The organism is Methanoculleus sp. SDB, from assembly GCA_001412355.1.
Taxonomy (GTDB): domain Archaea; phylum Halobacteriota; class Methanomicrobia; order Methanomicrobiales; family Methanomicrobiaceae; genus LKUD01.
The window spans coordinates 1-46,045 of record LKUD01000067.1 but is presented as its reverse complement, the minus strand read 5'-3'; the positions used below and the strand labels follow the sequence as shown (position 1 = coordinate 46,045).

At 55.3% G+C, this 46,045-nt stretch carries 53 protein-coding genes, 4 tRNA genes and 1 pseudogene; 29 read left to right on the top strand and 29 right to left on the bottom strand.

The genetic code is table 11. The annotated features are described in order from the left end of the window. Positions 1 to 5: 5 nt before the first annotated feature. The 3 genes from APR53_04535 to APR53_04525 are packed head-to-tail and all read left to right on the top strand — an operon-like array spanning position 6 to position 2,231. Positions 6 to 1,325: a hypothetical protein gene (locus APR53_04535; GenBank protein KQC03957.1), complete on the top strand. Its 1,320-nt coding sequence runs from the start codon at positions 6 to 8 to the stop codon at positions 1,323 to 1,325. A gap of 40 nt (positions 1,326 to 1,365) precedes the next feature. Then, complete coding sequence (locus tag APR53_04530; protein ID KQC03956.1) at positions 1,366 to 1,731, top strand: hypothetical protein; 366 nt, start codon at positions 1,366 to 1,368, stop codon at positions 1,729 to 1,731. Positions 1,732 to 1,745: 14 nt separating this feature from the next. Continuing rightward, entirely contained in the window at positions 1,746 to 2,231 is a 486-nt protein-coding gene (locus APR53_04525) for a hypothetical protein (GenBank protein KQC03955.1), read from the top strand. A gap of 96 nt (positions 2,232 to 2,327) precedes the next feature. Here APR53_04525 and APR53_04520 read toward each other — a convergent pair whose 3' ends face one another. Then, entirely contained in the window at positions 2,328 to 2,648 is a 321-nt protein-coding gene (locus APR53_04520; protein KQC03954.1) for a hypothetical protein, read from the bottom strand. Positions 2,649 to 2,701: 53 nt separating this feature from the next. Next, entirely contained in the window at positions 2,702 to 3,871 is a 1,170-nt protein-coding gene (gene ychF, locus APR53_04515; protein ID KQC03953.1) for a translation-associated GTPase, read from the bottom strand. 124 nt (positions 3,872 to 3,995) lie between these two features. Here ychF and APR53_04510 point away from each other — a divergent pair, with 124 nt between their 5' ends. Next, positions 3,996 to 4,586, top strand: a complete 591-nt coding sequence (locus APR53_04510; GenBank protein ID KQC03952.1) for a hypothetical protein — start codon at positions 3,996 to 3,998, stop codon at positions 4,584 to 4,586. 2 nt (positions 4,587 to 4,588) lie between these two features. Next, entirely contained in the window at positions 4,589 to 5,422 is an 834-nt protein-coding gene (locus APR53_04505) for a hypothetical protein (protein ID KQC03951.1), read from the top strand. Between the two features lie 30 nt (positions 5,423 to 5,452). On the opposite strand, the gene APR53_04500 is transcribed toward APR53_04505, so the two are convergent. Beyond that, positions 5,453 to 6,643, bottom strand: coding sequence for a hypothetical protein (locus tag APR53_04500; protein KQC03950.1), 1,191 nt, complete (start codon positions 6,641 to 6,643; stop codon positions 5,453 to 5,455). Between the two features lie 110 nt (positions 6,644 to 6,753). On the opposite strand from APR53_04500, the gene APR53_04495 reads away from it, so the two are divergent. Beyond that, on the top strand, positions 6,754 to 9,348 hold the full coding sequence (locus tag APR53_04495) for a valine--tRNA ligase (GenBank protein KQC03949.1): 2,595 nt from the start codon (positions 6,754 to 6,756) through the stop codon (positions 9,346 to 9,348). On the opposite strand, the gene APR53_04490 is transcribed toward APR53_04495, so the two are convergent. Continuing rightward, positions 9,302 to 9,919 (bottom strand): thymidylate kinase, encoded by a 618-nt coding sequence (locus APR53_04490; GenBank protein KQC03948.1) that lies wholly within the window; start codon positions 9,917 to 9,919, stop codon positions 9,302 to 9,304. The two genes, APR53_04495 and APR53_04490, sit on opposite strands and share 47 nt — an antisense overlap. Continuing rightward, positions 9,913 to 10,587 carry a nickel transporter gene (locus APR53_04485; protein ID KQC03947.1) on the bottom strand — a complete coding sequence of 225 codons (675 nt, stop codon included), beginning with the start codon at positions 10,585 to 10,587 and terminating at the stop codon, positions 9,913 to 9,915. The genes APR53_04490 and APR53_04485 overlap by 7 nt, the downstream gene beginning before the upstream one ends. A 44-nt stretch (positions 10,588 to 10,631) precedes the next feature. Here APR53_04485 and APR53_04480 point away from each other — a divergent pair, with 44 nt between their 5' ends. From APR53_04480 to APR53_04455, 6 genes are all read left to right on the top strand, one after another. Beyond that, on the top strand, positions 10,632 to 11,318 hold the full coding sequence (locus tag APR53_04480; protein ID KQC03946.1) for a hypothetical protein: 687 nt from the start codon (positions 10,632 to 10,634) through the stop codon (positions 11,316 to 11,318). Positions 11,319 to 11,321: 3 nt separating this feature from the next. Then, positions 11,322 to 12,788, top strand: coding sequence for an inosine-5'-monophosphate dehydrogenase (locus tag APR53_04475; protein ID KQC03945.1), 1,467 nt, complete (start codon positions 11,322 to 11,324; stop codon positions 12,786 to 12,788). 42 nt (positions 12,789 to 12,830) lie between these two features. Next, positions 12,831 to 13,439, top strand: coding sequence for an ArsR family transcriptional regulator (locus APR53_04470; protein KQC03944.1), 609 nt, complete (start codon positions 12,831 to 12,833; stop codon positions 13,437 to 13,439). A gap of 1 nt (position 13,440) precedes the next feature. Beyond that, positions 13,441 to 13,854, top strand: a complete 414-nt coding sequence (locus tag APR53_04465) for a hypothetical protein (protein ID KQC03943.1) — start codon at positions 13,441 to 13,443, stop codon at positions 13,852 to 13,854. A 369-nt stretch (positions 13,855 to 14,223) separates the two neighbouring features. Continuing rightward, entirely contained in the window at positions 14,224 to 15,150 is a 927-nt protein-coding gene (locus tag APR53_04460) for a radical SAM protein (protein KQC03942.1), read from the top strand. A 49-nt stretch (positions 15,151 to 15,199) separates the two neighbouring features. Beyond that, positions 15,200 to 15,913 (top strand): hypothetical protein, encoded by a 714-nt coding sequence (locus tag APR53_04455; GenBank protein ID KQC03941.1) that lies wholly within the window; start codon positions 15,200 to 15,202, stop codon positions 15,911 to 15,913. Here the strand turns inward: APR53_04455 and APR53_04450 are convergent. The 6 genes from APR53_04450 to APR53_04425 form a co-directional block, all read right to left on the bottom strand. Further along, the gene (locus APR53_04450) at positions 15,908 to 16,534 is read right to left on the bottom strand and encodes a hypothetical protein (protein KQC03940.1); all 627 of its coding nucleotides are present in this window, start codon (positions 16,532 to 16,534) and stop codon (positions 15,908 to 15,910) included. The genes APR53_04455 and APR53_04450 overlap by 6 nt on opposite strands. Positions 16,535 to 16,673: 139 nt before the next feature. Then, positions 16,674 to 17,069, bottom strand: coding sequence for a hypothetical protein (locus tag APR53_04445; GenBank protein ID KQC03939.1), 396 nt, complete (start codon positions 17,067 to 17,069; stop codon positions 16,674 to 16,676). A gap of 147 nt (positions 17,070 to 17,216) precedes the next feature. Then, positions 17,217 to 17,630 (bottom strand): hypothetical protein, encoded by a 414-nt coding sequence (locus APR53_04440; GenBank protein KQC03938.1) that lies wholly within the window; start codon positions 17,628 to 17,630, stop codon positions 17,217 to 17,219. Between the two features lie 41 nt (positions 17,631 to 17,671). Beyond that, positions 17,672 to 17,902, bottom strand: coding sequence for a hypothetical protein (locus APR53_04435; GenBank protein KQC03937.1), 231 nt, complete (start codon positions 17,900 to 17,902; stop codon positions 17,672 to 17,674). A 56-nt stretch (positions 17,903 to 17,958) separates the two neighbouring features. After that, positions 17,959 to 18,031, bottom strand: a tRNA-Asp gene (locus tag APR53_04430). 17 nt (positions 18,032 to 18,048) lie between these two features. Next, a tRNA-Tyr gene (locus tag APR53_04425) sits at positions 18,049 to 18,155 on the bottom strand. Positions 18,156 to 18,300: 145 nt separating this feature from the next. Between APR53_04425 and APR53_04420 the strand changes: the two genes are divergently transcribed. Then, the gene (locus APR53_04420) at positions 18,301 to 19,830 is read left to right on the top strand and encodes a 2-isopropylmalate synthase (protein ID KQC03936.1); all 1,530 of its coding nucleotides are present in this window, start codon (positions 18,301 to 18,303) and stop codon (positions 19,828 to 19,830) included. Between the two features lie 22 nt (positions 19,831 to 19,852). Here APR53_04420 and APR53_04415 read toward each other — a convergent pair whose 3' ends face one another. From APR53_04415 to APR53_04360, 12 genes are all read right to left on the bottom strand, one after another. Next, entirely contained in the window at positions 19,853 to 20,212 is a 360-nt protein-coding gene (locus APR53_04415; protein KQC03935.1) for a prefoldin subunit beta, read from the bottom strand. Next, positions 20,205 to 20,444 carry a hypothetical protein gene (locus tag APR53_04410; protein KQC03934.1) on the bottom strand — a complete coding sequence of 80 codons (240 nt, stop codon included), beginning with the start codon at positions 20,442 to 20,444 and terminating at the stop codon, positions 20,205 to 20,207. Before APR53_04410 ends, APR53_04415 begins: the two co-directional genes overlap by 8 nt. Then, a complete protein-coding gene (locus tag APR53_04405) occupies positions 20,441 to 20,839 on the bottom strand; it encodes a hypothetical protein (protein KQC03933.1) in 399 nt (132 codons plus the stop codon). The genes APR53_04410 and APR53_04405 overlap by 4 nt, the downstream gene beginning before the upstream one ends. Beyond that, positions 20,836 to 20,967 (bottom strand): DNA-directed RNA polymerase subunit P, encoded by a 132-nt coding sequence (locus APR53_04400; GenBank protein ID KQC03932.1) that lies wholly within the window; start codon positions 20,965 to 20,967, stop codon positions 20,836 to 20,838. The genes APR53_04405 and APR53_04400 overlap by 4 nt, the downstream gene beginning before the upstream one ends. A gap of 6 nt (positions 20,968 to 20,973) precedes the next feature. Beyond that, positions 20,974 to 21,264 (bottom strand): 50S ribosomal protein L37, encoded by a 291-nt coding sequence (locus tag APR53_04395; protein KQC03931.1) that lies wholly within the window; start codon positions 21,262 to 21,264, stop codon positions 20,974 to 20,976. A gap of 52 nt (positions 21,265 to 21,316) precedes the next feature. Next, on the bottom strand, positions 21,317 to 22,012 hold the full coding sequence (locus APR53_04390; protein ID KQC03930.1) for an RNA-associated protein: 696 nt from the start codon (positions 22,010 to 22,012) through the stop codon (positions 21,317 to 21,319). 12 nt (positions 22,013 to 22,024) lie between these two features. Beyond that, positions 22,025 to 22,747, bottom strand: a complete 723-nt coding sequence (locus tag APR53_04385) for a proteasome subunit alpha (protein KQC03929.1) — start codon at positions 22,745 to 22,747, stop codon at positions 22,025 to 22,027. Further along, positions 22,747 to 23,229 (bottom strand): ribonuclease P, encoded by a 483-nt coding sequence (locus APR53_04380; protein ID KQC03928.1) that lies wholly within the window; start codon positions 23,227 to 23,229, stop codon positions 22,747 to 22,749. The genes APR53_04385 and APR53_04380 overlap by 1 nt, the downstream gene beginning before the upstream one ends. Next, the gene (locus APR53_04375; GenBank protein ID KQC03927.1) at positions 23,226 to 23,870 is read right to left on the bottom strand and encodes a hypothetical protein; all 645 of its coding nucleotides are present in this window, start codon (positions 23,868 to 23,870) and stop codon (positions 23,226 to 23,228) included. Before APR53_04375 ends, APR53_04380 begins: the two co-directional genes overlap by 4 nt. A gap of 27 nt (positions 23,871 to 23,897) precedes the next feature. Further along, positions 23,898 to 24,488 (bottom strand): 50S ribosomal protein L15e, encoded by a 591-nt coding sequence (locus APR53_04370; protein ID KQC03926.1) that lies wholly within the window; start codon positions 24,486 to 24,488, stop codon positions 23,898 to 23,900. 133 nt (positions 24,489 to 24,621) lie between these two features. Further along, positions 24,622 to 25,095: a molybdenum cofactor biosynthesis protein MoaC gene (locus tag APR53_04365; GenBank protein KQC03925.1), complete on the bottom strand. Its 474-nt coding sequence runs from the start codon at positions 25,093 to 25,095 to the stop codon at positions 24,622 to 24,624. Positions 25,096 to 25,098: 3 nt separating this feature from the next. After that, on the bottom strand, positions 25,099 to 26,493 hold the full coding sequence (locus tag APR53_04360) for an NAD(P)H-hydrate epimerase (GenBank protein KQC03924.1): 1,395 nt from the start codon (positions 26,491 to 26,493) through the stop codon (positions 25,099 to 25,101). A gap of 131 nt (positions 26,494 to 26,624) precedes the next feature. Between APR53_04360 and APR53_04355 the strand changes: the two genes are divergently transcribed. The 7 genes from APR53_04355 to APR53_04325 all read left to right on the top strand — a co-directional run bounded on the left by APR53_04355 (position 26,625) and on the right by APR53_04325 (position 32,998). Continuing rightward, entirely contained in the window at positions 26,625 to 28,001 is a 1,377-nt protein-coding gene (locus APR53_04355) for a phosphoesterase (protein KQC03923.1), read from the top strand. Next, on the top strand, positions 27,967 to 28,443 hold the full coding sequence (locus APR53_04350; GenBank protein KQC03922.1) for a pseudouridine synthase: 477 nt from the start codon (positions 27,967 to 27,969) through the stop codon (positions 28,441 to 28,443). The genes APR53_04355 and APR53_04350 overlap by 35 nt, the downstream gene beginning before the upstream one ends. Next, positions 28,444 to 28,782, top strand: a complete 339-nt coding sequence (gene nac / locus APR53_04345; protein KQC03921.1) for a nascent polypeptide-associated complex protein — start codon at positions 28,444 to 28,446, stop codon at positions 28,780 to 28,782. Continuing rightward, a complete protein-coding gene (locus APR53_04340) occupies positions 28,779 to 29,504 on the top strand; it encodes a protein-L-isoaspartate carboxylmethyltransferase (GenBank protein ID KQC03920.1) in 726 nt (241 codons plus the stop codon). The genes nac and APR53_04340 overlap by 4 nt, the downstream gene beginning before the upstream one ends. 355 nt (positions 29,505 to 29,859) lie before the next feature. After that, complete coding sequence (locus APR53_04335; protein ID KQC03919.1) at positions 29,860 to 31,419, top strand: sodium:solute symporter; 1,560 nt, start codon at positions 29,860 to 29,862, stop codon at positions 31,417 to 31,419. 218 nt (positions 31,420 to 31,637) lie between these two features. Then, on the top strand, positions 31,638 to 32,537 hold the full coding sequence (locus APR53_04330; protein KQC03918.1) for an aspartate carbamoyltransferase catalytic subunit: 900 nt from the start codon (positions 31,638 to 31,640) through the stop codon (positions 32,535 to 32,537). Beyond that, complete coding sequence (locus APR53_04325; protein ID KQC03917.1) at positions 32,534 to 32,998, top strand: aspartate carbamoyltransferase; 465 nt, start codon at positions 32,534 to 32,536, stop codon at positions 32,996 to 32,998. The genes APR53_04330 and APR53_04325 overlap by 4 nt, the downstream gene beginning before the upstream one ends. Here the strand turns inward: APR53_04325 and APR53_04320 are convergent. Further along, complete coding sequence (locus APR53_04320; protein KQC03916.1) at positions 32,991 to 33,449, bottom strand: phosphopantetheine adenylyltransferase; 459 nt, start codon at positions 33,447 to 33,449, stop codon at positions 32,991 to 32,993. The two genes, APR53_04325 and APR53_04320, sit on opposite strands and share 8 nt — an antisense overlap. A 30-nt stretch (positions 33,450 to 33,479) precedes the next feature. Between APR53_04320 and APR53_04315 the strand changes: the two genes are divergently transcribed. Genes APR53_04315 through APR53_04300 form a run of 4 tightly spaced genes read left to right on the top strand, consistent with a single transcriptional unit; the run spans position 33,480 to position 37,014 of the window. Further along, positions 33,480 to 33,968 (top strand): acetyltransferase, encoded by a 489-nt coding sequence (locus APR53_04315; protein KQC03915.1) that lies wholly within the window; start codon positions 33,480 to 33,482, stop codon positions 33,966 to 33,968. Then, positions 33,965 to 35,239 carry a hypothetical protein gene (locus tag APR53_04310; GenBank protein ID KQC03914.1) on the top strand — a complete coding sequence of 425 codons (1,275 nt, stop codon included), beginning with the start codon at positions 33,965 to 33,967 and terminating at the stop codon, positions 35,237 to 35,239. Before APR53_04315 ends, APR53_04310 begins: the two co-directional genes overlap by 4 nt. A gap of 5 nt (positions 35,240 to 35,244) precedes the next feature. Further along, entirely contained in the window at positions 35,245 to 36,270 is a 1,026-nt protein-coding gene (locus tag APR53_04305) for a methylthioribose-1-phosphate isomerase (GenBank protein ID KQC03913.1), read from the top strand. 42 nt (positions 36,271 to 36,312) lie between these two features. Beyond that, positions 36,313 to 37,014, top strand: coding sequence for a hypothetical protein (locus tag APR53_04300; GenBank protein ID KQC03912.1), 702 nt, complete (start codon positions 36,313 to 36,315; stop codon positions 37,012 to 37,014). On the opposite strand, the gene APR53_04295 is transcribed toward APR53_04300, so the two are convergent. From APR53_04295 to APR53_04285, 3 genes are all read right to left on the bottom strand, one after another. Further along, entirely contained in the window at positions 36,979 to 37,389 is a 411-nt protein-coding gene (locus tag APR53_04295) for a cell shape determination protein CcmA (GenBank protein KQC03911.1), read from the bottom strand. The genes APR53_04300 and APR53_04295 overlap by 36 nt on opposite strands. Positions 37,390 to 37,424: 35 nt before the next feature. Further along, entirely contained in the window at positions 37,425 to 38,285 is an 861-nt protein-coding gene (locus tag APR53_04290; protein KQC03910.1) for a digeranylgeranylglyceryl phosphate synthase, read from the bottom strand. A 62-nt stretch (positions 38,286 to 38,347) separates the two neighbouring features. Next, a tRNA-Arg gene (locus APR53_04285) sits at positions 38,348 to 38,422 on the bottom strand. Between the two features lie 67 nt (positions 38,423 to 38,489). Here APR53_04285 and APR53_04280 point away from each other — a divergent pair. Beyond that, positions 38,490 to 39,608, top strand: a complete 1,119-nt coding sequence (locus tag APR53_04280; GenBank protein KQC03909.1) for a tRNA (guanine-N2)-dimethyltransferase — start codon at positions 38,490 to 38,492, stop codon at positions 39,606 to 39,608. Here APR53_04280 and APR53_04275 read toward each other — a convergent pair. Then, a complete protein-coding gene (locus APR53_04275; protein KQC03908.1) occupies positions 39,595 to 40,710 on the bottom strand; it encodes a GTP-binding protein in 1,116 nt (371 codons plus the stop codon). The genes APR53_04280 and APR53_04275 overlap by 14 nt on opposite strands. A gap of 371 nt (positions 40,711 to 41,081) precedes the next feature. On the opposite strand from APR53_04275, the gene APR53_04270 reads away from it, so the two are divergent. From APR53_04270 to APR53_04255, 4 genes are all read left to right on the top strand, one after another. Next, positions 41,082 to 41,156: transfer RNA gene (locus APR53_04270), tRNA-Glu, on the top strand. Positions 41,157 to 41,342: 186 nt separating this feature from the next. Further along, complete coding sequence (locus APR53_04265; protein ID KQC03907.1) at positions 41,343 to 42,461, top strand: hypothetical protein; 1,119 nt, start codon at positions 41,343 to 41,345, stop codon at positions 42,459 to 42,461. Between the two features lie 454 nt (positions 42,462 to 42,915). Next, on the top strand, positions 42,916 to 43,692 hold the full coding sequence (locus APR53_04260) for an alpha/beta hydrolase (GenBank protein KQC03906.1): 777 nt from the start codon (positions 42,916 to 42,918) through the stop codon (positions 43,690 to 43,692). 60 nt (positions 43,693 to 43,752) lie between these two features. Beyond that, positions 43,753 to 45,213, top strand: coding sequence for a cation transporter (locus APR53_04255; GenBank protein ID KQC03905.1), 1,461 nt, complete (start codon positions 43,753 to 43,755; stop codon positions 45,211 to 45,213). Between the two features lie 227 nt (positions 45,214 to 45,440). Here the strand turns inward: APR53_04255 and APR53_04250 are convergent. Continuing rightward, positions 45,441 to 46,045: pseudogene (locus tag APR53_04250) on the bottom strand.

Here is a 46,045-nt window from a genome sequence, read left to right as displayed (position 1 = left end):
AATCGTTGTTTTCACGATTTTTCGCAAAAAAGGAAGAAAGTCCCCTCGTAATCGGATTTACCGACATCAGCCGCTGGGTCGACGACCGGGAGATTGCAGTCCGGAATTCGCTGCGGGATGAAACAGCCGGCTCGCAGACAACGATACGTGCTGCATTCGGGGAGCTTGACACGGTGATCGAAAGCCTGCACGAGGCATCTCCCGATCCGGGTGCACCGCCAAAGCTCAGACGTGCCGTGGAAACTGCAGTCCCCGTATTCATCAGGGCCATGGAAATCGCCACGGGACGACACTGGTCGGAAGATCCGGTTGCGTTCTATCAAGAAGCCGCAGATGCACTCAAAGGCATGATAAAAGCCATGAAAGGGCAGGGGAAATATCTCACTGCGTTATATCCTGAGGAGATGAAGGAAATGCGGGTTTCGGTGAGTGCGATCGGAAAGGAGATCAATACCATGACCGACAGGATCGCCGCTGCGGACGCGGAACTCTCATCACTCGAGGACGTACGCAAACAGCATGCGGCAATCTGCCGCCTTGAAGAGGATTACGGCGCGGCAAAAGCACGCTGGCAGGAGATCTGGTCGCAAATCCCGAAAGATGAACGACATCTGGACGCGATCCATGCCGAGATTGCGCGCATGAAAGAAGAGGAGGATATCACCGGCCTTTCAGACGCCAGGGAGGCGGTGGAGCGGCTTGAACTCGAAAAAGAGGAGTTAGCCATCGAATATTCCCGCATCGTTGCTGCTTCGGCAAACGTGCTTCGAAAGGCAGAACATGCGGCAGAGAGCGGGCATAAAGAGGAACTCATCCGTGCCATCCGCCATGTACGGAAACTGCTTGCACATCCGCCGCGTCATGATCGCGTCACGCTCACCGAAGGAATCTCCGTTATCATACCTGATCTGATGCAGATGATTGAGCAGGGAGAGGTTATCCTCAAGAACAAGAGTGAACAGAAGATGTTTGCCGACGGACAGAGGCTGATCGATATCGTCGGCGGCCTGTGCACGCAGTACGGGCACACCACCGAACAGCTGGCGCTTGCACGCCTGCGCGTGACGGAGTCGGATGTCCTGCAGAGACTATCGCACCTCGAAGAGAAAAAGGCGGAACTTGAGAGAAAACACCGCAATGATGAAGAGCAGATGAAAGCTTTCGAGGTGTTTTTCGAAGAGACTATCGGGAAAATTCCGGATAAGATCGCCGCTCTCGAAGAGGCACTTGCCGGGTGTGCCGGCAAACCGGTAAAGATTACCGGCCCGGTGCCCGGGATTCCCGAATATACATCCGGGACGGACATCCCGTCAGCAGGTAATTAAATGCTGACATCACAGTTTACCATGAAGGACAGGAACCTCTATGCAGAAAAACACGGATAAAAGCCTCCAGAAAATCCTCCCCGCCACAGCATGGCCGATCATTCCGATCATCGCATTCGCAGGCATCGCGCTTGATTTCGCCCTGCAGCTAGCGGGGATTCTGACCGGTGAAAGCGTTCTTCTCGATGCGGGAGTCTGGGGATGCGTAGCAGGCTCGGTGCTGCTTGCCGGGATCGCATACTTCCGGCCCAAAAAGGATCTCGTTTCACTGCTGACACCGATGTACGCGCTCATTATTTTCAATCCGTACAGTGAGTTTTCCATCAACCTGCTCCTCAAGGCACTCTACGCCGCGACCATTACAGCGCTTTCCATCAGGCTCGACCGGCAATACCCTTCCGAATAAGAAATGTGGAGTTGATGCATATGGAAAGTAAAGAATTTCTTGATGAGTATATCACCCGGATCCGTCCCGCCGCTGCCACCATGGACCCCGATCTCGCGCACGAGATTGCCCAGGCATACCTCACCTATAAGTTCAGACTGTATGAAAATGCACTCCGCCGGTGTACGCTTGCGCTTAAAATCGCCGGGAAGACCGGCATTCAGCGGACGATTACGAATGCCCTCCGGATCGTGCAGGCCAACGTACAGGCACGTCTCGAAAACAGTGCCGCTATTCCCGGAGATATTCTCTTCGATGAAAATGACAGGGAGTTCGTCGCACTTCTGCTGCCGCAGGAATCCATCGGATATGAACCCACATACCTGCTGGACAACGCCCTGCTGCTGCTCTATGGGGCGGCATTCATCGCCTCGCCACCCGACCGTGAAGCGCTCTCTGAACAGGAACAGGGAGTATTGCTCATCATCGAGGGGTATCGCGATGAGCTCGGACTGGAGTGATTCCCCGTCCCGATTTTCCGGGATTATCGGGGCCGGATGAGAAAATACCGTCCCGTCACTAATCTTCTCAATACCGCTCTTAAAAAAAGCGTCAGGTCACAGTGAATCGAGGCTTACGGCACCGAAATCTTCCGATGCCTCGCTAATCTCCTTCACCCCGAATGCCGTCTGCACCGTCTGCATATTCAGGTCAAGTGCGGCATCAGCCATATAATCGAGAATATCAATGGAGAGTTCACGTTTCTGCTTGCTTTTTTTGAGCTGATCAATCAGGAACGAGAGTTTCTCCGGGGGCTCCATACGAAGTTTGGCAAGGCTGACCACACACATATAGATCCGCGTGAGATTCCGGTCGGGACCAGTGATGGTTTCGAAAAAGTTTCTGATCACCTGTGCCTGATAGACCTCTCCACCCATGGTAAATCAATACTTTGGTTTTCAATATATAAAGATTGTCTTTTTCTCCCCCATTACCTTCGTGTGGACACGATCTTGATGATATCACCGTGCCGGAGTTCGTGATTTTCACGAATACGCATCTTTGACTGTGCATCGACCGCATAGAGGAATCCGTCACCAATGTCGGAATGGATGCGGTATGCAAGATCGTGCGGCGTGGAACCGCGCTTCATGAGAAAAGCGTCGGGCAGCACCCGCCCCTGACCATCGCAATACTTGTTTTCGTCCTCCACAGGGTAGACCACTATCATGTCGAGAAGCTCGAACACTGCAGTATTTATTGCCTTCTGGACACCGGTTCCGCTATTTTGTTCCATGAACTGGCGAATCGTCTCCAGCCCGTGCTTCTGTGCCTCGGAAAGCTTCGCCGCGGGAGAGATTATAAAGTCCGTATCCCCGGCAACATAGGTGATAAACCGGCCTTCAGCGGCTTTTCTCAGCGCCAGTTCACCGGCGGCACTCGCAAAAGAGACGGGTTCGTGCGAGAGATCACGCGCGATCTGATCCGGCATGAGGTCGGCCTTGTTCGCAACGATGTACATCGGTTTGCTCCGGCAGATGAGAGTTTCACAAAACGCGATCAGGTCATCCTCCCCTGCCTGCCGGAGGTTTATGCATGCCTCCTGTTCGGCGTCCCGGATCTGTTCGTAGGTAATGCCAAGCCCCGCATAGACATCCGCAACCGCATCAATAACCGAAAAAGATTTTTGCTGTGCCGAACGGTGGATTTTTGGCCAGTGCTTCTCCAGAATGCCGTATGCCCACATCGTCATCTCTCTGCTGATGAATCCGATGTCCTGTACAGGATTGTGGGATCCCGGATCAACAGGATTGCCCTCGCTGTCCGTGGAGCCGCTGGCATCGATGATATGCAGGATGGCATCAGCCTGGCGGAGATGATCCAGAAACTGGTTTCCAAGGCCCCGCCCTTTGTGCGCCTCCGGGACAAGCCCCGCAACATCAATAAGACCAACCTGAATGAAACGGACGCCGTCTACACACTCATTGCACACCAGACCCAGATCCCGGCACGGACAGGTTGTACGGATATAGGCCACGCCATGGTTCGCGTCGATGGTCGTGAACGGATAATTTGCGATTTCAACGTGTGCCATCGTCGCAGCAGTGAAAAATGTCGATTTTCCACAATTTGGTTTGCCTGCAAGTGCAAGAGTTATCATGACATCATCCCCTCACATCATCAGCACCCGGCACCGGAACGGGGTTTCTCTGTCGGCGCCCGGAATTCCCGGATGCTTGCTGTGTAAAACAGTATAAATGAGAGAAAGTTACTAAAATGTTATCATGAGTTATTCCGTAAAACCGACGTATTTTTTTGAAAAATCCGGCCCGGAAAACACTGCAGATGCAGCCAGAATTGCCGTTGAGCGTGCCCGGGACCTCTCAATCGACACGATAGTTGTTGCGAGTTCAAGCGGTTCTACGGCACGCGTCTTTTTTGACGCTATCCGCGGAACCGGACTGCGGCTGGTGGTAGTCACCCATGTCGTCGGCTTTAAAAAACCCGGTGAATGGGAATTTTCTGCTGATACTGCTGAATTTCTTCAAAAAAACGGAGCCAAAATCATCACGGGCACCCATGTGCTTTCAGGTCTTGAGCGGGCTCTTTCCCGATCTCCCAAAGTGGGGGGGGGATCCCGTACCGAGGCGATTGCCGAGGCGTTACGCCGGACTGTCGCAACAGGCCTCAAAGTCGCCGTTGAGTGTTCCCTGATTGCCGCCGACCACGGTGCCATCGGCGTTGACCGGGAAGTGATCGCCGCCGGCGGTACGGCGTCCGGAGCGGACTGCGTATGTGTCATACTGCCCGCCCATACAGCATCGTATTTTGATCTCCAGGTAAGAGAGATCGTGGCAATGCCGCGGAACCGGTAATTATGGTTCTCCAGTCGATCAGGGAAGCGTTCAGTCTTCTCAGGAGTATGCCGGTACTCTGGCTGACGGGAATCGCAACGGGGCTGCTCGGAGCGTCAGATATACTGCTCACGGTCTGGGGAGAACCGTTTTTTTCGGAACGCATGTGGATCCTTCAGATCATACTCCTGCCGTTTTTCGTATCGGGCAGTTACGGTGTTATCAGGGCCGACGACGGAAGGCTTTCCACATATATCAGGGAAGGGTTCGCGCACTACTTCGCCGTGCTTCTGCCGGGAATCCTGATTTTCTTTGCGGTCCTGCTCACCATATTTATCGTGCTCATTCCGCTGACGCTTGCCGGCATCCCGGGAGACATCGGACTTCTCACGCTCATATCGGCAGGTGTCATTGTGCCGATGCTCTTTTTCACGTTTTTCTACGATACGGCGGCAGTTTTTCAGGAGAAGAAAGTATTTGACTCACTTCTTGAAAGCATCCGTTTCGTGGTCGCGCATCCGGGAAAAACAACGGTATTCATCATCACTGCGCTCGCACTATTCGTGATTATCGGCCTTCTTGGAACACTCCTTCTTGCCGCGACACTCGCGGGACACCTCGAACCGCTCACGATGATGAGTCAGGCAGAACTGGATGCGCTCGCTCCCGCGGATCTGCTCGGCATGCTGGGTACATCAGGCATCTGGACTGCCGTCGGAGTGTACTTCGGCATCATCGCCCTTTTCAGCGCAATTTTCTATCCGTTCAAAGCAGTGTTTTACCGTACCAACGTACTCGTTCTGCCCGTACAGCCCGAAGGGGAATACGACGAAAAAGGCCGCTGGTTTAAATACTGAAAGGCACTCTCTTCAGGATTTCCCCTTTTTTCAGGGCAGGTAAAAGAGGAGTGCAAACAGGCCGCCGCCGAAGGTGGCAATCAGGTTTGTGCCGGAATTTCCGATGATGCCCCGGTTTTCGAGAGTCGCCCCGACGACACTGTCAATGTTTGTCCCGATAAAACCTGCAAGGGTGCACACAACCGCCATCATCGGACTGGCAATCCCTACCATGACGGCGGAAATCCCGACAATGCCTGCCGCAACCGTACCTGCCACTTCACCGATGATCGTAACACCCCCGTTCGTCCCGTGCGGGACCTTTTTAAAGGTGGTAATCAGGTAGGGTATGGTGCCGACGACGCCGATCTCGCTCGCCACGGTGTCTGCAGCCGCGGAAGCCACGCTGCCGAGGAAAAGGGCAATAAACATCTCGTGCTGGGTGACGCCGTACAGCACCGTTGCCCCTACCGCAACGAGACCATTTGCAAAGACATTATAGTAGCCCCTCACTCCCCCGTGAGATTCGGCAACCCCCATGCTCTTTTTTCGATCATAACGAAATCGCGTGCAAGCCGAACCGAGGACGAAAAAGGTGAGCATGATAAAAAACCAGCGTACATCCGCGAATACGATGAGGATTATTCCTACAAGCGCTCCGGAGAAAAGGCCGCTGAGATCCGCTGCTTTCAAACGATAGGAGAAGTAGCCGAAGGCCAGCCCCGTGATGACGGCAGTGAGCAGCAGGGTTGTTTCAACGCGAAATCCGATCTCGGAAAACAGAAACATCGTCATCGCGACACCCAGACCGGAGATCAGGAGCGAATCCTCGCGATTGCCCACGGCGGACTTGAACAGGGCGGCGACGAGCACTCCGGTGCTGATGACAAGCGGTGATTCCGAACCGAGATACAGCATCACGGAAAGCCCGCCGACGGCAGCCCCGATGATATACAGTAGATAGGATCGCGGTCCTTCCGCCCACCTGCATACGAGTTCACCGCCCACCACAATGGCAAGCGTGGCGGCGAAAACAAACAGGGAGAGGAGTGAAAGTCCGTAGAGTGTCCCGAGAACGGCAATTGCGACGGATGCGAACCGCGTACTGCGAATTGTGAAGAGGACGCCGCTGAAGAGAATCGTCAGAAGGCCGAGAATCCACGGAGGATGTAGCAGAGGAGCAACTGCGATACTGACCGCAGTCAGAAGCGCCGCCAGCCATATACGCACCCCTTCAGCCATTTCAAATATAGGTGGGTAATGAACCTTTAATTGCATTCTGGTCGTAAAAACGCATCAGTGCATGTTCGGATACGATCACTATATTTTATTCCAGAGACAATAATTGCGAAATGCCCCAACCAAAAGATATTCCAAAACATTTCAATTTTTCCGAGGTCGAACCGCGATGGCAGGCGGCATGGAGGGATGAAGACAATTATTTTGATCCCGCATCCGCCAAACCGCCGTATATCATCGATACGCCGCCGCCGTACCCCACCGGCAACTTCCATATCGGCAATGCGTTCAACTGGTGTTATATCGATTTTATCGCGCGATACAAACGCATGCGGGGATTCAACGTGATGTTTCCGCAGGGATGGGACTGTCATGGATTACCTACGGAAGTAAAAGTCGAAGAGATCCACGGCATTACAAAAAACGACGTGCCGCGTGACCGTTTCAGGGAGATGTGCCGCGAACTCACGCTGCAGAACATCGAAAAAATGCGGACAACCATGCGGCGGTGCGCCTTCTCGATCGACTGGAGTAACGAGTACATCACCATGCTCCCGGCGTATTATAAAAAAACGCAGCTCTCCTTCCTGCGCATGCTCCGGGACGGTAAGATATACCAGAGTGAGCATCCGGTAAACTTCTGCACACGGTGCGAAACGGCAATCGCATTTGCAGAAGTCTCGTATGAGGAACGAGACACGAAACTGAATTATTTTTCATTCGACGGCGTGGAGATTGCAACATCCCGGCCGGAACTGCTCGCAGCCTGCGTTGCGGTCGCGGTTCACCCGGATGACAAACGGTACACCGGTCTTCGGGGGAAACGGCTGAAGGTCCCTCTTTTCAGCCATGACGTACCGGTAATCGCCGATGATGCGGTGGACCCCTCATTCGGCAGCGGGGCGGTCATGATCTGCACATTCGGTGATAAGCAGGATGTACACTGGTGGAAACAGCACGATCTCGAACTCAGGAAGGCAATCGACCGGCAGGGGAAGATGACCGCAACGGCAGCACCCTACACCGGGATGACTGCAAACGACTGCAGGGAACGGATTCTTGCCGATATGAAGGAACAGGGCATTCTTCTCCGGCAGGAGGATCTCAACCAGAGGGTAGGAACCTGCTGGCGATGCAAGACACCCATTGAAATCCTCAGTGAGCGCCAGTGGTTCGTCCGCATCGAGCCGGAGGCTATTCTTGAAGCGGCAGGGAAAATCTCATGGATTCCCGAACACATGTTCATCCGGCTCGAAAACTGGGTGCGGCAGATGGAATGGGATTGGTGTATTTCGCGCCAGCGAATCTTCGCGACACCCATCCCTGTCTGGTTTTGCGCCGACTGCGGCACGATGATCCTGCCCGCGGAGAACGCTTTGCCCGTCGATCCGGTCTCAGATAAACCGCGTGACCCCTGCCCCGCGTGCGGGTCCTCAGAGGTGAGGGGTGAAGAGGATGTGCTTGATACCTGGATGGACTCCTCGATTTCAGTACTCAACATCACCGGATGGAACGGAACAGGGATGCCGGATATTTTTCCCGCCCAGTTGCGTCCACAGGGCCACGATATCATCAGGACATGGGCGTTTTACACGATTCTCAGATCCGTAGCCCTTACCGGCAGCTACCCGTGGAATGACATCCTTATCAACGGCATGGTGCTTGGTGATGACGGTTTTAAGATGAGCAAGAGCAGGGGAAACATCATCGCCCCCGAAGAAATCCTGAATGACCATGGAGCCGATGCATTCCGCCAGTGGAGTGCCGGAGGAGCGTCGACCGGCTCCGATATTACCTTCAGCTGGAACGATGTGATTGCAGCATCACGGTTCCAGACAAAGATCTGGAATATATCGCGGTTCGTTCTCGGCCAGCTCGGCACCGAGACGGGGGAGACCGGCACCGTGACCGAACTCGCGGATCGCTGGATGTTGTGCCGCCTCTCCGATACGATCCGTGACGTCACCGATGCGATGGACCGGTTCCAGTTTGACCGGGCACTTCGTACGATTCGTGAATTCGCGTGGAACGTCATCGCGGACGATTATATCGAGCTGGTGAAAGGACGGCTCTATACGGACGACCCGAGTCGTACCAGTGCAACGGAGGCATTATGGATTGCCCTTGATGCGCTGTGCAGGATGCTTGCTCCGATTGCCCCGTACTTTGCGGAAGAATGCTACCAGTATTTCGGGAAAGGAAGCGTTCACAACCAGCCATGGGTTGATTTTTCATACTCTGATCCCGACGCCGGTCCTGCAGGTGACCTGCTCGTGAAGGTCGTCGCGGAGGTGCGGCGGTACAAGCATGACGGCGGCCTCGCCCTGAATGCCCCGATGGGGGCTGTTACGGTATATGCACCGGGGCACATCGATGACGCAGGCGATGCCGGCCGTGCACTGAATGCCACGGTTCTGTGGAAACACGAGGAGCCGAAACTGGAGCGGGTGGTTACGGGTATCGATTTCGATATGTCCGTTATCGGGCCGGCATTCAGGAAAAAGGCAAAGGCGGTGATGGATGCGGTTAAAGCGCTGCCTCCCGACAGTATCCTCAATCCGCCCCGCACGATTGCTATGGACGGCGAGGAACTGGCACTGCCGGAAAATGCATTTTCACCGAAATTTACCTTTATGCTCGAGGGTGAGGAGGTCGATGTTCTCACACTCGGGGACGGTGTGATCGTGACGGTCCGGCACAGTTCCTGATCTCACCGGCGACAAATCCGGCAATCTCATTTTTATCCTTTAAAGCATCGATCAGGACGAACCGCTCCGGATCCGCGTCCACAAGGGCGAAATACTGCGCCTGCACCTTTTCCAGCACCTCAGCACGCTCGAAGTGCTCCAGTGAGTCGCCCGACAGCCGCTTCACCGCCTCCTCTACCGGCAGCACCAGCAGAAACGTTCTGTCCGGGCGGACACTCCATCCCGAGTGCACGGCAGCGATCCAGTCGTGCGGATCGGCAAGAATCCCTTCCAGTGTGACGGCCTGATAGGCATATCGCGAATCGGTAAACCGGTCCGAGATGACCAGCCGCCCCTCCCGCAGAGCGGGGCGGATGACGGTCGAGAGATGGGCGGCATGATCCGCAGCGAACAGCAGTGCTTCGGCAACAGGATCGATATGCTCGGCGATGGCGCGCCTGACCTGCTCACCGATCCAGGTGGCACCCGGCTCGCGCGTAAACAGGGGGGACAGATCCCTGAGGTCTTCTTTTAGGGCGGATAGCAGGGAGGACTTGCCGCTCCCGTCGATGCCCTCGATGGTAATCAGCAGAGCACTCCCCTCCGGATCAGGTCTACCGGGATATGCCCCCGGTGAAGGGCGGTGGCAATGATTGCCGCATCGAATCCAGCCTCGTCAAGTACTCTCAGATCCTTCATCTCCGCGACACCCCCGCCGTAGAAAAGAGGGCCTTCATAGGCATTCCGGAGCGCATCCAGAAAATCAGCGGGTGGAATTCCGTTTCCGGTCCCCACAGAACCGAGATTAAGGATAATACACCCTGAAAACGGCCAGACTGCCGCAGCACGAAGAAGCGCAACCGGATCTTCCCCTCCGGGAATCACCCGGCCGTCCCTGCAATCCAGACTCAGCACCCCTCCCGGATACAGGGAGAGATCGCGCCCGGCCGTTTCCGTTCCGATGACGTTGATCACGCGGTCGGCAATGAGCATATCCGCGGGCGATCGGCATCCGCGATCAAGCCAGCAGGTAGTTACACGGCGTGCGCATGCCCGTACATGCCTCTCGTTGTCACCGGCACCGGTGATGCGGTCGAGATCCGCAATATAGAGGTACATCGGTGCGATCTCTTCAACATACCCGGAAGGGTCAGCGGTGGAGGCACAGCCCCAGTCAAGAGGGCGGTACGTATCCCGATTTCCTTTCGCCCCGTGTACAACCTTTCCGCCGAGCAGATCGACAGCCAGAATAATTTTCATGTTTTTAACGCAATCACTATTAGGAGAAATGATCAAAAATAAGTATGGAATTATTGGTCAGCCCAAGTAGTGTGGAAGAAGCTCGAAATGCTCTTGCTGCTGATATTATTGATGTCAAAAAACCCTCCGAGGGGTCTCTGGGAGCGAATTTTCCCTGGGTGATCAAGGCGATAAAAAGTCTTACTGATAAACCCGTCAGCGCCGCAATCGGCGATTTTTCCTTTCTTCCGGGAGGTGCGGCACTCACCGCACTCGGGGCCGCCGGCGCAGGGGCCGATTATATTAAAGTCGGCCTGAAATTTTCCGGGACCGAAGAAGCGCGGGAATTAATCGGGGGAGTCGTCCGGGCTGTCAAGGATGACTACCCGGAAAAATATGTCGTCATTGCCGCGTACGCGGATTATAAACGCCTGAGCACGATTTCTCCCTTTGAGATAATTCCGCTTGCGGCAGGTGCCGGAGCAGACATCGCGATGATTGACACGGGAATAAAGGATGGAAAAAGCCTCTTTGACTATATGACAGAGGATGACCTCCGCGCCTTTAACGACGTGAGCCATGAAGCGGGATTAAAAACCGCCCTTGCGGGTTCGCTCCGCTTCGAGGATCTCGAAGCCCTTAAACGCATTGACCCCGATATCATTGGCGTACGCGGGATGGTGTGCGGCGGAGACCGCTCTTCTGTCATCAGGCAGGATCTCGTGGATAGAGCAGTTCAGATGATCAGGTGAAATATGTACCGTGAAAAACTCGACATGCCCCTGGCACTCACGTTCGATGATGTGCTTCTTCTGCCCGCTGAATCGTATATCGAACCGAGTGAAGCAAACGTCGAATCACGCTTTTCCCGGAACATCTCCCTCAATATGCCCCTTGTATCGTCAGCGATGGATACCGTCACCGAATCAGCCATGGCAATAGCACTGGCACGGGAAGGCGGCATCGGAGTCATCCACCGGAACATGACGCCGGAACGCGAAGTGGAGGAAGTGACTCTCGTCAAACAGGCAGAGGATATCATAGAACGCGACGTACTGACAGTGGACACGGAGGCGACCGTGGCCGACGTGGACCGGATGATGAATGTCCACGGTATCAGTGGCGTACCGGTGATGCAGGACGATACGGTTATCGGCATCGTCAGCAGGAGGGACCTGCGGGCGATTATCTCACGCCGGGGTAGCGATAATATCCGGACGGTGATGACGAAGGAACCCATCACGGTCAGTGAAGACATCACGATGGAACGCGCGCTCGAAGTGATGTATACGAACAAGGTGGAACGCCTGCCCGTGACAAATGACACCGGAAAGCTTATCGGCATCATTACCATGCAGGATATCCTCGAGCGCCATCAGTACCCCCATGGTAACCGTGATGCGAACGGCAACCTTCGCGTCGCTGCTGCCGTCGGTCCGTTCGATTTCAGCAGGGCGATGCTGCTCGACGAGAACGGGGTTGATGCTCTCGTGGTCGACTGTGCACACGGTCACAATATGAACGTTGTCAGGGCCGTCAAGGAGATCAAGGCGAGTGCACACGCGGATGTTATCGCAGGAAATATCGCAACGGCGCGCGCAGCAGAGGCGCTGGTCTCCGATGTGGACGGCCTGAAGGTCGGAATCGGTCCGGGATCAATCTGCACGACCCGCATCGTCGCGGGCGTCGGTGTTCCGCAGATCACGGCAATCTCGCAGGTAGCGGACGTCGCTTCCCCGGCAGACGTCCCGGTTATTGCCGACGGGGGGATCAGGTTCTCGGGCGATATTGCCAAGGCAATCGCCGCAGGTGCCGACAGCGTAATGATGGGCAGCCTCTTTGCCGGCACCGATGAGTCGCCCGGACGGGTGATTGCCATCAAGGGACGACGGTACAAGCAGTATCGTGGAATGGGATCACTCGGCGTCATGAGCGGCGGAGAGTCAAGTGATCGTTATTTCCAGAAAAAAGACATTGGATTAACGAAATTTGTGCCGGAAGGTGTCGAGGGAGCAACCCCGTATGTCGGGAACGTATCCGACGTAATTTACCAGCTCATCGGCGGACTGAAATCTGCCATGGGATATACAGGGTCCGCCACTGTCAGGGATATGAAGGCAAAAGCGCGGTTCATCCGCATTACATCTGCCGGGTATTCGGAAAGCCACCCCCATAACATACTTATCACTGACGAAGCGCCGAATTACCGCCTCTTCGAATAACACCCAATATTTATATAATTTTAGCACTAACATAAAGTAAATATGCTGGATGGCGACGATGTTTCGCACTTTCTGGATATCCTGGGCAACAGGAACAGAAGGCGGATCATTCAACTACTGCGTCAGAAGCCCTGTTTTGTGACGGAAATTTCAGAGCGGCTGATGATAAGCCCCAAGGCGGTGATTGAGCATCTTCAGCTGATGGAACGCGAGCATATACTTGCATCACGCAGCGACGAACGCAGACGAAAGTACTACCACCTGCTGCAGGATTTTAATGTTGTTATCCAGCTTAACCAGCAGAAAATGCCGGTAATCCTTGAGCATCAGGACACCCGAACGCGGTTTTCCTCTACAATCGGATCGCTCCGGCGAATGATGAAGCTACGGGAAACATTAATCAGCAATCTTGAGTATCTTGAACAGGATATCGAACAGGCGATTCATGAACTCGCAGCAAGCGGACAGGATATTATCCGGAGTGATATGGAAATCAATCTCATCGTTGTTCTTTCCGGATATAATCCCGACATCTCCGAAATCAAAGAGATAACCGGCGTTTCAGGCGAAGAATTGCAGAAACACCTCGCGAACCTTATGGAACGGGGGATCGTCACGAGGGAAAACGGTCGATACCGGTTGTGTGAATAACATGGCAAAAAATCCATACGACGATGTCTTCAGGGATCTTGCAAGAGTACTTGAAGATCTCTTCAGCAGCCTTGCGCGTGACGAGAATGCACGCTTTGTCGGATGTACCATCATCACCGGATCCGGCGGGGAACCTCGCTTTTTCCAGATAGATGACCAGGGGGTGGATGATATTAATTTCGAAACGGTTGAAGGGCCCGAAACCGTCTATGTGACGATCGAACTGCCCGCCGATACCGATATGGCGCCCTATGCGGAGATCGAAGAAGATAGTATCCATCTCTACTTTGAAGACGACAGGATCACGATTGATCTGCCGTGCCGGGTTGACGCATCACAAAGTGAAATCTCGGTCAAAAACGGCATTATGGATATCGTCTGTCACAAACTGGCGAAAACTCCCCCTCTTCACTGAATCAGTCCGCCGGCTCACGAAGCGACCGTCGGTGCTTTCTCCATAGAAGAAACACCGATCCGTACATCAGGCAAGGACGGGCATCTGTCCGAATACAGCCGCAGGGACAGAACAGCCGAAAATTATTCCGTATGAAATATCAGACGGATCCCTCATGATTGCGGGATTAGATATCCTGAATGATGACAGCCGGATGCGAACACAAGGAAATGGGACACCCGTATCCGTATTCGGCCCGCAGCCGCGTATATATACAGGCAGGGATCACAAAGACCACAACCGATACTACGACATTGCCGTAGGATTCAAGGATTTGAAAGTAATTTCTCATTGAGCCCTCATCAGCCTCATGGTTCTGGGTGATAAACGGTGAAATCCAATGAGCCTTCGTATCGCGCCCTGTTGCATACGGGCGAACTCCGGGAGCGAATACTGCAGGCATACCGTATTCTGTCCTCCTGTACTCTCTGCCCGCGCAAATGCCATGTCGACCGCCTGTCCGGCAAAAAAGGATACTGCCGGAGCGGACTTCTCCCGGCAGTCGCCAGTGCGGGCCCGCATTTCGGAGAGGAGCCGCCGCTTGTCGGGCGGGCAGGCTCGGGAACGATATTTTTCACTCATTGCACGATGCGATGCGCGTTCTGCCAGAATTATCCGATCAGTCAGGAAGGGTACGGGAGAGAGATTTCATGTGGTGAACTCGCCACGCATATGCTGAGTCTGCAGGAGAAGGGATGCCACAATATCAATCTCGTCAGTCCGACCCACTACATCCCGCAGATCATGGAGGCAACGGCCATTGCCGCCGCGAAGGGCCTTAAAATACCGCTTGTATTCAATACGGGCGGTTATGACCGTCCCGAAACGCTGGAGCTGCTGGATGGTATCGTAGATATTTACATGCCCGATGCCAAGTATGGTGACAACACCAGCGCCCGTACGCTCTCTGACGCACCGGATTACGTGGAGGCGATGCAGTCCGCGATACGAGAGATGCACCGGCAGGTCGGCGATCTTGTCACCGATGATAACGGCATTGCACTGCACGGCCTCCTGATCCGGCACCTCGTTCTTCCCGGCAATATCGCGCGAAGCGATCGGGTGATGGCATTTATCGCAACAGAAATTTCAGTACATTCCTACGTAAATATCATGGACCAGTACCTTCCCTGCGGGAGAATCTGTTCTCCCGGATTCGATGCGAGACTTCATCGTCCTGTCACCGCGCGGGAATATGCCTTCGCCATTCGATGCGCACGGGAGAACGGGCTGTACAGAGGATTTATCGGAAAATGAAACCTACCAGTCTGTACGGAACACGGGCAGTAAACGGGGGGTGCAATTCATGGAATCCCTTACCTATCATGCAGTCAGCGAACAGGGGAGGCGGGAACGTAATGAAGATGCATTTCTGGCCGAACGAATAGGAAGATTTCATGTTTTTGCCGTTGCAGACGGAATGGGAGGTCATGCAGCAGGAGATGTCGCCAGCACCTGCGCCATCGGGCAATTGCGTACGACCGTCATCACGAGCGCGGCCGACGACCCAATGCAGGCAGTGCTTGAACGGGCATTCGCGAATGCAAACCGTAAAATTTTCGAATATAATAAAAAAAATGCTCTCAATGCCGGTACAACGCTCACCGCCCTCCTGATCGATGAAGCGGGGAAATGCGTGTTTGCCAACGTCGGAGACAGCAGGGCATCTGTATTCGACGAGACCGGCATCTGGCAGACGCGGGATCACAGTCTTGTCAGACACCTTGTTGATCTGGGTCTGATCACCCCGGACGAAGCGATGACGCATCCCCGGAAGAATATCCTTGAACGCGCCCTCGGACTGCAGCCGGACGTAGCGGTTGATTTCTATCCGCAGGAGTGCTCAAAACGGACGATAGTTCTGTCGAGCGACGGACTTCATGATACGATTCCTCCCGAACGAATCAGAATCCTCGCCCGGGCATACCCCCCGCGCGAGGCGGCGGCGGCACTCACCGCCGAATGCCTCAGGGACGGCGGGACGGACAACATCACCGTTATTGTCATCCGCGTTTCATAGGAGCTTGCGGGCGCTGCAGGCCTTCTCGTACGCATCATTGATTGCCGTGCTTACGTCGGGGTCGATCTCGCGGGACAGCGCTGAGGCAAGGGCCCTGCACGCGCTGTCGGAAGCGATTCCGGAGAGGGCACGTGCCGCCATTCGGCGTACATACACGTTAGGATCCTCGAGCAGTACGATGAGTGCTCCTTCGGCATGCCCGTCGGCAAACCTGCAGAGTGCCTTGGCCGCCATATACCGCACATGGTCTTTTTCATCGGTGAGCCTTGCGATAAGCGGAAGAACCGCCCGGGTATCCCTGATACGCCCCAGAGCCTCCGCTGCCCGGTAGCGCATGACCCAGGAATCATCATCAAGCAGCTCGAGCAGGGGCGCCACCGCCACTTTCCCGGCCAGAGCCAGACCGCGGGAGACACGCTCTCGTTCGGCTTTATCACCGGCCCTGAGAGCCCGGATCAGGTGTTCGACGAGATAGGTTTTGTCGGTCCGTTCCAAAAGAATTCCTGCCATAGTGCGTACCCGGGGATCTTCATCGGCAATCGCTTCACAGAGGCCCTGAATACCTTCCCGTTCAAATGTATGCCTGGAGGGTGTCTTTTTCTCTGATATGTCATCTTTCATGGATAACGCTCTCCCGTGCGTTCCTACTGTTTGATACGTCCCTGTCACGGAGTCCCCGCGGGACCATCCGGATAACGACAGGTGATCTTAAAATATGATTGAACCTCCACTACGAAGGGAAAAAGGGATAGTCCGGATATTACTGGGCAGAGGTGGCCTTTCGCCACCAGACGATATCTCCATCCTCGACCTTCAGCACCTTCAGGAACATGGTTCCAATATCGTCAGGAACTGCGGAGATGTCTGCTCCGGAGGGAACGATGAGGACGGCACCAGTAACCGGGACGCCCTGTGCTTCAAGTGCCTCGGTTTTCGACGTTGTCTGTGAGATCATCGCTTCGGTAATTTTCTTATCAATGATCACATCCACAAGAATCCGGGCGTTTTCACCCAGGCGGCGCTTCCGGACCTGATAGTCGAATGTAATGTCGTCCCATGCAGGATCCCGCTCAATTTTCCACCCTTCTGAAGCAGGATATTTTTTCTTCAGATCACGTTCGATATACGTGTGCATGGAATCGTTAACAAAACCCATTATTCATTCACCTTAAAGTTACATGCAATTTTTTTGAATTTAAGTTTTGTCTTGTAATCCCGTGAGTGCAGACATGCCGGAGGGGGGATCGCATTAGCGCGAGACGCATTCATGTGATATCAAAAAAAGTTTTCCCCACTACCGCAGCTAGTCATCCGTGTCGGGGAGACGGGGGTGAATGAATTTTTTCACCCAGACGATCTCTTCTCCTTCAATCTTCAGCACATCGAGGAAAAGTACATCGGTGTCACCGGGGACCTTCGAGATATCAGTCCCGGTTGGTACGACAACAGTTTTTTTTTCACACGGCAGCAGCAGTTTTTCCATCTTATCAGCGTAAGCATTGAGATGATCGATATGCGCATCTGTCACTGCCGGCGCAATCGCCACTTCGACGAGAATTCTGTGTGTTCTTCCGAACCGCTTTTTCTGGATGAAGTAGTCGGGTACACGATTATTATTGGCTGGACGGCGCTTTATCTCCCATCCGTCGCGCAGAGGATATACACGCCTGAGGGCGCGTTCGATATAGGAAAATATCGCGTCTTCGGCAAAGCCCATGGTTCTTCCCTCTTATTCTATTGACGGGATAGATGTTAGGATTACCGTTCCGGATCAGAGAGATGCCGTTGCTGCCATGTCTTCCCGTGGCGACGGATACCTGCTCCGATACATACCAGACCGAAAACTGCAAAGAGGATCAGAACCGGTGTCGGCAGTAATGGAATGTCTTCGATAAACATCGGTACGATACAGGCCAGCAGAAGAAACAGTCCGAGACCGATGATCGGCACGCCGCTCGCAACCGGAAACAGGCAGCAGGTTTTTCGCATGGCTGTATACTTTCGTCACCGGTAAAATATAAAATCCTGCTCTGATGAAAAGAATACGCCCAGGTCGGAATTCGAATCCGAGTCGTCGGCGTGACAGGCCGACATGATAGGCCTCTACACTACCTGGGCACCATCCACACTGAAGATCCCGCCTCCCGGATTCGAACCGGGGACATCGCGGTAGCCGCGCAGTTACCGTTCACCGGCATACCATACTACAGCCGCGCACTCTACCAGTCTGAGTTAAGGCGGGTAGTGCTCTACAATATTTGAGAGAAACAGTATTAAAGATTCCGTTTCTCAATCAATACCGTGCAAAAAGCAGAGATTTATATAAATAAGCATTCAATAGAAGAGTATGTCTCGCAACACTTTTGAGGCAGGGACCGCCGCAGTCCATGCGGCAGATCGTTTTCTTGGACGATCGCAGTACTAACAGGCGATCAGTTACGGTTTTTGACACAACACTTCGGGATGGGGAACAGACGCCCGGCGTGTCATTCACATTGGATCAGAAAATTGAGATAGCTACGCAGCTCTCTGATATCGGTGTGCATGTCATCGAGGCCGGGTTTCCGGCATCGTCGGAATCCGAGTACGAGACAGTGAAAAGGATCGCAGACGCCGGGCTCGATGCGCAGATATGCGGACTTGCCCGTTCGCTGGAGTCGGACGTCGACAGGTGCCTTGCATGCAACGTCGATATGGTGCATGTGTTCATCCCCACCTCCGAGGTGCAGCGCGTACACACGATTAAAAAGAGTCACAAGGACGTTCTCCAAATAACGGAGGCTATCATTGCATACGCACGGGAGCACTGCGGCAACGTGATGTTCTCGGCTATGGATGCCACCCGTACTGATTTTAACGAGCTTGTGGAGGTGTACCGGACAGCTGTCGATGCAGGGGCAACGATCATCAATGTGCCCGATACGGTGGGGGTTTCAACACCATCGCGTATGCACGATCTCGTCTCCCGGATTAAATCCAGCGTCAATTGTCCGATTGATGTGCACTGCCACAACGATTTCGGCCTCGCGGTCGGCAACACCATCTCCGCCGTCGAGGGAGGGGCGTCGCAGGTGCAGGTCACCGTCAACGGACTCGGTGAAAGGGCAGGGAATGCCGATCTTGCAGAGACTGTCATGGTGCTCGAGTCAATTTTCGGAATTGATACGGGAATTTCGACCCGGCGGCTTGTCGAGACGTCCCGGATGGTCTCGCGGTTTTCGGGAATCTCCCTGCCGCCGATAAAGGCCGTTGTCGGGGACAATGCGTTTTCACATGAGAGCGGCATTCACTCGCACGGAATGCTTGCGAATGCGACGACTTTCGAACCGGGAATCATGACGCCCGAAATGGTCGGTCACCGGCGCCGGTTGACCCTCGGCAAGCATGTCGGACGGCATGCGGTGAAGCAGATGCTCGAAGAGGTGCATATCTCCCCGGATGACCAGCAACTCGATGACATCGTCCTGAAGGTGAAGGCAATCGCCAGTAAGGGAAAACGGGTGACAGACAATGATCTCTACGAGATCGCGGAGAGCGTGATCGGGGGGGCCGTCGGGAAAAAACCGATTGAACTCGATGACATTGCGATTCTCACCGGCAACCATGTCCTGCCCACCGCGAGCGTACGGGTCAGGGTATCAGGAAAGGAGTATGTCTACTCCAGTGTCGGCAACGGACCGGTGGATGCTGCAATGAAGTCACTTCTCGGTGTTGTCCCCATCCCCGTCCAGCTTAAGGAATTCTCTGTTTCAGCGATCTCGGGCGGAACGGATGCACTCGGGCACGTGACAATCACCGTCGAGGATTCGCACGGGCGTGTCTTTGACGCAAGTTCATCGGGCGATGACATCGTGCTTGCATCAGTGGAAGCGATGATCAACGCCCTGAATCTCGTAACCCGTGTGAACGGAGGATAGCGACAGAACACAAAAAAGAACTTCAGGTGGCGACGGGGGTATTTCCCTCGAGCGCCCCTTTAATCTGTGCCTGCAGCTGCTCGAATTTACCCTGCAGCATCTTTTCCTGTTTTTCGAGTGATTTGACGCGCAGTTCGAGCGTTTCGATTTTTTCGGCGAGCCCGCTTTCGACTTTCTCCTTCGGCTGGCGCATCATCACCGAACCCACAGTCGTAAAGACTTCGGTGTCGGCCGGTACGTCCTTGAGCTCCTCAAATGCCTTTTTGGCTTCCCGGATACCAACTTCGTACTGTGCTTTCTGTCCGACAACTGTCTGCAGCTGCTGCTGCAGCTGTTGCAGCATGGCAAGCTGATTCTGAACTTTTGGTGGAATATTATTCATATTTTACAATCTCCTGCATCTCGTATGCAATATTCATCAGACGCAGCCACGTATTCAGCGCCGCCCTCAGTGCCGACAGATCCCCGGCAGATGCCGTAAGGACGAGCGTCTCATCCCCCTCCATGTGAAGATTCACCCTTGTACGGCCCATATCACCGGTTTCCGGCAGCAACGCCTGATACATGCGCAGCGCATCCGCACCTGAGACCCTGAATATCGCAACGTGTTTCATTCCCGTAAAGCAAGGACATACCGCCTTCTCTGAGCTCCATCAAAGCAGAGGGTGGATGCACCCTCGTCTGACGGGAGGACATCTACGTATCGTTTCAAAGATTCATAAACAGTTTGGTTTCCGGTCCTCAGCCCTTTTAAAAGCACGCCGTCCCTCTTTCCGGTCGTGTATGATGCAAACGGAATTTCCGCTTCCGGTGTGCCGTGTATGAACAGTTCGAGAAGAAAAATTCTTCCCCGGCACGACACCAGAATTACTGCGTCTTCAGCCCTGATTGCATCATACAACCCGCTTTTTCCCCGGGGAATATATTTCCCGCCGAGCGAGAACGCCAGATCTTTTGCAAGTGTCCGGATTTCGGGAAGGGGCTTTCGTGAGGTCGTGACCAGAATCATCGCGCTTTCAGGTCTTTAATGCCGGCCCCTCTCTCCTTAAAAAGGATGCGGTGTCCACAGTAGGGGCACCTGACATTGATGTCGATCTCCACCTTCTGCTTGCACCGTGCACATTTATAGCCGGACACCTGAAATCACTCCTTGATCAGTGAACGTTCGATAGCCCGAAGGGCAACCTTGAGGACCGGTGTCTGCGGCACGTAGACCCCACCGGCAAATTTGTATGAGCATTTACGGCACTCCCAGATGCCTGTTCCCTTCCGGGACACAGCAAGCGACTCGCATCGGGGACAAATGTGACGCGCACGGGAAACTTTTTCGACTTCGTTCACGCGTTTCCGGATAAACCGTCCGTAACGCGGACCAAACCTGCCTGAACTTCCTGTGACTCGTCCTTTTGCTTTGTGTTTTCCTTTTTTCGCCATTCTGAATTACCCCGGATATGTCTGTATAGATTAGATCTCTCCCTTATTAATTCTAATCCAATATTTTCACATCGCCATCGCCTTTTGTAAGGCGATTTATCATATTGTAAAATTCTTCCTGTATTCCCGCAGGGATTCTCACAACGCAGATCCACGAACCGTCATTCATCCACTGGTCTTTTTCTATGGTCGTGGCAGCCTGGATTTCTCCGAATGCACGGGATGCATAATCCGCAGGAATTTTAACGGCAATCCTCATCTCCGCGAATTTTATCGGAAGAATGGGACGGAGCGCTTTCACGGTGTCCTTCACAAGTTCGTCGATATGCCGGAAGGGATCAATATTGACTTTCGCCTCCTCCATCGCCCTCTCAATCCGATTCGGCGGGTGAGGCAGGTTCGTCTGCGGATTGATCGCGTTTCTGGCAATGAAGGTGATAACCTGCAGGCGTTTATCGCTGGTCATCTGCTTCCGCTGCTCTGCCGTCAGGTGGATTTCTCCTTTATGGATGATCCTCCGTGCGATTGTCTCAAAGTCAAGCGTCCCGAATACCTTTTTGAGGGACTCCTCCGACGCCTTCTCGGCACGGGAGGCGTTTTCAAAGACAAAGAGAGCAGCCACCACATCCTCGATACCGACAGATTCATCGGTTCGCGCCCGGGCTGCCATATCCGGGTCGACGAGGAGTTCAAACCGCTCCCCGTGCGACTCCAGGCGGGCCACAACAGCGCGGTCAAGAGGTATCATGAACCGCCACACCTACTCTTCAATCTTGTCAACGTACGTTTTTACTTCTTCCGCGCTCATTTTACGGAAGAGCCTGTCCGCCGTGTCAACGATGCCGATTTCAACGGTGTTCACGTCGAATTTTCCCTCGGTTGCCGCATGCAGCGCCTTGAGACCCATCATGATGCCTTCCTTCGACGTCATGTCAGGATTGTAATCCTCTTCAAAGACTTTCATGACCGCAGGCCTTCCCGTTCCGATACCCGTCGCCTTGTATTCGAGCAGGGTGCCGCTCGGATCGGTCTCAAACAACCGTGCCCGCCCATCACTGATCCCCGCGATCAGGAGAGCCGTGCCGTACGGGCGTGCACCCCCGAACTGGGTATATGTCTGCATGTGATCACAGAGTTTCTTTGAGAGAGTTTCCACGTCGATGAGTTCATCATAGGTCACACGGTTGATCTGGCTCTCTACCCGCGCCCTGTCGACGAGCGAGCGTGCGTCACCGACCAGACCCGAGGAGGCAACTCCCATATGATCATCGATCTTGAATATTTTTTCAATCGACGAGGGTTCAAGCAATCGCGAACTGACCCGTTTATCAACGATCAACACCACACCGTCGCTGCATTTGATACCAACCGCAGTCGTACCCCTTTTTACCGCTTCGCGTGCATATTCGACCTGATAGAGTCGTCCATCCGGGCTGAACACCGTGATCGCCCGGTCATATCCCATCTGAGCCTGTGGTTGCATCAAAATTCCTCCCTGTCTCTTTGGGTAAAATAGAGTGTCTCTTGTTTTTTTATACCTTTTTCAATTAAATCAATCTTGTGACCGGGGTATGCGAGCACCTGATAGAGTTTTCCGAGAACCTCCTCAGAACCGGCTTCCCCGGGCGCGGGAGAAACCCGCATTCGCCTCCGGAGTGCATGCAGGGTGCCCGAAACCGCTACCGTGTGTAATGCAAGGCGGGACCCTTTCACTTCCGTAACGGTGGCAAGAGCGGCCATTACATCCGGTTCATCACCACGGCGGCATCGGATTACTGCATAACCATTATCACTGGATATCACCGAAATCTGCATCCGTGCTGCAGCGGCATCGCCGAAGAGAGCCGTTGCCGCTTCAAAGACTCCGTGATACAGGCGCCGGGGTTCGATCAGCGCATAAAACGGAACATACCGTGAAAGGATATACCTGCGCTTGTCCCGCATGGTTGGCGGACGTGGCTTCACGGGACCACCTCGACAGATCTGCGCGGATTGAGAAGCCGTCCCGGAGCGCCCAGTGCTTCTTCCGCTTCCTCCGGTTCCATACCAAACAGTGAACAGAGCCGGGGGACCACACGTGCCGACCGGAGATCAAGGATCGAGTGTGCATCGCTCGATACGGTCACCGGAAATCCGTACCTGCGGTGGAGCCTGAGCACATCCGAATAGCACCGGAGCGCATTCTGCCGGATCGGACCGCGCCCGTGAACAATCGGAAAGAGGCTGATGTTAACCGCTGTTTCAGATTCTGCGGCATTTTTTGCGCAAATATGGTCAAATGCTTTGCTATGAACGGTATGTACTCCGCGAAGGATATGAATACCCCGGTAGGACAGGAGTGCGCGATTCAGTTTCACATCACCCGCGCAGGCCATGATCAGATGTGCCTGCCCGGTATCGCGGCGTATCCGCCCGAGCACATCCTGAAAGGTTCTGCCTGCAACGACGGCGCCACAGATAACCGGGATACGTGTCGCAACAGCAGGATCCACCTGCCCGGTACAGACGATGCAGTCATAGCCGAGCCCGGCGGCCTCTTCCGCAAGGCGCCGTAGAGACGAGTCTCCTTCAGGATAAGGATGCACACAGGCATCAGCGCAGTTCATCGGTACGGTTTATAAAAAACAGGATATTTATTTTCCGCGGTTCGCATTGGACCGGATGCTCGGGCGGGTGTGTTCCGTACCCGTACCGCGTTTCCTCATGCCACGACCACGCATTCCGGCGGCTGTGCGCCCTCTCTCCGCACGACCCCTGTGAACGGGATCGGCAAGCCACGACAGGTGAGTGTCGTTCCTGATTGCGGGGTGGTGTGCATCGACAAGGATGACCTCATACCATTTCTGGCGTCCATCCTGGCCTACCCAGTACGAATTAAGCACTTCCATATTGACGAACTTGCGGGATGCACGCTCTTCGGCGATGCGCTGAATGCTCTTCCCTCCCGAACGGCGTCGCATTCCCATCCGGTTTGTACGGCGTCCGCGAATATACCGCGATACACGACGGCCACCCCGACGGACACTCACGCGGGCAACGATGATGCCCTGTTTCGCCCGGTATCCGAGTGAACGCGCCCTGTCAATGCGGGTCGGCCGGTCGATGCGCACAACGCTCCCTTCCTGGCGCCACGTCTGCATACGATGCCAGAGGAGGGTTTTCACCTCGGAAGATTCCGGTTTTTTCCATGCCTCACGTACGTAGGCATACATTGATTTTACCATTGTAGTATCACCTGCAAGGTTCAGTCCTGCTGCAAACAGAACCACATTCCTTTGTCACGGGACGGATCCCGCGGTTCTGTATATGTTTCCCGGAATACTATTAAAAACTCTCCTCCCGGCCGGGCACCGACCGTCACACCGGGTCTCCTTTCCGTTTCTCAATGACACGGATGCCTTCTATCCGGGTGACGGGATACTGCCCCTGCGCGTCCTTTTCGGCGGACTTCACCATATCCCAGATCGTGAGAAGCCCGATACCGACACCGGTCAGCGCCTCCATCTCAACCCCGGTCTTTCCATACGTCCGGACCGCCACACGCACTTCGATATACCTGTCTTCTTCACGGAAATCGACAGACACACCACCGACGGGAAGAGGGTGGCACATGGGGATGAGATGCGAGGTCTCTTTCACTCCCTGGATTGCCGCGACACGCGCGGTTGCAAGCACATTGCCCTTCACTGCCGAACCCTCGCGGATCGCAGCGAGGGTCTCCGGGCGGAGATATATACGTCCTTCTGCGGTTGCTTCACGTGAAACGTCCGCCTTTTCGGTCACATCCACCATACGGACGCGATCATCTTCGATATGCGTGAATTCAGCCATGTTTCATCTTCCTCTCCATAATTCGTCGGGGATCCTATCAAGGAGATCGGTTGCACAGAGACCGTCACCCTTCGTCGATGCGACCGCCATCCCTGCACGGCCGTTAACATATGCAGCCACAGCTGCGGCTTCGAAGGCGGGAAGGCGACAGAAGAGGGCTCCCGCAATACCTGCGAGAACGTCACCCGTCCCCCCCTTCGTCATCGCCGGAGAGCCGGTTCTGTTGAACCGGACCCGTGTTCCGTCGGAGATCACATCCACCGGACCTTTTACGAGCAGGGTCATCCCCTGCGCGTGATCGCGCACGAGACGCGCGCGGGCGATCCGATCCTCAGGCAGTGTGACACCGAACATGCGTGCGAATTCTCCGGCATGAGGCGTGCAGATAGTCTCGGCCGAACGCAGGGGCGGATTCGAAAGGGCATCGGCGTCAAGCACGCACCTCGGGCACGCCGCCGTGACAGCCTCCACTACGGCACGGCTTTCCCGCCCGAGACCGGGGCCGCAGACCACGACATCGGCGCTCTCTGCAAGGCGGACGAGTCGCTCCGTGTGCTCGTCGCCGATCCGGGAGCCTGCAAGAGGCTCCGTAATGATATCAGGGTACGGGAGGGGCGCGGGGGTTGCCACCCTAACGATGTCGGCACCTGCACGAAGGGAAGCAATCGCGGCGAGGTAAGGGGCACCCTGATATGGACCGCCGCCGATTACGAGCACCTCACCGCCCTCCCCTTTATGGGCACCGGCCGGTTTGGAGGGAAGCTGGAGAAGGTCACCGGGGCCGGTGTAGAGTTCGGCGGCAGGCGGGATTCCGATATCGACGACGGCCGATCCCTCCACTTTCGGACGGTGGAAAGCGCAGACGAGATCCGCGCGCATCGTCGGTGTGGGCACGTCGGCTGCAACGACTGCTGCAGGACTCTGATTTGCAAGCGCAATGCACAGGAGGAAGGGATCACGGGGCGTATCCTTCGCTCCGGTTCCGAGGAGGGCGTCGATAATGACATCCGCCTTATCAAACAACGGGGCGTAACGCCCGACATCTTCGGTACATGTGAAGGGAAGCAGATCAACGGCACAGGCACGGAGCGCATGCAGATTGGCTGCCGCTTCCGAACCCTTCATTCCGGCAGCGGGATGGAGCACGGATACCCGGGCTCGGTGCTGCAGGTACCGCGCGGCGACGAGCCCGTCGCCTCCGTTGTTGCCTTTTCCGCACAGGACGAGTACATTCTCCGGATTGTACTGCAGCGTTTTTTCAGCAAGCGATTTGCCGGCGCTTTCCATCAGCTGCAGGGGTGACACGCCATACGAACCGGCATTTCGATCCACTGCTGCCATGCGCTCCGCACTGACGAGGCCCCTCTCGTAAAATTCGGACAGATCTTCCCGTTCCATTGCGAAACACCGTTGTATGGTACACTAAACCCTCACTCCATATGAATGATTGCCGGATTTTTTTCCGACATCCCGCAGGAATACCGGCGGGAGCAGGCTTTATCCGGTTCCGCCCCCTATGTACGGGAACAATGGGGTTTGCCGCCGATACCAGTGATGTCGCCGGAGCGATTCTCAAAGCCGACACCGTGACAGTAGTGTCCCATATCGATGCCGACGGTATTACGAGCGAGGCGATCCTTGCACAGGCGATTTCGCAGGAAGGAATCAACGTCAGGTCGGTGTTTGTCAGGCAGCTCGAACCGCTTACCATGCGACATGTCCCGAAAGACGATAGTCTCAAGGTTTTTGTCGATCTCGGGGCCGGACAGCAGAACCTGCTGGAGGAGCACGGGCTGACCGAACGCGATGCGGTCATCATCGATCACCACGTGGCGCAGCCTGCCGAAACTCCGTATCTGCAGGTCAACGGCCTTCCGTACGGCCATACGAAACTGAGCGCGGCGGGCATCGCCTACTTCGTCGCGACGCATCTGGATGACATCAACACCCGGCTCGCGCCGTTGGCGGTCATTGGGAATGTCGGCGACATGATGGCTCGCGAACACTGCGGGCTGATCGGCCCGGCGCGGGAGATCGTGAGCGACGGGGTCAGGGAAGGGCTTATCGTCTGCAGGGAGCGCGATCTGAACTGTTACGGCCTCTCGACCCGGCCGGTTCATGTATCACTGGGATACTGCGACGACCCCTTTATCCCCCGGATCAGTAACAATACACAGGGAGCCCTTGAATTTCTTGAAAAACTGGAGATCCCGCTCCGTACCGCCAGGGGCCGGTGGCGTGTCTGGGAAGAGTATTCGCCCGAAGAAAAGCGGACGGTTATCAGCGCGCTTGTCCAGCAGCTCATCGCACACCGGCAGCCCGTCGACCGCCTTTTCTCCGAGACATACTATTTCCCGGACGAGCCTCTTCAAACGCCGCTCAGAAACGCATCGGAATATGCCACCCTGCTCAACGCCTGCGGGCGGTGGGCAAAACCCGCAATCGGAGCTGCCGTATGCCGGGGGGACAGGGGTACGGTGTATCGCGAAGCCGAACATATGCTCCGGCACCACCGGAGTATCATACGCGAACTTGTTCAGTATATTCATGACCGGGGAGTGACAGAGCTCTCGCATCTCCAGTATATTCACGTGGGGGACAGGTTTCCTGACACCATTGTCGGCATCGGAGCAGGCATCTCCCTCTCTAAACTCAGCTGGCACAAGCCGATGATGGTCCTCTGCTATCTGCCTGATGACCCCGAACTCGTCAAGGTCTCGATGCGCACAAACGAACGTATGGTCTCAAAGGGCATCGATCTCCAGAAGGCGCTCCAGATCGCCTCTGAAGAGGTCGGAGGTGCCGGGGGCGGGCACAACATCGCTGCGGGAGCGTTTATCCCGAAAACCGCGGAAAAGGAGTTTGCACATCGTGTCAACAGAATCCTTCGAGAACAATCCGCTTAAACGCGTGAGAACAATTGCTGATTTCCAGTACGGACAGGGAGTCGGAGAGAGGATGTTTCCCGGGAATACGGAATTCCGGTTCTCGAATACCGGGCGGGTACGGTACATCCTGCTTGAAGGCGAACGCCTTGCTACGCTCAGGGCCGGAGACGGCCGGCTGACACTGGGTATTGCCGGTGCACGCCGCCTGAAGGAGGCCGTTTTACCACCACGGTACCGTGTGGTGCCGGCGGATGAGGTCGCCGGTTTTATTTCATCCGGAAAAAATGCGATGGCAAAACATGTCGTATCGGCAGATGAAGAAATTCGTGCGGGCGAGGAGGTACTTGTCGTCACCGGCACTGACGAACTCATCGCTACCGGGACGGCTGTGCTGTCGGGCAGTGAAATGCTGGCATTTAATTATGGAGTAGCAGTACAGGTACGAAAAGGGAGGGATTAGATGATTCCTGGAATGAACCCCAAAAAGATGAAGCAGATGATGAAACAGCTCGGCATGAAAATGGACACCATCGAAGACGTCGAGCGGGTCGTCGTCTATACACCCCGCGGCAATTACGTCTTCGAACCGGCCGAGGTGGTTGCAACAACGATGCAGGGAGTCACGACCTACCAGCTCAACGGAGAACCGCGCTTCGAACCCGCCGAACTGGAGATTCCCGAGGAGGATGTCGTGCTCGTAATGGAGCAGTCCGGGGTTTCCCGTGACGCAGCTTATACGGCACTGAAAGACGCACAGGGCGATATCGCAGATGCTATCCTGAAACTGACCGGCGCATGATCGAACCGAACGACCGCATCATACTTCTGCACGAGGACAGGGAATATTTTGTGCGTGCGGGAGCCGGAAAGCTTTCAACCGATCTCGGGATGATCGATCTTCCGGCACTTGTGGGACTGGGTCCGGGTGACGTGATCACGTCCCATCTCGGAACGCCGTTTCACATCAGGATGCCCCGGCCGACCGACTTTTTTTCGCACGCACAGCGGAGCGGAGCTCCGATGCTCCCCAAAGATATCGGGATGGTCATTGCCCTCACCGGCATGAACCGCCGCGACAGTGTACTCGACGCGGGAACAGGGAGCGGAATTGCATCAATCTTCTTCGGGGGCGTCGCACGCAGCGTGACCACGTATGAAATTCGCGAGGATTTCGCCCGTAAAGCAGAAATCAACATCCGGGAAGCAAAATGGGACAATGTCACGGTTATTGCAGGGGATATACTCGAAGCCGCCGGCGCATTCGATGTCGTGCATCTGGATCTCCATATCGACGTCGATCACATCATAAAAGCTCATGAACTGCTCACCTCCGGCGGATATCTTGCCACATATACCCCGTTTCTCGAGCAGACCTTCACCGTCATGGACACCGCTCAGGGGCTCTTTTCCGAAGTTCATACCCACGAACTGATAGAACGGGAACTCAGCCGGACAAAACGGGGAACACGCCCCTCAACACGCGTCTGCCATAGCGGGTATATCACCATTGCCCGCAAATAACGGAACTACCGGCACACCGGAATCGCATATTCCTCACCACTCTGTCAGTCAGGTGAGGAATAACTTTAAATACCTCAACACAGGAATGCTAATTAGGTATTCAGATGTCCATCACACACAGGCAGTACCGGTGTACCTTTGTGGACAATTCTGTCGTTTTTGCCTTCTTCTTTAGATAGGGAACCGGTTTAGCCGTGTTCCCGTGGAATGGATACAAATTCTGAATACCGTGAGGTGTTTTCCATGTTCGGAATTACTGACGCACAAATCGTGATTGGCTATCTGCTCGCGCTGGGATTCGCGCTCGGATGCGTAGTGTACGGGTACATGAACTGGCATAACGGAGTCGAGGACCATGGCAATTGATACGCTTACGCTCGTGGTAGTTACTGCGATATACCTCGCTCTGGTCATTATTCTCGGATACTACGGGTACAGGAAAACCCGCGAGCATGAGGATTACCTCGTTGCCGGCAGAAAGATACATCCAGCGGTGCTTGCCCTCTCCTATGGTGCGACATTCATCAGCACCTCAGCGATTATCGGCTTCGGAGGATTCGCTGCATACCTGGGGATGGGCCTCATCTGGCTCACCGTGCTCAATGTGGGAATAGGGATTCTCCTCGCATTTGTCGTATTCGGTAAAAAAACACGACAAATCGGACATCGCCTGGGTGCCGTGACATTTCCCGATCTGATGGGAAAGCAGTACGGTTCGCGTTTCATGCAGTCTGCGAGCAGCGCGATTATCATCATCGGCATGCCGCTCTATACGGCAGCGATCCTTATCGGTGGCGCACGGTTCATTGAGACAACACTCAGCATCCCCTACGATACCGCGCTTATTGGATTTGCTGTCATCGTTGCAGCCTATGTCATCCTCGGCGGCCTGATTGCCGTGATGTACACCGATGCACTGCAGGGCAGCATCATGCTCGTCGGGATGACCATACTCCTCGTACTCACCTACATTCACCTCGGCGGGGTGGAGGCAGCCCATTCGGCACTCAGCGCACTATCCGCACAGGTTCCCGCATCACTCGCCAGCGGCGGACATACCGGCTGGGCATCGATGCCCGTACTGGGCTCCCCGATATGGCTGACTCTGATTACATCGATAGTACTCGGGGTGGGAATCGGCGTTCTGGCTCAGCCCCAGCTGATTGTCCGGTTTATGACCGTTTCGGATTCTCGGGCGATTCACCGTGCCGTCGCTGTCGGAGGACCTTTCATTCTCATGATGACCGGTGTTGCGTTTACCGTCGGAGCACTCACCAACGTGTACTTCATGAAGACGCAGGGGCAACTCGCGCTCGCGGCAGCCGGTGGAAATATCGATTCGATCATACCTGCCTACATCAATGCCTCGATGCCGGATCTCTTCATCATCATCTTCATGCTCGCCCTTCTCGCCGCCGCAATGTCGACCCTCAGCTCCCTGTTCCACACGATGGGTACGTCGGTGGGGTATGATTTGTGGAGTGTCGTACGGAATGAAAAGGGATCATTGAAAATTACACAGCTGGGAACGGTGGTGATGATCGTCGTGAGCGTCATCGTCGCGTACAGCCTGCCGGGGAGTATTATCGCCCGGGCCACGGTGATGTTCATGGGTCTCTGTGCGTCGGCGTTTCTCCCCGCTTACACCCACGGCCTCTACAGCACCCGTCCCTCGACGCGTGCCGCCGTGGCCAGTCTGGGCGTCGGTACGATAGCCTGGTTCCTCTGGACCGCATTCGTTCACATGGCGGAATCCAAGCCGCTCGGAATATCGGCCCTGCTGTTCGGGCAGGATGCCGTTCTTTCGATGCCGTGGCAGGTAGTTGATCCGCTCATCGTGGCACTCCCCCTCTCGGTGCTTGCGCTGGTCGCCGTCCTGATCATCGACCGGAGCGCAGAGGCGGTCCGGGCCTGACAGGACTCCCCATACCCCTTTTTGGCACAGCCGGTTCCCCGGATACCTTCAAGCTCCGGGGGATCTCCCCTCCGAATCCACGTGCATATATCTTTATTTCACTGAGACACACCCCTTTGCCATGAATACCCCGGGGGCAGAAACGGCATGCAGAGCGGCGTGCCGGGCCGAAGGGGATTAGTAGGTGTATCCCACAACGATCATAGGGCGTTTGACGTATGTACCACATCATCTCGATAAAAGACTTCGATAGAGAGGAGATTGACGCGCTCCTCACGCTGGCGGAGGATATCCATAAACAGCGTACCATCGAACGAAGCCTTGAAGGAAAAATCGTCGCTCTCCTCTTTTTCGAGCCAAGTACCCGAACCCGCATGTCATTTGCATCCGCACTCTCCCGCCTCGGCGGTGCGTCAATCTGCGTCGACAGCGTGGAGGGGAGTTCGATCATCAAAGGGGAGACGCTTGCAGACACCGTCCGTGTCGTCAGCGGCTACGTCGACGCGATTGTGCTCCGGCATCCCCGGGAGGGCGCAGCCCGTCTGGCAAGTGAATTTGCCTCCGTGCCCGTCATCAATGCAGGAGACGGTGCCGGCCAGCATCCGTCACAGACGCTTCTCGATCTCTATACGATACGCCAGTCAATGCCGATCGACACCATCGATGTCGGCCTTCTGGGTGATCTGCGGTACGGACGGACCGCCCATTCGCTTGCCTATGCACTCTCACTGTATGACGTAACTCTCCATACAATCGCACCGAACGGCCTGGAACTGCCGGAGCATCTGCTCTCCGAGCTCCTGGACCGCGGCATGGACGTCATCGCCTACGAGAGCGTGAATGAGATCATCAATTCCCTCGATGTGCTGTATGTCACCCGGATCCAGCGTGAAAGGTTCCCTGACTCAGCCTCATACCTCAACGTCGCCCAGAGTTACCGGATCACTCCCGAAACTCTCTCCGACGTGCGTGATTCGCTCATCATCCTTCATCCGCTCCCGCGGGCAGGAGAGATTGATCCCCGCGTTGACGATCTCCCCTGTGCCCGGTATTTCGAACAGGCGAAAAACGGCGTCCCTGTCAGGATGGCCATGCTTCGCGAGGTGATGCGGGAATGAGCCATACGCACCCCCCGGCGCTGCTTGTCAGCCCGATCCGGGACGGAACGGTTATCGATCATATCACGGCCGGTGAAGCGCTGAACGTCCTGCGAATTCTCGGGATCACCGGCACTACCGATGAATGCCTCTCCATCGCCACAAATGTCGCAAGTGAACTGATGGGACACAAGGATATCGTGAAAATCGAGAACCGCGAGCTGGTGAAGGAGGAGGTGAACCGGATTGCGCTGATCGCCCCCCGCGCATCCATCAACTTCATACGGAACTATACGGTCGTGCAGAAAAAGGGTGTGGAAATCCCGGCTGTGCTGAAGGGCGTCGTCCGCTGCCCGAATCCGGGCTGCATCTCCAATACCAACGAGCCGATCGAAAGCAGTTTCGAGGTTGTCGGCACGGGCCTGCACTGCCTCTATTGCGATACGGTGATCACGAAGGATATTGCGAGCCACATCATCTGATAAGGCGGCCATGGTCGTCGATTTCACCCCGGTGTATCCTCGTGCTTGAGATCCAGCGGCCGTCTTCCGCAAGCACGCAGGTTATCTGGTGAATATCGACCTTTCTCTTCTTTTTCTCGCGGCGGATGCGGTTTATCTCCATGCCTGCCGGAAGCGTCTCTTCACTGACGACAAGAGCATCGAAATCTGCTTCGAGCGCCGATCCGAACCGGTCGGTAAGCGGTTCGATTGCCCACGACGCCGTAAAAGCGGAGTTGCGGAGAAAAACTTCGAGATCATGGTATCTCTCTGAAAAAGAACGAACGGGATGCGTCTTCTTTCCTGCAAAGTCATCTGTCGTGAGACCGATGGTGACCGTACCGCCGGGTCCCGCAAGCTCGAATGAGCGGGAGAGGAGTTTTTTATGACCGTCGTGCAGGGGATCGAAAGTTCCTCCCACCATAACTTTCATTGAGGTGAGAGTTTAAACTGCTATATTATTATGAGTGCTGGTACACCGACCGGTTCGGCCTTTTTTCTCGCCGGAAACGCTACCCTTATCGGGGACGTTTCCCTCGGTGAACATGTGAGCATCTGGTTCGGTGCGGTCATCCGGGCCGATAAGGATCAGATCTCAATCGGCAGCGAATCGAACATCCAGGATAACGCTGTCGTGCATACGACAGTCGGGCGCCCCGTCAGGATCGGATCGCAGGTCTCTGTCGGCCACGGCGCCATCATTCACGGATGCACAATCAATGACCGGGTGCTTGTCGGCATGGGATCGGTGATCATGAACGACGCCGTCATCGGGGAGGGATCGATCATCGGCGCCGGTGCAGTCGTCACCGAAAAAACGGTAGTTCCACCACGATCGGTAGTCCTCGGAGTACCGGGCAAGGTTGTTCGGGAGGTGTCCGCCGAGCAGATGGTAGGCATCATTTCAAACGCCGAAGGATACGTGAAACTTGCGGAGAGGTACAGGAATTGAGTGAAGTCGCGGTTATCGGGGCGGGTGTTGCGGGAATTCAGGCAGCCCTCGATATAGCAAACCATGGTATCAAAGTTCACCTCATCGAGCGTGAACCGAGCATCGGCGGCCATATGGCTCAGCTTGACAAGACATTCCCGACGAACGACTGTTCGATGTGCATTCTCAGCCCGAAGATGGTGGATGCGGAACGGCACCCCCTTATTACGATTCATACCTGTACGGAAGTGGTAGGAGTCGAGGGTGAAGTCGGAGGTTTCACCGTGCGTCTGGTCCGGAATCCCCGGTACATCGACGAGGAGAAGTGCAACGGCTGTGGCGACTGTATCGGGATCTGCCCTGTCGAGGTCTACAACAGGTTCGATGCCGGAATCGGGGTGAGAAAGGCAATCTACAAGCCCCATGCCCAGATTGTCCCGAATGTCGTGATCCGCGACCGTGAACACTGCATCGATTGCGGACTCTGCTACGAGATCTGCGACCGCAACGCAATCCTCCATGATGATGAGGATGAAATTGAGGAGCGTGCGATTACGGTGGCGAGCATTGTTATCACGACGGGTTACGATACCTTCAATGCCTGCGGCAAACCGCAATACTCGTATCTCCGGATACCGGACGTGATTACCAGCATGGAGCTTGAGAGGATGATCAATGCGAGCGGTCCGACGGGAGGAGCCATCCGGCGCCTCTCAAACGGCGAAAAACCCACACATATCGCCTTTATACAGTGTGTCGGATCGCGGAATACGGACCGCCCGTATTGCTCCTGCGTCTGCTGCATGTACGCCATCAAAAACGCAATTCTCATCAAGGAAAAATACCCTGCGATGGACGTCACCATCTGTTACATGGATATCCGGGCATACGGCAAAGGGTATGAGGAGTACTACGCCCGTGCCGAAGAGCTTGGAATACGGTTCCTTCGCGGAATGCCGGGCGAGGTTCGCGAGACACCGGGCGGGATGGAGATGCAGGTTGAGAACACCGAGACAGGCGACGTGGAATCGCTGCACCCGGATCTCATTGTACTCTCCGTCGGACTTGAACCCGCCCAGGGTGCAGGGGAGATCGCCGCCCGCCTCGGCATTCCGGTCGATGAAAATGGGTTTATGCAGCCTGCAAACCTGAAAATGGCTCCCGTAAAAACGATCAAACCGGGCATCTACATCGCGGGGACCGCAACCGCTCCGAGAGATATTCCCGATTCCGTCACACAGGCGGAGGCGGCAGCAATGCTGGCATTTACTGACGCCATCAGGGCTTCGTGAACTCCATGGACACGGCCACGATTTCCTGGGATTACGCGACAGGTTCGATCCGTTTTATCGATCAGACCCTGCTCCCCGCAGAATTCGAGATTATTGTCTGTGACTCCGTAGAAAGGCTCGCAACTGCCATCCGGAGACTTGAAATCCGCGGGGCGCCGGCACTGGGCGCTGCGGGAGGGTACGGTGTTGCGCTCGCCGCATCGCGGGCCAAAAAGGAGGAACCTGATGCTTTTTTCCATGAAATCCGTGCTGCTGCCGAACTCCTGCGGGCAACGAGACCAACGGCAATCAATCTCGGCTGGGGGATCGATCGCGTGCTGAAAGCGGTTCTTGTGGCGGAAAAACCGGAGGATGCATGCCGAATTTCCATCAGGGAGGCGGAGGCACTTGCACGGGAGGATGCCGCACTCTGCAGGCGCATCGGTGATCACGGAGCGGCACTTCTTCCCGATTCGTGCACGGTGCTCACGCACTGCAACGCGGGCGCCCTCGCCTGTGTAGAATGGGGGACAGCCCTCGGGGTGATCCGATCGGCGGTGGCGGCGGGCAAGGAGATCCGGGTGATCGCCTGCGAAACACGGCCGCTCAACCAGGGTTCCCGCCTGACGGCGTGGGAGCTCGTCCGGGACGGCATCGATGTCCGGGTGATTCCGGACGGAAGTGCCGCGCACCTCATGCGAACGGGATGCATCGATGTGGTCGTCGTGGGGGCAGACCGCATCTGCGAGGATGTCGTCTTCAATAAAATCGGCACCTACATGCACGCAGTATGCGCCCGGCATCACGGTATCCCCTTTTATATCGCAGCACCGTATTCGACTTTTGATGCGGCATCCCGCGAATCAGACGTCGTCATCGAGGAGCGGGGAAGGGAAGAACTTGCCCGCTGTGGCGAGCGGATGCTCCTCCCTGACGAAGCGGGCGTCATAAACCCTGCATTCGATGCAACACCGAGAGAGCTGATTACCGGCATTATTACCGAAAAAGGCGTCATATACCCCTCCAGATCTCAGGATTCCAAAATGCAGTGAAGAGGAACTATTTAACAGATCCCACACTATTTTTTAGCGGTCATGCTTATCGATTCGCCACTCTGGGAACGTGTACTGATCATTATCGGTGAGCTGACGCTTCTCACCGCCCTCACCCTGATTTTATTCGCACTCATTCTGGTGGCAATCGCATTTTACTCTATCAGAAACGGCCGGTTCTATTTTCCCCGGCTCCTGAAATCCGGCCTCGTCCTTATGGAGGGGCTTGTCAAGGCAATCTGCAAGCTGATCGGGCTCGAAGACAAGGAACTTACGACCTTCTTTATCCGCCTTCACAATGCGATGAATATGAAGGCCTTCGCTACCATCCCGGTAGAAAACCGGGCGGTTTTTCTCCCGCAGTGCCTCAGGAACGCCCACTGCCCGGCCCATCTCACCCCGGAAGGGATCGTATGCCGACGCTGCAACCGGTGCGGAATCGGCGAAGCTGCCGATGAACTTGAGTCGATGGGGTACCGCGTCTTCGTTGTGCCCGGTTCGACATTCATCAAGCGCCTCGTAAAAAAATACCATCCCACAGCCATCATCGGTGTCGGATGCCTGATGGAAGTGAAAGAAGGGCTGGAGATGTCCGATCAGATGGGGCTGATCGCAATGGGCGTGGTCACCCTGAAGGATGGTTGCGTGGAAACAATCGTAAACTGGGCGGATGTTATTGATGTTGCGGGAATCGGAATTGATAAGGGATCAGGATCCGAGCACCTTAACGTTCCGGCCCGTTAGAGTGCCGCTTTTCACCTTTCCATAAACAAAAATCGTTTCGTCGCTGTGCACCGCACCGATCATCACGCCAGGCCGTAATATTACATTTCCGCCGGCCCTGAGCGTCCTGATGCGGGCATCGTCGCAGACGGTGACGTCCTCGAGCACCTCAAGGGCCCCCTTGATTTTCACTCCCTTTCCAATCACCGCGCTGCTGCATAATACGGTGTCACCGACCGTGGAATACGGCCCGAGCTCAAGACTCCCGCTTACCTCGAGACGCCCCCAGATATGGGTTTCAGGGGCCACTATGAAATTGCCTTCGATTTTAACGTTTCCGTCAAAAAAAGACCCCTTTGGCGCAATATAGGTATCCCCACGCTGGTACACCTTCATGGTTTCATTTCTCCATTCCAAACCACATTAAGGTTTCAATATACAACAGCGGCGGCGATGAAGACGACGAGCGCGGCAAACATTCCAACCTTGATCAGTGTCGACGCCCGCGATTCACGGACGCAGTCCGGCCGCGTGCACCGGACTGCCGCAAACACACCGGCAATGATAACCGCGTCAACGGCTGTAATTGCAGCGAGATACGGAATCCCCCACCAGCGCACAACCGGCAAATAACTGAGCACGACTCCGGTCGCTGCGGCAAAACATGCATACCTGACGGTTTTCCGGACACCGATAATCATCGGCAGCGTCGTTGCCCCTCCCTCCCTGTCGCCCGCAACATCCTCGGCATCCTTGATGAGCTCCCGGGCAAGCATCGCACAGAAGGTGATCAAAACGACAGGCAGTGTCTGGATCATGCCCCCGACACCCGTAAGGGCACCACCGAAGAGGAAGACGCTGGCGGCAAGGTAGGAGACGGCAATGTTGCCGACGAGCGGCATACCCTTCAACCGGGATGCATAGAGCAGGAGAATGAGTGAGTTCCCGGCTGCGATGAGAAGGCAGAGCGGTGTCGTAGAGAGGGCGATGACGCCGGCGACCACATTTCCTGCCAGAAAAAGGAGAATGCTGAAGTAAAGCGCCGCATGAGGAGAGATTTTCCCTGCGGGGAGAGGGCGATCGGGGCGGTTTACCCGGTCGATGTCACGGTCGAAGTAGTCGTTGATGGTGTTGCCTGCCGCCGTGATACAGGCCACAACCACCACAACGAGCGGCAACAGCGGCTGGCCGGACAGTGTTCCCTGTGCAATAAGAAAACCAATTACTCCTGCGATGCCGGCCACCGATGCGTTAAGCGGCCGGATGATTGAAAAGTACGCGGAGAGACCCATACTCAGAATATCCTTCGCGGTGATCCCCTATGAGATACGCGGTTTGCCTTTACCGGCAGAAACGGGCTTGGGGGGATTTGAACCCCCGGTCTTTAGCTTAGGAGGCTACCGCCTTATCCAGGCTAGGCCACAAGCCCAAGAATTGCCTGATTATGTTTCTTGGGATAAGCATTAAGATTTCCGAACATCCACCTGAACGATGCGATGGACGTTGCTGAAATACAGGAGGGAACGACACGCTTTTTTGTGCCCGTGCAGGACTCCACCCATTCATTTCCGGCGGGAAGCGCCCCCGTTTTCTTCAACAGGCGTATGGAGCTCAACCGGGACGCGACCGTCCTGCTTGTCGCACGCCTCAGCCCGTGCCACTACCTCGATGTCATGGGAGCCTCGGGTGCACGGGGAATCCGGATTGCTCACGAATGCGGCATCCCCGTGACCATCAACGACCGCGATCCCCGTGCCGCCCTGCTGATCGCGAAAAATGCCGGGCCGTATGCGGATAACGTCGAGGTGACGTGCGAGGACGCGAACGTGCTCATGCACACACGCCGGTTCGATGCAGTGGACATCGATCCCTTCGGCACGCCCGCCTATTTTCTGAACGCGGCGGCCGGCAGCGCGAAACGTTTCCTCTTCGTTACGGCGACAGACACAGCTCCGCTCTGCGGCGCCCATCTCAAAGCGGGGATGCGCCGGTATTTTGCGCGGCCGATGAATACAGAGTACCATAGCGAGGTGGCGCTCCGTATCCTGCTCGGGTTCGCGGCACGCGAGATTATCAAATATGACCGCGGAATGGAGCCGCTCTTTTGTTTTTCCCGGGAACATTTCGTACGGCTCCACCTGCAGCTCTCGTATGGCGCCGGCAGGGCCGACAGCACGCTCTCCCGCATCGGGTACGTTCACCAGTGCCCATGCTGCCCCTGCCGGGACGAACAGCAGGGCCTGATCGCGGAATCCCGCACCTGTCCTGCCTGCGGGGCTTTGCTTTCCCCCATCGGCCCCCTCTGGCTCGGAGCTGTGTGTGATCACGCGCTGGTGGGGGCGCTTGCGGAGGACATGGAGGCATGGACGTTCGGGACACAGGCACCTCTCCGGAAGCTGCTCGCCCTCTGCCGCGACGAGCTCGACACGGCCAGCTTCTATGATTATCATGCGCTCGGAAAACGGTGGAAATGCTCTCCTCCGGGCATTGAGACGGTGCTTTCACACCTGCAGGAACAGGGATTTGCCGCGTCCCGCACCCACCATGCAGGGACCGGCATAAAGACAAACGCACCGCCGGATACCATCCGCGATGCGCTCCTCATGCGCGGGTGACAATCGAAAGGATATCCCCGTCAGCAAGCTTGTGGGGCAGCCCGACACGCTGGGCGTCGTGCTTCACGGAATCCCCCCATAATTTTGCGTATCTGAACTTTTCCACAAAATCACGGTGAAGCTTGTTGCACACATCCTCGACCGTCGCCGGTGCACGGATGATGAGCGGCTCTTCGAGGTCCGCCTTGCCGCCTGCGGGTTTTAAGAAGATGCGGATAAAACCGAGCTCGTCGTAGATCGCATCCTTCAGCTCCTCGATATGATACCCGCTCGCGGCCGAGACCATGATCGGCGGCTCGCCGAACCTCCGGGCGATATCCTTCTCAATTGCCGCCCGTGTCTCCTCGTCGACGAGATCCACCTTGTTCACCGCAAGAAATGCAGGGATATACACACGATTGCCCATCATGGCATCGATGAAATCGTCCTGTGTAACTTCGCCGCGGGTCAGCACGTCGGCATTCATAATCTTATTCTCTGCGAGGATCGATCGTATTTCATCCAGGTCAAGGCCCGCCTTCCCGACAGTATTAAACCGGATACCCCCGTGACCGGATTTCTTGATGGTGATATCGGGTTTATGCCGGTTAATGCGTATTCCTGCATCATTGAGCTCTTTTAAGAGCACATTGACGTGCTTTTCATTGAAGACATCCGCGAGTACGAGGATCAGGTCTGCGCTCCGCACAACAGCGATCACCTCTTTTCCGCGGCCCTTGCCGATTGCGGCCCCTGCAATCAGCCCCGGGATATCGAGGATCTGGATGTTCGCCCCCTTGTATTCCATCGCACCCGGGACGACGGTGAGCGTGGTGAATGCATAGGATGCGGTCTCGCTCTGTGTCGTGCCGGTCAGTTTATTCAGCAGCGTACTCTTTCCCACCGACGGGAAACCGACAAGGACGACCGTCCCGTCCCCCGACTTCTTAACCGCGAATCCTTCAGCGCCCCCTGCGGACGCCATTGCCCGGGTAACGGCCTCGTCCTTTATCTTTGCCAGTTTCGCCTTCAGCCTCCCGATGTGCTGGGACGTCGCCTTATTGTATTTGGTATTCCGGATCTCGTCCTCGATCTCTTTGATCTGTTCTTCTATGGAGGCCATTTGTGTTGGGGTATATTAGCGCGGAATATACTTGAGGTTGACTGTGCAGGCGAAGAACGATGACCGTGAGGAGGAGGAAACGGTCGGGCCCGGGGCGGGGTGCGGACGTGGCGGCAGATGGCGTGGACGTGGCGATGAGGGGGGTGGTGACCGGAATCTACGGCAGGGACAGGGACAGGAATAGAGAGAATCAGGGTACCGGGCCGAAATCATGGGATGGGAAATAGTTTACTCCTCCTGCCACCACGATGAAGAGGCATCCCGGCACAGGCCCGGATCCGGAGTAACAATGAAGATTTCTGCGGGTGGGAAAAGCGGAAATCATCAGGTTTAAGTACGATTGTTGCGAATAGAATAAGGCAATACTTCTTGCTGATATAGTGTAGTCCGGCCAATCATGTAGGACTCTCACTCCTACGACTGGGGTTCGAATCCCCATATCAGCACTTTATTATTCATGATGTTGATCGCTTGAAAGCATATATTTCAATGAGTACAGCTACGTGATAATTGCTCAATAATTTCAAGCATATTTCAGCTTTGAAAGTATCAGATTCTTGTTAAGAATAGCCGCCGGCCAACGTTTGAAAAGAACTGATTTGTTTAATATCACCTATCCCACTGTACAGAGTATGGACATTCCCCCATTCGCTCTCGAACGCTACTTTGGCAGATACGAATTTTCCGCTCCCTACATGCTCTCCGCGGCCGACTGCGAAAGCTGGACGCCGGGAGAAATTTTTGCGCTCGAACCGGGTTCGCTCGACGCGTTCTGTGCGATGCGTCTGATGTACACCGAGTCGCAGGGAGACCCGTGCCTGCGGAACGAGATATCGGCGCTTTCCGGTGACATCGGCCCGGAAAACTGCGTCGTCTTCGCGGGTGCCGAGGAGGGGATATTCATCACTATGCACGCCCTCCTTTCCCCCGGCGACCACGTTATTGTGCTCTTCCCCGCCTACCAGTCGCTCCACGAAGTGGCCCGCTATCTCGGGGCAGATGTCTCGTACTGGCGGATGCACGAAACGGACGGGTGGCGCCCCTCGATGGACGAACTCCGGGGGCTCATCCGTCCGGAAACGCGATGCATCATCGTAAACACCCCCCATAATCCGACCGGATTTCACTTCTCCGCCGCAGAGATGGCCGAACTCATCGGGATCGCAGAAGACCATGGCATCCGGCTCTTCTGCGACGAGGTCTACCGTTTCGGCGAGTACGACCCGCAAGCACTCCTCCCGGCGGTTGCCTCGCAATACCCGAAGGGCATCTCGCTCGGGGTGATGTCAAAGAGTTTCGGTCTTCCCGGCCTCCGGCTGGGCTGGGTTGCGACACAGGACGCCGATCTCGTCCGTCGCATCCTTGTCTGGAAGGACTACACGACCATCTGCACCAGTGCGCCGGCGGAGTTTCTCGCGGCAATCGCCCTCAGGAACGCAGAGACGCTCATCGCACGCAACCGGGCAATCATGAACGAAAACAGGACCCTTCTTCTGGACTTCTTCGCCCGCCACCCCGATCTCTTCACTTGCGAAACGCCCTTTGCCGGCCCGGTCTGCTTCCCCCGCTACCTCGGCCGCGAAGGGGCGCCAGCCTTCTGCGACACCCTCATCCGGGAGACAGGCGTCACCCTCCTTCCGTCCACGGTCTTCGGCGAAAATAACGAGCATATCAGGTTCGGATTCGGGCGAAAGGACATGATTGCTGCACTTACGGTGCTTGAGGAATACCTGGCGCAGAAGAAGCGGTGAACGCGCTGTGAACCAACGGCAAAGCTGAAGATCCATAAAATCACATACAGACGGTAGATGAGGGGAATCGGACGGGACTGTCGTTTCCAGCGATCCCTTCAGGGACATTCCTGGTGCTGTGTGCCGCACAGGAGGGAACGAGGTCGGGCATTGCCACGAGTTTTACGACTTTTTCTTTCAACATGCTCGCCGGACTGAAACAGCCCGGGTGCAGCGCTTTCATTACGTTAGCTATCGACAACAAAGAGAGGGGGATAAGCAACCATGGCTGACCTGGAGATAAAGGGATATGCAACCGCCATTGCCGGAGGAATTGGATTGGGTCTACTGCTCGGAAGTGAATTTCCGGGAATGTATACGACCCTGCTGGGAGCTGCATTGACTCTCATTGTCATTGTCAGTATAGCTATTTCTCATATCAGAAAACCCGAAAAATAATTGGCGGGATGAGAATATGAATCCAAAAAAATACGGAAAACCGCCTTTCCGTGTCGCCGTCGTTCATGGGGGCCCGGGTGCGGCCGGTGAAATGGCGCCGGTCGCCCGGGAACTTTCCGCCGAACGGGGGGTTCTCGAACCCCTTCAGACCGTTGCAACTCTTGAGGGGCAGGTTGCGGAACTCCGGAACCTGCTCGAGTCAAATGGGGATCTGCCAGTCACCCTGATCGGGTTTTCATGGGGAGCGATACTCAGTTACATTCTCACCGCACAACATACCTCCTGCGTGGAGAAGCTCATTCTCGTCGGGAGCCCTCCATTCGAGGAAACATCAGCCGAACATATCATGGAAACCCGGCTCGCGCGGCTGTCTCCGAAAGATCGAAAAGAGGTCATGTCCCTCATGATCGACCTCGACAGTCCCGCCACCAGCGATAAAAATCGCATTTTGGCCCGTTTCGGGATATTAATCTCGAAAGCCGATTCATATGACCCGCTACCACCGGAAAGCGATGCGATGGAATGCCGGTATGACATTTTTCAGGGCGTGTGGGAAGACGCCCGCGAGATGCGAAGCAGCGGAGCGCTCCTGGAGCTCGGAAAGAAGATCCGGTGTCCTGTCGTCGCAATTCACGGCGAGTATGATCCGCACTCGTATAAAGCCGTTCTGTATCCCCTTTCGCCTATCATCACCAATTTCAGGTTCGTTCTACTTGAAAAATGCGGTCACCGGCCATGGATCGAGCGATACGCGAGGGACAGGTTTTTCGCCATCCTCGGGAATGAACTCTGAAACAAAACTATTCCTTTTATATGAATGAATCCAGTATAGAAGTTTAGCCGAGATGGTCCCGTGAACCGTCTGAGTTCATTTTCCGGTATCGCACCGGATATCGGGAAGATACTGCTTTTTTTAAGTGCAATTTCTTCCACACCCCTTATTGTCGCCGTAATCTACCGGGAATGGCCCATATTGCTCCCGATGGCCGCAGTTCCGTCCGTCTTCGGCCTTCTTGGCATCTATCTCAGAAAAATTCCCCACCAATCACGGGAAACAAAACTGAGTGTCGCAATAAGCGCGGTGGCAATAGTCTGGTTCCTCGCAGCACTCGTCGGAGCACTGCCTTTTGCCCTGATACTCGGGATGCCCTTTTCCGACTGCGTGTTCGAAGCAATGTCGGGATGGACCTCGACCGGTCTGACACTTCTGCCGTCTGTCGATAGCGCACCGCATGCCCTGCTGTTCTGGAGAACACTCATGCAGTGGGTCGGTGGTCTCGGGATCATCGCATTCACGATATCGATGTGGCAGCGATCCGGGCTTGTTCAGCGGGGATTGTATCGCTCCGAGGGCAGATCCGAGGCATTCATGCCGAGTGTTACCGCAACCGCGGCAAAAATGTGGACGATGTACATCCTCATAACCGCGATGTCCTTCCTGCTTATCTGCATCTCCGGCATCCCGCTGTGGGATGCTCTCAACATTGCCATGGCCGCAATTGCCACAGGGGGATTTTCGGTTCATACCGAAGGAATACTGTACTACCACAATCCCCTGCTGGAGATGCTGGTCATACCCGTCATGATTGCCGGAGCACTCCCCTTCAAACTGTATTATTATATGTATCTCAAACGGCAGGCGAATATTTTCAGGGACCCGCAGGCACGTCTGCTGATTACGTTAATCCTGCTGGGATTCGTTGTCGTGTTCTATGATCTCGTCACCGGGCTCTCGTTCGATGCCGCAACAGCATTCAGGCAGAGCTTCTTCATGGTCACGAGCGCCATCACCTGCACGGGGTTTCAGAACGGCAATCCGTTCGTCTGGTCGGGCGCAACGGTGCTCTTTTTCTCGGCACTCATGCTGATTGGCGGCGCAACGGGGAGCACTGCGGGCGGTATCAAACTCGACCGGATTCTTCTCGCCAAAGACAGCATGCTGTGGTGGTTCAAGCGCATATTCATGAGCAGCAGGGTAGTCATCCCCTTCCATCACGACGGAAAGACCATACCTATCACCATTGCCGAAGTCGAAGTCTCAAAAAACATGCTCATCATCATCCTCTTCATCCTGACAGTTTTCTTCGGCAGTCTTGCCATTCTTCATTTCGAGTCCGTGGGACCGTACGAATCCAGTGACGTAATTTTTGAGGTCGCATCCGCCATGTGCAATGTCGGGGTAAGCACCGGCTTTGTCAATCCGGGCATGAGCCTCCTGTCGAAATGGCTTTTCATTCTGGTCATGTGGATCGGAAGACTGGAAATTGTTCCCGTTCTTGTCCTTTTAACCGGATCCATCCGGGGATTCGAGTGAACCGGTACGGGCGGTCCTGGCCACTGGCGACTATTCAGCCGTAACTCCCCCTGCCGTACCGGAGAGATTCGCTCTCCGGATCAGAATCACCAGCGGTGAATTGCGCCTTCCTTCAGATTGTCGGCCCTCGTCCGGAACCACGCTTCTCCATCATGGAGTCGAAAGATCGCCAGGTACTCGTCGGCAATCCAAGGTGCGTATTTGGAAAAAAACGATGAATACTGGTATTAACGATCCTTTTTCCGCCTCAAACAGGGAATCGCGATAATCAGTCCCAGCGCCACGGCACATATCGTGAGAGCCGGATTAATGGTCCCGGCTGCCAGTCCCGATGAGGAGGACGTGTCAAAATCAAGGACGGTAATATTCGTCTTCTTTCCTTCATATACCACATATGCGTCAATCCGGTACGTGCCACTATCACGAATCGGCACGTATGCATACAGTTCATCGTGGCTTCCAACGGAAATTATCAGTTCCTCACTGGATACCGTGTCAACGAGTACGCCGTTCCTATACACTTCGCCTATCAGTTTTGCGCGTGTCGCAATTTTTCCGGTATTTTTAAAGTCGCCGATAATCTTGACAACTCCGTCCTTCTTCGGTATGCCTTCATATATCAAATCGACAAGCGCTCCTTCGCGCGTCAGCGTTCCGGGTGCGAACACTTCAAACTCAATTGAACTCTGCTTAATTATTGTCCCTTCGAGAGTGACAGTTACCCGTGCGGTATACTTCCCCGTCTCCACATTCGTTTCGCTCCAGGTTACGGGGATTATAGCCTGTTTTTCGGGTTGAACCGTTATATCCGTCTGCCGGACCGAATCGATGA

What these genes read in the sequence shown, in the direction of transcription:
- APR53_04530 (KQC03956.1), top strand. Translation starts at nt 1,366, where the DNA reads ATGCAGAAAAACACGGATAAAAGCCTCCAGAAAATCCTCCCCGCCACA.
- APR53_04525 (KQC03955.1), top strand. Translation starts at nt 1,746, where the DNA reads ATGCATATGGAAAGTAAAGAATTTCTTGATGAGTATATCACCCGGATC.
- APR53_04520 (KQC03954.1), bottom strand. Translation starts at nt 2,648, where the DNA reads ATGGGTGGAGAGGTCTATCAGGCACAGGTGATCAGAAACTTTTTCGAA.
- ychF (KQC03953.1), bottom strand. Translation starts at nt 3,871, where the DNA reads ATGATAACTCTTGCACTTGCAGGCAAACCAAATTGTGGAAAATCGACA.
- APR53_04510 (KQC03952.1), top strand. Translation starts at nt 3,996, where the DNA reads ATGAGTTATTCCGTAAAACCGACGTATTTTTTTGAAAAATCCGGCCCG.
- APR53_04505 (KQC03951.1), top strand. Translation starts at nt 4,589, where the DNA reads ATGGTTCTCCAGTCGATCAGGGAAGCGTTCAGTCTTCTCAGGAGTATG.
- APR53_04500 (KQC03950.1), bottom strand. Translation starts at nt 6,643, where the DNA reads ATGGCTGAAGGGGTGCGTATATGGCTGGCGGCGCTTCTGACTGCGGTC.
- APR53_04495 (KQC03949.1), top strand. Translation starts at nt 6,754, where the DNA reads ATGCCCCAACCAAAAGATATTCCAAAACATTTCAATTTTTCCGAGGTC.
- APR53_04485 (KQC03947.1), bottom strand. Translation starts at nt 10,587, where the DNA reads ATGAAAATTATTCTGGCTGTCGATCTGCTCGGCGGAAAGGTTGTACAC.
- APR53_04480 (KQC03946.1), top strand. Translation starts at nt 10,632, where the DNA reads ATGGAATTATTGGTCAGCCCAAGTAGTGTGGAAGAAGCTCGAAATGCT.
- APR53_04475 (KQC03945.1), top strand. Translation starts at nt 11,322, where the DNA reads ATGTACCGTGAAAAACTCGACATGCCCCTGGCACTCACGTTCGATGAT.
- APR53_04470 (KQC03944.1), top strand. Translation starts at nt 12,831, where the DNA reads ATGCTGGATGGCGACGATGTTTCGCACTTTCTGGATATCCTGGGCAAC.
- APR53_04465 (KQC03943.1), top strand. Translation starts at nt 13,441, where the DNA reads ATGGCAAAAAATCCATACGACGATGTCTTCAGGGATCTTGCAAGAGTA.
- APR53_04455 (KQC03941.1), top strand. Translation starts at nt 15,200, where the DNA reads ATGGAATCCCTTACCTATCATGCAGTCAGCGAACAGGGGAGGCGGGAA.
- APR53_04450 (KQC03940.1), bottom strand. Translation starts at nt 16,534, where the DNA reads ATGAAAGATGACATATCAGAGAAAAAGACACCCTCCAGGCATACATTT.
- APR53_04445 (KQC03939.1), bottom strand. Translation starts at nt 17,069, where the DNA reads ATGGGTTTTGTTAACGATTCCATGCACACGTATATCGAACGTGATCTG.
- APR53_04440 (KQC03938.1), bottom strand. Translation starts at nt 17,630, where the DNA reads ATGGGCTTTGCCGAAGACGCGATATTTTCCTATATCGAACGCGCCCTC.
- APR53_04435 (KQC03937.1), bottom strand. Translation starts at nt 17,902, where the DNA reads ATGCGAAAAACCTGCTGCCTGTTTCCGGTTGCGAGCGGCGTGCCGATC.
- APR53_04420 (KQC03936.1), top strand. Translation starts at nt 18,301, where the DNA reads ATGCGGCAGATCGTTTTCTTGGACGATCGCAGTACTAACAGGCGATCA.
- APR53_04415 (KQC03935.1), bottom strand. Translation starts at nt 20,212, where the DNA reads ATGAATAATATTCCACCAAAAGTTCAGAATCAGCTTGCCATGCTGCAA.
- APR53_04410 (KQC03934.1), bottom strand. Translation starts at nt 20,444, where the DNA reads ATGAAACACGTTGCGATATTCAGGGTCTCAGGTGCGGATGCGCTGCGC.
- APR53_04405 (KQC03933.1), bottom strand. Translation starts at nt 20,839, where the DNA reads ATGATTCTGGTCACGACCTCACGAAAGCCCCTTCCCGAAATCCGGACA.
- APR53_04395 (KQC03931.1), bottom strand. Translation starts at nt 21,264, where the DNA reads ATGGCGAAAAAAGGAAAACACAAAGCAAAAGGACGAGTCACAGGAAGT.
- APR53_04390 (KQC03930.1), bottom strand. Translation starts at nt 22,012, where the DNA reads ATGATACCTCTTGACCGCGCTGTTGTGGCCCGCCTGGAGTCGCACGGG.
- APR53_04385 (KQC03929.1), bottom strand. Translation starts at nt 22,747, where the DNA reads ATGCAACCACAGGCTCAGATGGGATATGACCGGGCGATCACGGTGTTC.
- APR53_04375 (KQC03927.1), bottom strand. Translation starts at nt 23,870, where the DNA reads ATGAACTGCGCTGATGCCTGTGTGCATCCTTATCCTGAAGGAGACTCG.
- APR53_04370 (KQC03926.1), bottom strand. Translation starts at nt 24,488, where the DNA reads ATGGTAAAATCAATGTATGCCTACGTACGTGAGGCATGGAAAAAACCG.
- APR53_04365 (KQC03925.1), bottom strand. Translation starts at nt 25,095, where the DNA reads ATGGCTGAATTCACGCATATCGAAGATGATCGCGTCCGTATGGTGGAT.
- APR53_04360 (KQC03924.1), bottom strand. Translation starts at nt 26,493, where the DNA reads ATGGAACGGGAAGATCTGTCCGAATTTTACGAGAGGGGCCTCGTCAGT.
- APR53_04355 (KQC03923.1), top strand. Translation starts at nt 26,625, where the DNA reads ATGGGGTTTGCCGCCGATACCAGTGATGTCGCCGGAGCGATTCTCAAA.
- nac (KQC03921.1), top strand. Translation starts at nt 28,444, where the DNA reads ATGATTCCTGGAATGAACCCCAAAAAGATGAAGCAGATGATGAAACAG.
- APR53_04340 (KQC03920.1), top strand. Translation starts at nt 28,779, where the DNA reads ATGATCGAACCGAACGACCGCATCATACTTCTGCACGAGGACAGGGAA.
- APR53_04335 (KQC03919.1), top strand. Translation starts at nt 29,860, where the DNA reads ATGGCAATTGATACGCTTACGCTCGTGGTAGTTACTGCGATATACCTC.
- APR53_04330 (KQC03918.1), top strand. Translation starts at nt 31,638, where the DNA reads ATGTACCACATCATCTCGATAAAAGACTTCGATAGAGAGGAGATTGAC.
- APR53_04325 (KQC03917.1), top strand. Translation starts at nt 32,534, where the DNA reads ATGAGCCATACGCACCCCCCGGCGCTGCTTGTCAGCCCGATCCGGGAC.
- APR53_04320 (KQC03916.1), bottom strand. Translation starts at nt 33,449, where the DNA reads ATGAAAGTTATGGTGGGAGGAACTTTCGATCCCCTGCACGACGGTCAT.
- APR53_04315 (KQC03915.1), top strand. Translation starts at nt 33,480, where the DNA reads ATGAGTGCTGGTACACCGACCGGTTCGGCCTTTTTTCTCGCCGGAAAC.
- APR53_04305 (KQC03913.1), top strand. Translation starts at nt 35,245, where the DNA reads ATGGACACGGCCACGATTTCCTGGGATTACGCGACAGGTTCGATCCGT.
- APR53_04300 (KQC03912.1), top strand. Translation starts at nt 36,313, where the DNA reads ATGCTTATCGATTCGCCACTCTGGGAACGTGTACTGATCATTATCGGT.
- APR53_04295 (KQC03911.1), bottom strand. Translation starts at nt 37,389, where the DNA reads ATGAAGGTGTACCAGCGTGGGGATACCTATATTGCGCCAAAGGGGTCT.
- APR53_04290 (KQC03910.1), bottom strand. Translation starts at nt 38,285, where the DNA reads ATGGGTCTCTCCGCGTACTTTTCAATCATCCGGCCGCTTAACGCATCG.
- APR53_04280 (KQC03909.1), top strand. Translation starts at nt 38,490, where the DNA reads ATGGACGTTGCTGAAATACAGGAGGGAACGACACGCTTTTTTGTGCCC.
- APR53_04275 (KQC03908.1), bottom strand. Translation starts at nt 40,710, where the DNA reads ATGGCCTCCATAGAAGAACAGATCAAAGAGATCGAGGACGAGATCCGG.
- APR53_04265 (KQC03907.1), top strand. Translation starts at nt 41,343, where the DNA reads ATGGACATTCCCCCATTCGCTCTCGAACGCTACTTTGGCAGATACGAA.
- APR53_04260 (KQC03906.1), top strand. Translation starts at nt 42,916, where the DNA reads ATGAATCCAAAAAAATACGGAAAACCGCCTTTCCGTGTCGCCGTCGTT.